Raw genomic sequence first — 56,751 nt, forward strand, 5'->3', positions numbered from 1 at the left:
ATCGACGGCAACGTTTTCATCACCAGCGCACAAACCCTGGAACCCGGTCAAATGGTGCGCGTGCGCATTACCGACTCCAGTGAATATGACTTGTTTGGCGAACAGGTTTAAGCGCTGACCAGCCCCGATGGCTCAAGCAGGCCCGTGTCACTCTGATGACACGGGCGCTATACATCAAGCTGCCCTTAACCGTCCCGTACTCTTGCCCAACTGTCCCCGCCCCAACACCGGACATGGGCAGCCGGGCACCATTCCAAGGATCTGTCATGCCCGTCTACCAATTAGATCAACATGCCCCGCAAATTGACGACAGCAGCTTTGTTGCCGCCGAGGCAACACTGATTGGCAAGGTCGTACTGAAAGAGCACAGCAGTGTCTGGCCAGGTGCGGTCATTCGTGGCGATAACGAAACCATCACCGTAGGAGCAGGCTCCAACGTCCAAGAAGGTGCCGTCCTGCACACCGATCCGGGCTACCCGCTGACCATTGGCGACCATGTCACCATCGGCCACCAGGCCATGCTGCACGGCTGCACGATCGGTGAAGGCGCCTTGATCGGCATTCAGGCTGTGGTCTTGAACGGGGCCGTCATCGGTCGCGATAGTCTGGTGGGTGCCGGCGCGCTGGTCACTGAAGGCAAAGTCTTCCCTGAACGCAGCCTGATCATTGGCTCGCCCGCCAAAGCGGTGCGCACCCTCAGCGATGAAGACATTGCCAAGCTGCGTCAGAACGCCCGCGTTTACGCTGAGCGTGGCGGCCACTATAAAACGGCCTTAAAGCGCATCGACTAATCCCTGTTCTCGATTTGTTTTCAACTGGAAAGACCTATGGCCAAAACCATTCTTGTTACTGGCGGTACCGGCTTTATCGGCTCTCATACCTGCGTCGAGCTGATTGCCCACGGTTATCAGGTTCTGATTCTGGACAACCTGAGCAATAGCCAAAAAAGTGTTCTGGATGCCATCACGAAAATCACCGGCACTCAGGCCGGCTTTATCGAAGGCGATATCCGGGATCGGGCCTTGCTCGACACTATTTTCCAGCAAAACGCGATATCTGCCGTTATCCATTTTGCCGGTTTGAAAGCGGTGGGCGAATCCGTTGCCCAACCCCTCAAGTATTACGACAACAACCTCACGGGCACGCTAAGCTTGCTGCAAGCCATGCAACAGGCCAAGGTACGAACTCTGGTGTTTTCGTCCTCCGCCACCGTGTATGGCGACCCCCAGCAACTTCCCATTCCCGAGACACATCCGCTGTCCGCCACCAATACCTATGGCCACACCAAACTGGTGCTGGAGCAGGCAATGGGCAATCTTTACCACAGCGAGCCGGGCTGGCGTATTGGCTTGCTGCGTTATTTCAACCCGGTAGGCGCCCACGAATCGGGACTGATCGGCGAGGCTCCTCAAGGCATTCCCAATAATCTGATGCCCTACATCGCTCAGGTTGCGACGGGGCAACGCGAACAGGTCCAGGTTTTTGGGCACGACTATGACACGACGGATGGCACGGGCGTGCGCGACTACATCCATGTCTGTGACTTGGCCAAAGGCCATGTCGCCGCCTTGGAGTACCTGGAAGCCAAAGACAGTGAACTGCTGACTGTCAACCTGGGAACGGGGCGTGGCTATTCTGTTCTGGAGATGATTGCCGCCTTTGCGCGCAGTTGTGGGCGCCCTATTCCCTACACGCTGGCCCCACGTCGTCCTGGAGATATCGCGGCTTGCTGGGCAGACACGGAAAAAGCCCGCGAAACCTTGGGCTGGGAAGCCAAAAAAGGCATTCAGGAAATGTGTGATGATGCCTGGCGCTGGCAGTCGGGGCAGGCCTGACCCGTGCATGCGTGCCATCGCCATTGGCGATGGCACGTTGACAGATGGTTGATTTGCAAGGAAGAAAACGGGTCCTAGAATAAAGGTGTCAATCTAAAAACCACCCTCAGAGACAGATTCCCATGAAAACCTATCGCATCGGCCAGATCGTTCCCAGCTCCAACACCACGATGGAAACCGAGATTCCTGCCATGTTGCAGGCACGTTACGCCGAGTTTCCTGAAGAGCGCTTTACGTTCCACTCGTCGCGCATGCGCATGATGCACGTGAACCCCGAAGAACTGAAAGCCATGGACATTGCCAGCGACCGCTGCGCGGTTGAGCTGAGCGACGCCCGCATGAACGTGATGGCCTACGCCTGCCTGGTGGCCATCATGGCCCAAGGCGACGGCTACCACCGCGTCTCGCAAGAGCGTCTGCAGAACACCGTTAAAGACAACGGCGTGGACATTCCCGTGCTGAGCTCGGCCGGTGCCTTGGTCGATACCCTGAAAGAATTCGGCTACAAGAAAGTCTCCATCATCACGCCGTACATGAAGCCGCTGACCAAGCGCGTGGCCGACTACATCGAAGCAGAAGGCATCGAAGTTCAAGACTCCATCAGCCTGGAAGTGTCGGACAACCTGGAAGTGGGTCTGCTGAATCCAGAAAACCTGCTCGAGCACGTCAAACGTCTGAACCACGACGGCGTGGACGCCGTCATCCTGTCCGCTTGCGTGCAGATGCCTTCCCTGCCTGCCATTCAGCGTGCCCAGGACCAGATCGGCAAACCCGTTCTGTCCGCCGCAGTGTGTACCGTGTACCAGATGCTCAAGACACTGGGTCTGGAAACCCGCGTTCCCAACGCAGGCCACATCCTGTCAGGCGTCAAGCCACAAGCCTGATCCAGCCAGCCTGGTGACGCACAACCCTGTCGACCTTACATCGGCAGGGTTTTTTTATGCCTGATCAGTTTTCAACAGAGGGGCATGCCCCCATGAGGATGAACACTCCAGCGCACGCGGTCACCTAAACGCGCGGCTTGCCCACCACCGCCGCTAAGGAACGTCTTGAAGGCCGCAGCTTATGCAGACATGCTGAAAAAAACGATATGATGCCAGCATGAAACTGGACCTTCTGACCCTCAAACTATTTGTCCGAATACTGGAAGAAGGCACGATCAGCCAGGCGGCTGAACGTGAGCACATTGCCGCCGCCGCGGTCAGCCGCCGCATCGCGGATCTGGAACAGTCTCTGAACACGACCTTGCTGCTGCGCACCAACAAAGGGGTCAGCCCAACCGCCGCAGGTCTGGAGTTGTTGTACCGCTCCCGGGCGCTGCTCAATAGTGCGCAGGAAATCGAAACCCGCCTGCAGGCCTTCTCACAAGGCCTGCAAGGTTTGGTCCATATTCTGGCCAATACCTCCGCCATCTCACAATTTCTGGCTGAACCGCTGGGCGAATTCGGGCGTCAACATCCGGCGATTGCCCTGCAACTGGAAGAACAAACCAGCCTGGACATTATTCGCGCCCTGTCAGAGGGCAAAGCAGACCTGGGAGTGTTTACCCGCCTGCCTTACGCCGCCGATATCCAGGCCTATCCGTTTCGCAGTGACAAGCTGGTGGTACTGGCGCCCATCCATCATCCTTTGGCCAGGCACGAGAAAGTACGTTTTGAGCAGACTCTGGAACATGAGCAGATCACGTTGCTAAGCGGAACACAGCTGCATTACCAGATCACCAAAACCGCCATGGAGGCCAACCGCTCCGTGCGCATTCGTACCGAAGTATCGGGCTACGACGCCATGTGCCTGTTGATCAACGCCGGAATGGGGATTGGCATCTTGCCACGCAAGAGCGCCAGCATTTACCAGATCCCCAATACACGCATGATTGAACTGGACGAAACGTGGAGCCAACGGGAAATTCTGATTGGAGTACGTCGGCGCGATGATCTGCAGCCCAGCGCTGAAACCTTGCTGAGCTTTCTGCTGGACAGCAGTACCTGAGCACGAGCTCTCTGGAGGCAGCAGCAATCTGTGCCCGACAGGCGGTCAAACTGCCACCCCGTCATGGGCAGGTCCGAAGCCCCTGGCATTTAGCTCAGTACGCTGCCCCTGGCTGAGCAACAGGCACGGCAATCTCATCCTTGAACTGACTCAGTAACACCGTAGCGGCTTGCCGCAGCAACACGGCGTCCACGCCGACGGCGACAAACAGGGCTCCCAAGGACAGGTAGCGATGCGCAGCCTGAACATCCGCCTGCAAAATACCCGGCGCCTTTCCCGCCTGACGTATACGTACAATTGCCTCTTCAATCGCCGCCAGAACCGCCGGATGTCCTGGTTCGGTCAAATAGCCCATGCTGGCGGCCAGATCAGCCGGACCAATAAAAACCCCGTCCACGCCTTCCACCGCCAAAATCTCATCCAGGTTTTCCAGGGCTTGCCGTGTTTCAACCTGGCATAGCACGCACATTTCCTGATTGGCCCGCTCCAGATAATCAGACGTGGCCCCCCAGCGGGCCGCGCGAGCCAAGGCAGCACCCACACCCCGGATACCATGGGGCGGATAGCGAACCGCCGCCACGGCCGCCCGGGCTTGCTCGGCATCCTGCACCATGGGAATCAGCAGGTTCTGAGCCCCTATGTCCAGCAGCATCTTGATCTGCACGGGATCATTCCAGCTAGGACGGACAATCGGCGCGATCGGGTGGGCCGCGACCGCCTGCAACTGCGCCAGCAAGGTCTGCACCGTGTTGGGAACGTGCTCGCCATCGAGCAAGATCCAGTCGTACCCCAGGCCAGCACACAAATCCGCCACGTACGGGCTGGCCAAGCCATGCCACAAACCGATCTGTGGCCTGCCTTGCTGCACAGCCTGCTTGAATGTATTGACCGGATGCATCCTATCTCTCCTTGTGGTCTGCGTGGGCATCAAACAAGCAGTGTAGAACGCACACGGGCAAAATGAACGTGAACACGAGGTTTATGTCCGGTACGTCATCGTCCATGGACGGCAGATGAAAGACAAAAAAAGGCCCCACACCGGGGCCTTTTCAAGGCAAGACAACAGGCGGTGCTACAAAGCCTGCCCAACCTGTTTGACCAACTCGCCAAAACGGGGCGTCGTGCGGTCTCGTGGGCGAGGCAGGTCCACCTCGATCCGAGCACTGACCCCTGCCGGACTGCCTCCCAGCACGATAATGGTATCGGCCAAAAAGACAGCTTCATCAATGTCATGCGTCACAAATAACACGGCCGCTGAACTACGCTGCCACACCTGCACCAGCTCATCCTGCAAAGCCTGACGGGTCAAGGCATCGACCGCCGAAAAAGGCTCGTCCATGAGCAGTAAATCAGGCTGTACGGCCAGAGCACGAGCGATACCCACCCGCTGCACCTGCCCACCCGACAATTGATGCGGCCAACGGTCTTTCAGGTGGGCCAGCCCTACCTGATTCAAGGCCGCCTCAACTCGCTGCTCGCGCTCCTGACGCGACAGCCCCAGACCTTCCAGCCCATACGCCACATTTGAAGCAATGCGTCGCCAGGGCAGCAGGCGGCTGTCCTGAAAGACAAACGCATTGGCGCGCCGACCGGGGCTATCGTGCAGATTGGAGCGCAAATGTCCGAAGCTAGGTTGGCTCAAACCAGCTGCAGCCCGCAACAAGGTGCTTTTGCCAACACCGGAGCCACCCACAATCGCCACAAAATGCCCGGCCTGAACATCCAGGTTCACATCACGGATCACCGGCGCCGGCGCACCGGGGTATTGAAAACCAAATCCCTGGAACTGAATCAAGGCTGCCACTGAAGTACCCATTTGTTAAAAGTCAGAAACAGCATGTCGCACAAGGTGTAAACCACCGAGATGATCAGCATGTAGACCACGACCGCATCGTAAGCCCCTACCCCGGCTGCGGCATTCATTTCCTGTCCCATGCCAGGAACACCCAGCAGCTCGGCTGCAATCAGCGTCATCCATGCCTGTCCGATGCCGGCGCGCACGCCGCTGAGCAATCCGGGGCTGATGGCAGGTAAAACTACCGTCCAGGCGCGGGAGAAATAAGAATGGTGCCCGAAGGCAGCCGCCAATTCGTAATAGCGTGGATCTACCGAGCGCACAGCACTATACGTGGCAAAGTAGTTCAGCCAGAACACGCCAATAGCGATTACGAAAGCCGCCCCGGTATGGCTAACCTTGAACCAGGCAATCGCAAACACCACCCAGGCCAGTGGCGGGATGGGACGCAGCAGACGCACCAGGTAGGCCTGCAACAAGTCAAAGCGATGGATGGTTGCCGCAGCCAGACCAAACCCAATCCCCAGGATGGTGCCAATGCCCAAGCCCCAGAAATAATGCACCAGACTGGACTGGGCAGCGGGCCAGAGCCGGCCAGCCTCGATTTCCTGAAACAGGGCCGATGGCAGGCTGAAGGGATCAGGCAGCGTACCGCGAGGAGCCCAGCCATAAACATAAGCCAGACGCCACACACCAATAAAAAGCACAAGGCCGGCTACACCGTAAACCATCCGCTCCAGGCCTCGACGCCACAAGGCATCGAGCCAGACGCCGTCAGAAGCGGGCGCAGCAGCGGGCGGCAAACTTGCTTCTTTTGCAACGCTCATCAGGGAGCCGCCTTTTCGTAGAAACGGATATCGAACAAGCTTTGTACATCGTCAAGCTTGGTCGCCAAGGTGCCCAAGGACACCTGGAAATCCTGCAGTTGAGCCGTGCCGTCAATAATCTTGCGGGGGTCAGGCTGAAACTGATCACGCGAGCGTTCGATGGCTGCTTGAACGATCTCTTTAGGCAAACGTCCACCGCCCACATACTTCTGCACATACGGGGTGGCCTTGGCAGGCTCATCGCGCAGCATGGCTGTGGCACGCAAATGGGCATTGACCAGATGCTGAACCAGCTCAGGCCGGGATTCGATCAGACCTTCGCGCACCAGCAGCACCGAACCAGGCTCATTGGGGAACAGTTCACCACCGTGCGCCACAATTTTGGCATCAGGCTGACGCTGCAAAATCTGACTGACCGTAGGCTCCAAAATGGCAGCGGCGTCCACCGCATGATTGCTCAAAGCCTGCTGAATCTGAGCCTCGCCCTGGTAGATGACCTCGACCACATCCGGATCAACTTTCAGCATATTGCGCAGCCAATACTGCAAGGCCGCCTCGGGAACAGCGCCTTTAGGGTAGCTAGCAACCTTGGGCTTACGGCCCTTTTCCTGCGTAAACCGGGCAACGGCGGCGGCAAAATCCGGTTTGTCGGCATCCAGATAAGCAGACAAATCCCCAATCGCCACCACACTGACCTGCTCCACGATATTCGAGGCCAGAACCTTGACGTCGGCCTCTTTGGCTCTGGCGACCAAAGCCGGACCAATACCTACGTAAGCGACATCCAACTGTCCCGCAATCAGGGCCTGGGTCAATGCGGGTCCGCTTTGAAACTGCACCAATTTGGGCTCAGGCTGCCCTTCTGGCAGTAAGTCGCCAGATCCTAAGGCAACGAACAATTGAGCGGCAGGCATGATGGGCAGATAGCCGATCTCCAGCGTTTGCTCAGCAGCCTGGGCGCCGAAAGAGACAGAAAGAGCAAGAAGACCAGAGGCTACATAACGGGAAAACATAAAGATCTCGTAGAACAGGCTAAAACTGAAGCTTAAACCTGTTGGGGAGACGCATCTTTATTTGCTAATAACCAAAAAGCATTAAAATAGCCTTCTTTACACTTTCTGCTCTGATACCTGCCAGGCTCCCCCTCCGACACTCAATGGCGTCCGGGAGCAAGCAAGTGATGCCCCTCCTGAACAAACAACTGCCCCAGCGAGGTGGAGCCATAGACATTCAAATGATTGTTATCGAAATAGGCCATGCGTCCGGCATACCGGCCCTGCTCGGCAAACGGACGCGCCACCGCCCCGACGTCGACCCAATACACATTGGGGATTCGGTCCACAATCTGTTTGATGATCGCATTGGCAGCCTGCGCCTTCTTTCCTGGCGCTCGTTCAATATGTATGCCCAAACGACTAAAAAGCTCTTGGCGAATGGGAGAGACAGCAAGCTCGGGGACATCCGACAATACATAAACCGGTGTGCTGGCCGCGATACTGCGTAAGGTATGTTCGAGCTTTGAGAGGTAATCGGGGTCAGCCGCCTCCGGTTCTTCGCCCAACTGATAAGACCAGAAGGAAGTGAAAATGACGGCCTCATACTGCCGATAGGCTGTGGCTATATATTCCTTAAGATTCTTACAGGGCTCGCGCGAGGATTCAGGCAAGACATGCTCATTAAAACCAAATACCGGAGAGCAGGAGCTGCCTGTTACCACGTACGCCTGCCACCCCTCTTTACGTCCCACTTCGTCCACAAACGAATTCAAAGCCGCTGCATGAGAATCACCTGTCACCAATATCCGCGGAGATTTCTCCGGATCGCCACGCAAACAGCGCTTGTCAAACGTGCCATGGCAAACATCGGTGCCATAACTCAAGAGCGCAGGATCAAGATCCAAAGACGGCTTGACCGCCTTCAAACCCAGCCCCAAGCCCGCCAGAGCAAGGGCCGGGAGCAAGAACAAAGCCAGAAAAGCCGTCGTGAACCCAACGTTCCAGCGTTTGCAGCGCTGCTCCACCAGCCTGTAGGACAGATAGGCCAGAATAAACATGCAAGGCACTGCCACCAGCAACCAGCTGAGCGGCAACACATAAGCGCCATAAACATAGCGCAGATACGCCAAAATCGGCCAATGCCATAGATACAAGGAGTAGGAAATCAAACCTACCGCGACCATATAGGGTCTCTGAAAGACCCACATGACCCAGCCACCGGTCGCCTGTTCCGAGCGCCCACCGTAAATGAAGAGTCCAGCCCCGAGGCAGGGAATAAGGGCATTGAGCCCAGGAAAAACAGACTGCTTGTCCAGCATCAGCAGCCCGCCCACTATCAGCATGATCCCGGTCAGCTGAAGCAAGTGACATCCGCGTCGATGGCTGTACACCGGCAGAAAAGCAAATAAAGCGCCTACCAGCAACTCACTGAAACGTAAACGCAGTAAAAAATAAACCGAATCTCCTGCATGCGTAGACAGCAAATAATACTGGCTATAGGCAAACCCCAGCGCCACCCCGCACGTCACAAACACCGTCAGAGACAGATCCAGGGTATCCTTGCTACGTCTGGAAAAGAACCTGAAAGCCAGCAAGAACACAAGAGGCCAGATAAAATAAAACTGCTCTTCTATGGAAAGCGACCAAATATGCAATAACGGCTTTTCATCGGAAGCAATATCAAAATAGCCACCGTCTTTGGAAAAAACTGATTCGCCAAAAAAGCAGAAGAATAAAGAACAGAACTAAAAAGCCGATCAAAATCTTCTGGAAGAAGAAGAAAAAATCCAGCCAATAAAGAAAACAGCAAAACAATATAGAGCGGTGGCAGTATTCTTCTAATTCTTCTTTTGTAAAAATCAAAGAAAGAAAACCGCCCCTGCATGACTTCATTTTTTATGATGTGACTAATCAGAAACCCTGAAATCACAAAAAAAACGTCCACCCCAATAAAACCACCGGGCAGCCAATCGGAATTCAGGTGAAAAATCAGGACTGATAGCACAGCCAGGGCGCGTAGACCATCGATGTCACTTCTATATTTCATCATCTTATTTTTACGACCAAGAACGCATCAGTCCTGTATAAAATCCATCAGACCACTGTTATAGTGCGTACCCAGGCAGCGGTCTGCCAAGACACTTCCTGCCGCAAACCAGCCTCGGCATCCTGTCCACAGGGTTCCACATCGGACACCCAGACTGTCACTTCAATACAACAGACATAGTGACAAAAACCACCCAGACACGCACTTACAACCAGCAACAAATACTATCATTGCAGTTCGGCTTTACTTGCTAAGTTTCTCTGATAAGTTAGCGCCAAACGTCCGCCTAACGCAGATGGGACACCATTATTGCTCAAGCACTCCCACACTGGGTCATTCACTCGGTTAGTCCCCCTCACACTGCCCTGACTGTACCGGCCAACTTGTAACACATTGGGTTTTTTATTTGATATGCCTGACCAAGGAGCCGGTATTACTGTTTTATAAGGCCCCTACTTCAGAAAAAAGCTCGTTAAAAAATTTCGAAAATAAACGTTTTAAACCCATTGAGATTAGAATTGAAGGTTGAGATCTTCAGTTCAGCGAAACGTTGACTATCATCCGGAGAATGCGTGAACACTGTTAGCCAGAACCCTGAAGCCAATACAAGAAACATTAGTCTGAGCGATCTAATTAGGCTGTTTTGGAAATCAAAAAAAATAATTCTAGCAGTCACTCTGCTGTGCACCTGTCTTTCCATTGGCTATTTGGTGTTGGTACAACCCACCTACCAAGCCACCACGCGAGTGCTGCCTCCTCAGGCAAGCGATTTGGCCGAGTACGTCGAGAGCGTGAATACGATAGACACGGGCATTTCCGAGAAAGACACTCCACGTCCACTGGACTCCGCGCATGTTTACGGGATTTTCTACACCAACCTCAAATCAGACTCGATCAAAAATAAATTTTTGACGCAATACTACCTTCCTTATTTTGCGCCCAAAGATGAAGTCGAGACCGAGCAGGTTGCAAAGCGTCTGGACAAATCCTTGAGTATTACAGGCTCTACGGCAGAGGGTGGCGGCCTGAACGTTTCCATTAAAGCGAAAGATCCAAAACTGGCGGCTCAGTGGGCCAATGACTATACACAACTTGCCGTACAGGCTACTCATGCCGAGCTGCTCAAGAACCTGCAAAGTGAGATCAGCGCAAAAAAACAAAGCACCGAAAACCGGATAGCAACGCTACGTCAGCTGGAGCAGGACCTTCAGAACCTGAAAATAGGGCGCCTTCAGGACGCCTTGACCGTGGCCAAAGCCATGGAACTGGAAGCGCCGATGCCAGGCACAACTGTCATCACGCTGGACAACAGCCCCGGCAATGAAAACAGCTTTATGCGGGGGACACGATCGTTACAGGCCGAGATAGACGTGCTTAGCAAGCGCAAGGATCAGGACGCCTACATTGCCGGCTTGCCCAAACTGCTGACTCAGCAGGCCTTGCTGCAGACCCTCAACAGCAATCCCGAGTTCTCGGTAGCCCGCATCGATATGGCTGCACAGCCACCGTATGAGCCCATCAAGCCAATCAAACCCTTGGTCTTGCTGATAGGGATTATTTTCGGTCTATTCCTGGGGATGTTTGTTGTACTGATTGTCAGCACAATCAGAAATGATTGAAAGCTGCTGTTTGCCACCGCGCTCGCACGTAGCCTTTCACTACCATATACGACCGTAGGATATGAATACCTTACCTAGCCGCCGCTTTCAGAAAAAACACGAGCAAATCCTGCTCTCTTCGCCATTCCTGCTGTTTGTAGGCTGGCTGGTTTCCGTTGCCCTGCCCACTGCCCTGCATTGGGGCTTGAACGGCTTGCTGACACCCGATCTGGGCCAGAAAACGGCCTTGATCGTGGCCTCCATCGCCTTTGTCATTTGCCACTTTGTGGTTCGCAAGATCAACACGTCCTATCCGGGCGGACAGTCGAGCATGTTCATTGCACCGCAAGTCATCACCATTTACGTGCTGGTTGCGCTGGTCTCCCTGCTCTTAACGCTGAACCTGTCTCGCTTTATCCTGCTCACGAGCGGTGCCTGTGCCTTGCTCTGGTTTTACCTGGAGCATTTCAGCACGCAAAAATATCGCCGCTTAAAGCTGGCGATTATCAAAGGGGGGATGAGCGATCATTTGTTTGAGCTGGACAATGTTGACGCTCGAGAGCTGACAACACTGGATTTGCAGAACGTTCGATATGATGCGGTGGTGGCGGACTTCAACGACCTGAGCAAAGACGATGAACGTTTTCTGACGCAATGCGCGCTCAAGCGCATTCCTGTCTATGACGCCAGTCTGGTTTATGAGTCGCTTTCAGGGCGTGTGCGAATCAACCGCATGTCCGAGAACAACCTCGGAGCCTTGCTGCCCACCAAAGTCTACGAGACCACCAAACTGCTGATGGACCTGGGAATCGTCCTGCTGTCCTTACCGATCGTGCTGCCCATTGGTCTGATCACTGCCTTGCTGATCAAACTGGAAAGCCCTGGACCAGTTATTTATACCCAGCAACGCATTGGGCTGGGTAACAAGGAATTTACCATTTATAAATTCCGCAGCATGCGCTTTGATCGCGAGCAGCCCGAGCAGTTTGCGGGCGAGGACGACCCACGCATCACGCGTATTGGCAAAATCATCCGCAAGCTGCGTATTGACGAGCTTCCGCAGTTTCTCAATATCATCAAGGGCGAAATGAGCCTGATCGGCCCGCGCCCCGAACAGCCCAACTTTGTCAGGGCGTTCGACGAGCAGATTCCGTTTTACAACTACCGCCATGTGGTCAAGCCAGGAATTACGGGCTGGGCGCAAGTGCGGCAAGGTTATACGGATGATGCAGACGCCACCCGCATCAAGATCGAGCATGACTTCTATTACATCAAGAACTGCTCGACCTATCTGGATCTGCACATTGTCTTTCTGACCATCAAAACCATGCTCACCGGTTTTGGCGCCCGCTAGCCCAACTTAGCGCAGCAATTTCAGGTAAATATGCTCGCGCACGAAAGGCGGCAACAAACGGGCTGGGGTACGTTGCAAACAGTTGAGCAAAAAGCGTCCCAGACCAATAAAACCTAAAGAATAAAACGTATACTGCGCGGCAATTTCCTGCCGCGCGTAACGCCATCCACCCCGACGCCGATACATGGACAAATCGGTACGGGCACGCACCAGGGGCTGCTGAATATTCATCCCTTTTGCCCCCGAGAGCAAAAGACGCACCCACAAGGCGTAATCCTCGTAGAAATACTCATTCCCATAGCTGCCGCAACGCAGCACCGCTTCTTTACGGTACATCACCGTCATATGATTGAACGGGTTTCGTCGCTGCCCGTACTTCATGATTTCTTCATGGCTTTCGGGAGCGGCCCGATAACTACGGATTTGCTGCGGGTCCTCAGCAAACTCGGCAATTGATGAGCCGATAATATCGAGTTGTGGATCACGCTCCAACTGCTCAAGTTGACGTGCAAATCGCTCTGGCTCATTAATGTCGTCGGTATCGAAACGGGCCACCCAGGGATGGGTGCAATGCTGCAAACCTATATTTAACGCTTTGCCCAAGCCCACATTCTTTTCCAGCGGTACAAGCACCATCGGCAAGCGCGTGCGATAGCGCTCCACCAGCTCACTCAGCTCTGGGCGTACAGGACCATCCAGAACCAGCACCACCTCATCAGGTTGGCGGGTGGAGTTCACGACACTGTCCATCGCCTGCTCGAAATTGGAGGCCTTTTCACCGTTGTACAAGGAAAGAAGCAAAGAAAACTGCATTAGGAAGCCTTAGAGTGAGTAGCAGTCAAAGGCAAGGAAGCCAATGCCGCCAAAGCAAACCAGATATAGGGATACAGATAGCTGCGGGCAGCCACGATGCCGAACAAGCAGAAAAACAAGACCGCCAGCACGGATTGAACATGATGCTGCCGTATGGCGCCAAACACCCCGCTCATGAGCCCAGCCACGATAATGCCAATCAGCCCCAGCGCAGGGCCAACCCCGTAAGCACTTAGAAACGAGAGATAATTATGCGCATAGTTTCCCGTCACCCCCGTGGCCACGACATCGTACATGTAGCGGCCCAAGACCCAGTTACTGCTTAAAAAATCCAGCTCCTGGCGCATCAGCTCCAGACGGCCAGACAAGGACGAGTCGTTCTCAAAAAGAAAGAGCCTGACCATGCGGTGTTCCGGTCCGAGCAAATCAACAAGCCACGGCCCCAGGGCAACCAGTAACAGCGCCGACAACAAAAACACAAAGATGGCGGCCACTTTGTTCCTGACAAACATGACCGCCACACAGGCCAGCACGAACGCCAGAAAAGAAAAGCGGGAGTTAAGGAAAAACAGAACCCAGAAACTGATAACAAACAAAACCACAAAGTGGCTACGCTGCCGGACAGAGACCAGCATCAGCAAGGCCACAATTGCATAGCAATCGGACAAGGTCAGATAGATGCTGGCTTCCACAATATTTTTATGAAAATCCTGCCCGATATATATGTAGCTGAAGATATAAACCACGCTGGAAAATACCCAGCTGAATTTCACCGTGGCAACGACACCCCGGGACTGCTCGGCATACCATTTTCCCAGCAGCACCAATAGCAAAGGCGCCACCCCGGTATTGGAAAAGTACCTGGACAGGGTCCACACATCGACATGTTGCAGCAAGCTGGAAAACTGCACAGCCTGGATCAGCAACACCCACATCAATAAGATTGAGACCGCGACAAACAGCGGCTTTCCCCTGACCTCTCGCGCACGGAATGCCACCTTGCTGACTAAAAGGGTCAGCAACAAGCCCACGCACAGTAAATACAGGACGCTGACATTGATCCTGGGAAAACCAAACATCGTTTCCAGAAATTTCCACACGGGGCCAAACGCAAAGAAAGCAAAGAAGGAGACCTGCGCCACCAGACGGTAAAGCGCATCAATTTCAATGCGTAATGGTTCCGAGTTCATGAGTACCTTGCCTTTTCCTGTTCGGTCAGCGCCCGGGCCAAGCCCTCCAGCAAACTAGTCTTGGCAATATAAGCCTGGGCCGCCTGACTGACTTGCGCCCGGTCTGACAAACGCACAGCGTGTGCGTAGTCTAATAGCGCAGCCATGTCCACAGGCCCTTGGCAATAAAAAGGGAAATCCCGATCAAAGACATCCTGATGCCCCGAATACACCGGCAAACCGAGCATAAGATACTCCCGCACCTTCAAGGTGCAGGCTTGCAACATGCCTTTTCGATTCAAAGCGAAAGAGCTCAGCCCGACCCAACAGCGCTGCGCCAGGGCGGAAATCTCATCCGCACTCAAGGTTCCATGCAACACGATGCGTGGATCGTTCTGGCATCGAGCCAGATCCGCTTCAAACACAACGCCCACAATGTGCAAACAAAAATCTGCCTGACTGCGCTCCAGCGCGTCCAACACCAGATCCAAGCCGTGCCAGTCATAAAAATGGCTGGCCACAAACAAGAACTCGGGCCGATCCTGACGGTGATCCGCCATGACCTGGCCGGTGTACATCACCCCATTGGGGTAGGTGTAGGTATATTTTCCCGCTTGTCCGGCGCGTTCCGACTCGTAGGCACTGAGCTCAGGGGTCACGCCAATCACCCCCGCGGCGCGGCGAATTGACCAGCGCCCCAATACCGACTCGGCATAAGAGCGCAATTTGCCCAACACCCCGCCCCCGGCCAGCTCATCAAGTTCTTTCGTGTGATGCACTAGATAAACGGGCTTGGGACAGGTGCGGATAAACAGATACTGGAAGGGGTCATGAACGCTATGGCGCAAGACAAATACATCAATATCGTGCTGCGCGCGCAGCCAACGCAGATAGCTGAGGCGAAATGCCACCCAGGCCCAGGCCAGCCGCCACTTGCTGCGGCCATCAACCTGCACCCCCGAATCCACCCGGATCGAGTCAGGAATCCGGGCATCAGGCGCCGAAAACGCCCGCGTGCGCCAGGGCAAACCCAATTGATCTGCTGCCTGCTGCTCCCAGGTCATCTGAGCCACAATGCCATTGACCGGACGCAACAGCATCGCAGAGTGTAAAAACCGCATATTCAACCTTTATCTGAAACCTTGCGCCTATACACCACTGGATCAGGAGCGACCGAGCACGCGTTTATACAACTTGGCCATCCATTTCCAACGCGCCAGATCACTGGGGTAGTAGTCATGAGCCACTGCCGGAGCCTTGATGTAAGCCTCCAGCTGTGCGGGAGTCCAACCCATTTTCTTCAGGAAATACTGCTTGTCCTCTTCCAGCTCCCGTTGACTGTGATAAGGAATTTTTTCCAGGTCGGCCAAGGCCTCATCCCGGCTCATTTGCCCGGTTACGATCAGAGTGCTCATGTGCACGCGTCGTTTATCCACCCCAAACTTCTCGGGCAGGATGTAGCCCTGGTAAAAGCGGGTGAAAATCGACTCATAATGCTTGTACGGGTAGGGCTTGTAGGAATAACGCTCCTGCAATTGCTGCATGGCGGAGAACTTGTTGAACTCCATCAAGTCCAGAATGGAAACCCAGCGGATTTTCTGTAGGACGGCATAGCGTATGTACTCGCCAATGCCAAACAAGGGAAAGGTTTCGATTTTGACATCGCTAAAACGCTTGGCGATGCTGCGAATATTTTTCTTGTCGAACTTGAACCAGTTCCAGCTCTCGGGAATCTGCATTCCCTCTGTGGCCTCATTGGTCCCGGCCAGCAAATGCTTCAGGCCATATTTAGCCGCCTGCTGGTAATTCACCGCCGTCATCGCGTTGTCGTATAAAAGCTCGATATCGACAACATTGGCATCAAAAAATGCCTGCATCAGCTTGCGGTACTCATGCCAATCAATCACATGGGTATACAGATCCACGCCCAGACCATTGATCAGGTTCTCAATATTGTTCTGCGCGAGTTCGGAGTTCCAGCCATTATCCATATGCACAGCCAGAGGACGCAATCCAAGCTCAACGGCCTTGACCAGCACCCAGGAGCTGTCTACCCCGCCTGAAACCCCGACAATGCAGTCATAAGGCTTACCTTTGCCCTGCGCCTTGACCTCGGCCACCAAGGCCTGCAAGCGTCGCTCTTTTTCTTCCGGTGCCAGCCCCAACGTGTTCTTGGTGCCTGCCTCCAGGTCCGTGCAGTAGTTGCAGACGCCATCACTGTTGAAAACAATGTCGCGTGCGCTGGTGTCCATCACACAGCGCGTACACACCTGGTAATGTTGATTCATTCAATATCATCCAAAGAGTCAAACTCGGCCCGTTTCGGGTAATTGATCAATACCGCACGGTGTGGGCCTTTGAATACAAACATGGCGCCGGCCGCGACGGCCGAAGCACCGGCCTTCAATGCCAGGTTGAAATCGTCCATCGAACGAGCTCCGCCCAGGGCCACCACGGGCACCGGCAAGCGGCTGGCGACCGAATGGATCAAATCCAGATCGTAGCCGTCCATCATGCCGTCATGGTCTACTGCGCTCAAGAGGATTTCCCCTACTCCCGCATCAACCCGTTCAGCCAAATAATCGTAAATAGGGCGGTTCAGCAATTTACCCGACTGCGAACTATACAGCTTGGGCTGCTTGAGCCAGTTTTTTTTAATATCAACACCCAACACCACACTTTGCTGGCCATACACCCGGGCAATATCCTGTATCAAGCGCGTATCGTTCAGCACAGCCGATTGCAAACTGACCTTCTCAATGCCCAGATCAAAAATCCGCTCGACCTGCTGCATGTTCTGGATACCGCCCCCGTACGTCAAGGGCATAAAGCACTCTTCGGCAAACAGGCGCACCACATCCAGATCAGGCGTGGTACCTGCGCTGGAGGCGCCGATATCCAACACGACCAGCTCATCGACCTCCTTCTCGTTGAAGATACGAATTGCGTTGGTCGGGTCGCCCACGTATTTGGGATCTTGATAGCGGCGGGTTTTAACCAGGCCCCCATTTTTCAAAGACAGGACAGGAATAACACGTGGCTTCATGCGGTCTCAGCCATAAAGTTCTTCATCAAACCAAATCCAAACTGGTGACTTTTCTCGGGGTGGAACTGGACGCCCATGACGTTCTCGCGCTGGAAGGCGGCCACGAACGTGCCGCCATAGTCGGCTGTCGCCAAGACATCCTGAGCACAAGCGGCCTCGACCTTGTAGGCATGGACAAAATAAAAGCGATGACGGCGCTCGCCTTCCTGCAGCAAGGGGTTGGGCTTGGCAATATCCACTTCCGACCATCCCATGTGGGGGATCTTCAAGGGACGTTCGGGCGTGCTTTGAAAGCGCCGTACCTGGGCATCAATCCAGCCAAGACCGGGCAAGGTGCCTTCTTCGCTGGCACGACACATCAACTGCATGCCCAGGCAGATGCCCAATACGGGCTTTTTATCCTGCAGGGCATAGTGCTCCAGAACAGGCAAAAACCCCCGATCGTGCAATTGCTGCATACCGTGGTCAAAGGCCCCCACGCCCGGAATAATCAAGCGCTCAACGGCCATGACCTCCTGCGGGGCAGACACCTTGCAGGCCTCTCCTCCCAGCTTTTGAATCATTCGGATGACCGAATTAATATTGCCACAACCGTAGTCCAGGATGCCGATCATAAACTTGCTCGCTGTTTGTGCGATTCACCACAACTATATCGATACGAAATGGCCAGATACACCACGTACAGCAAGGCGTAGGACACCGAGTAAATGAGGATCGCCGCAGACTCGGTACCCACGTAACTCAGCACTCCGTAGGTCATGGCCAGCAGACAGATCTGCCATATCAGATCGACTTGTTGTTTGTTAAAAATATATATTACGTAACTTAACGGGCTGGCGATGAAACGCAAGGTAAACATCGGGACCAGCAATACGCTCATCAAGCCTGCGGGGCGCCACTCTTCACCAAAGGCAATGGCAAAAACGGGCTCCGACAAGAAGTAGGCGCCAATGGCAAAAATGACGGACCCGGCGCCCAGTACCCAAAACGTACGTACGTACTCGTGGCGGCACTCGCCGCGCTCACGAAACGCCATCGATGCCTGGCGTTTGAAGACATCCAGAACCGCCTTGCCAAGAAACGACAAGGGCAACCCCAGCACACGGATCACCAACGCCAGATAACCGGCGCTCTCTGCCCCAAAACGATAGGCCACAATCATGACGGGCAACTGGATTGCCAAGGCATTGATAAAGTCGGCGGGTAAGGAATATGCCAGAAACTTCCGATGGCGTCTGGCATAGGCCTGCATCAATGGTCGCCAGCGCCGTATCCAAGCCATCGACACCGGCAATAGCCACATGCCATAGGCCTGCGCCAGCAGCAAACCCAGCACATACGACACCGCCAGCGCCGTCGCGGTAGGCCAAATGAACCCGGCGGCAATCTGCAACACCACCACAAAAATCGACTGGGCCACTCGCATCATGTTCAATTGACGAAAGCGCCCTTCTGCTGCTGCCCAGGATTGCCAGGCCTGATTCAATGCGAACAGGGTGGCACAAGGCACCAAGACAAGTAACAGCATCAAGCTGTCAAAGTAGTTGTAGCCGGTCAGCACATGCACCAAGCCCAACACAAGCACTACCAGTATGGCTGCCAGCAGAGTCGTGGCCAGAACGGCAAACGCAGCGGCATTACGAAACCGCCCATCCCGCTCCAAGGCCAGCGACACCTCCAAGCGTCCCGTCAACGCTGTCGATAAAATAATGACAATCCCCAACCAGGCGGAGAACAGACCAAACTGGCCTGGCCCGAATTGGCGAGCAATCAGCAAAGCGCCCAGCACAGGAATTACCTGAGCGATCGCCGATCCAGTAAAGACGGAGAGTACGGTTTTCCAGTAACTATTTAGCATAAAAATGGCTGCGGAATTAAGCCGCAGCCTTAAACGAGATTAAAGCGGTACGCATGCCTGTAGCGCTTGGACGATGTGATCCATATCGTCGTCTTTCAGGTAAGGCCCCATGGGCAGACTCAGGACCTCGGTGGCGATCAGGTCGCCCACCGGCAGCACCGCATCCAGATCCTGCACGGCGGGCTGTCTGTTCAAGGGGATAGGGTAATGCACAGCAGTGGGCACACCCGCTTTGAGCAAGCTTTCCTGTACCTGGTCGCGCTGTTTGACCCGGATCGTGTACTGGGCATACACGTGACGGTTGTGGGGCTCCACAAAAGGCGTGCTCTCGATGCCAATGGCCTGCAGGCTGGTTTGATAACGCTGGGCCACGCGCTGACGCATCTCCAGCTCTTCAGACAAAATCGCCAGTTTGGGCAGCAAGATCGCCGCCTGCAACGTATCAAGACGACTGTTGATGCCGATGCGGATGTGATGGTAGCGTCGATCCTGTCCATGACGGGCAATCTGGCGCATTACTGTTGCCAGACCTTCATCATTGGTGAAAATCGCCCCGCCGTCCCCGTACCCTCCCAAGGGCTTGCTCGGGAAAAAGCTGGTACAAGCAATCGTCGTCAGGTTACAGGAGTAGCGTCCTTTGTAGGTTGCGCCAAAACTCTGGGCAGCATCCTCAATGACAGCCAGGCCGTGCTTGGAGGCAATCGCATTGATAGTGTCAAAATCCGCGCACTGACCATACATGGACACCGGAATAATCGCTTTCGTACGCGGCGTGATCGCCGCCTCCAGCAAAGCGGGGTCCAGGTTGTACGTCAGCGGTGCCACGTCCACATAAACTGGCTTGGCGCCCAACACGGCCACCGTCTCCGCGGTCGCCACATACGTAAAGCCGGGAGTGATCACCTCGTCACCGGGCCCTACACCCAAAGCCATCAACGCAATTTGCAAGGCATCCGTGCCATTGGCACAACTGATGCAATACTTGGCCTGTACGTAATCGGCCAGCTTTTCTTCCAGCTCTGCCACCTCTGGGCCAAGAATATAGCGACCATGCTGCAAAACCCGCGCAATACCTGCATCAATCTCAGACTTGATGCGCATTTGCTGGGCATGTAGATCCGTAAATTCAATCATTGCTGTTGGACTTCCCGTTTAATCAAACGATCATTGTGCAGCTCATAGATAGCTCCTGAATGCGGGCAGACGCACTGTCCAGTCCCCTTCACAGGCAAATCCAGCTGCTCTCCAAATTCACTCATCCAGCCTTTCTGACGGGCAGGCACACCCAGCATCAAGGCGTAATCGGGCACATCCCTATTGATCACTGCACCTGCCCCCACAAAGGCAAACTTGCCTATGGTGACCCCACAGACAATCGTGCAGTTCGCCCCCAATGTCGCCCCGGTGCGCACCAGTGTGTCACGATACTGATCCTTGCGCTCAATAAGAGAGCGTGGATTATAGACGTTGGTAAAGACCATGCTGGGGCCGCAGAATACGCCTTCTTCCAAGGTGACGTTGTCGTAGACGGAAACATTGTTCTGAATCTTGCAGTTGTCCCCTATCAGCACCTTGTTGCCAACAAAAACATTCTGGCCTAACGATACCCCCGCCCCGATCCTGGCACCTGCACAGACATGCACAAAATGCCAGACGCGTGAACCCGGTCCGATCTGTGCGCCTTCATCCACAATGGCTGTTTCGTGTTTGTAATAGCTCATTTTTTCAGGAAGGGGTGGTAATCACCCTGCAAAGGCATGATGTCTGCGGTGCGAATAAACTGCACAGTCGAGATTGCAGTGCGATTTTCTTCCAGACCAAAGCCACGGCCAGCCAGAATCTCTTCGTAGCTGCGCGTGTGCAGGTCGGTAAAGCCACCCGAAAACTCGATTTCCTCGCCATCTACCGTGATCGAGCGGAACGTGCGCATGCCTTTTTCCTGGGCCGATTGAGGCACGTCTTCCACGTCAATAGACAGGAACCAGCGCACCCGTGCGTTTTCATATTCCAGAAAACCCGCTGCCTTGCTATCCGTACGGGTATGCACCACATTACGTTGCAGATCGCCAAAAATAAAATGCAGCATATCAAAGAAATGCACGCCAATATTAGTGGCAATACCGCCCGATTTTTTCACATCGCCTTTCCACGACTGGTGATACCAGTTGCCACGAGAGGTGATGTAGGTCAAATCCACATCGTATTTATCTTTTTTGTTTTTGTTGTTTAATACTTTTTCCCGCAGTTCGATAATCGCGGGATGAACACGCAATTGCAAAATTGTGTTTACTTTACGTCCCGTATCGCGCTCAATATCCAGCAGGCCATCGATATTCCAGGAATTGAGCACCAGAGGTTTCTCACAAATGGCATCCGCACCGGAGCGCAGAGCAAATCTCATGTGAGAGTCATGCAGGTAATTGGGCGAACAGATGGACATATAATCGACTGCTTCACCCGTTTGTGCACGACTGAGCTTGTCGATATGACGATCAAAGCGTTCGAACTCTGTAAAAAAATGAGCGTCGGGAAAGTGGCTGTCGATAATGCCTACCGAGTCATTCGGATCCATAGCAGCAACCAGCACGTTACCGGTTGCCTTGATCGCCTGCATATGACGAGGTGCGATGTATCCACTTGCACCAATGAGAGCAAATTTCTTCATGTTTCCTAGTGTTTCTTAAAAAATTTAAAAGCCGATGTCTTGACTCTGGCTAACGATAGGCAACTCTACACTTTACCGAAATATTTTTAATATTTTTTTAAATTGTGCTTAAAAATATAACTGCAAAACAATAGAACCACTTAATTACTGTCAGTTTTAAAAGGATGCACTTTCCGCAAAAAACCGCTTATACAGCACCATCAACCCGCAGGCAAAACCTACCATAAAACGTTCAAGCATTTCCAACAAGCAGTACAGCACGACGACGCTGATGCATCAAAGCCATCAGAACCGCCAGAGACATCAAAAAGAACAATAAAGTATTATTGCGAATCAACATTATTTGCGTTTGCCCGTAAATAATATAGCCGCCTATCAAGCATAAACCGCCCAGGGCATAACTGCGCAATACTGAATCCGCATGGCGGATATATGACAGAAAATACCATGCCGCGCTGAACATCATCAGCAGCAGGGACAACAAGGCCAGCCCCCCATACAGCATCCAGACTTCCAGAAAAGTATTATGGGTATTGGCCAAGCCCGCAGGTACTGCTCCAATCAAGCCTGCTTCCCGCTTTTCTTTCAGCGTCTGGCGAAACTGAACTTCACCGATACCCAGCAAGGGACTGTCGTCAATCGCGTCCCATGCCGCTTCCCAGATCGCAAACCTGGCCCCCAGAGAGCTATAGCTACTGGCGCCGTTGGCCTGGTATTCGGACAAGTCTGTATAAACCTGTGCCACACGGGTTTTGACAAGGGGAGATTGATACGCCAAGACGCCGGCAGCCGTACCGAGCACGGCCAGGACAATGACACAGGCCATCGCATTGCTGCGTCGCAAATATGCCAGCAAAAACAGAAGAACAAATAAAGGGATGGCTACCCAACCACCACGCGTACCCGAGTAGTAAGAGCCCAGCAGGCCACAGAGCATGCCGACGGCCAGGAGCACCAGCCACAGACGGCGATGGGGATGGGGGTGGGGGTTACTGATTACCCAGCACAAGGCCACACCCAGCAATACCGCCATAGTCAACGACAGATTTCCAAACTGAATGGCCCCGGTAAAGCCAAAGGCCTTGAACTCACCGACTTGCCACATTTTCCAATAGGCCACAGCCAAACCGCTGACCGCTCCCAAGAGCAAGCCAGCCCATAAAGCCCCCGGCTTAGGTGGAAAACGACACAAACATAGAATCAATAATGCGCCGAGAGCAAATTTGACCGGGACCTCAAAGCTGCGCGCATAGCTACCGTGCCAGACTGTCGCTCCTATACTGATGCCCGCAAAAAGCAGCATGCAGATCCCAATAAGCTTTTCCTGTTTTTCCAGGGAAAGAGCTGACAACGCAGGAATTTTCCACAGTGCAAAAAGGGCCAGCGCCCCCATCGCGTACGAATACAGATCCTTGGTGGACAACAGGCTTGCATAGAACAAGAACACAAGCCCCGACGTCAAACGGTTGCCTGGACCAGTCAAAAGAGAGGGAAGAGTCATATGCGACGAGACGAAAAAAACCTAAAGCGACGGTAAACGATACTCGTACTGACTGGGACCAGGACACTTTCGGGCGGGTCTGTCCTGCCAAGCAAATAAAAGCGACGTAACAAATTATAATCGCCGTAACACCCGGCGTGCCGTTCAAAGAGAGCAACTAACCGTGTAACTGCGTAGCGGTCCTTGATTTATATACGCCCGTACAACAACCCCTGGCCGAAAACTCAAGAAATCGGACTGACACCCCAGGCTTGAATGTCTGCTATCTTGCAAACTGGGTGAAGGCAAACACCTGGCCGCCTACGCCCTTTGAGGGTTTACCGTATCATGATCGTTGCGCAGTTCCCAGCTCACCCCCACGCGCCCACTCCAACTATGCGTATTCTTGTGACAGGCGGCGCCGGCTTTATTGGCTCCGCGCTTATCCGGCATTTGCTTCAAAGCAGCGACCACCACATCCTGAATCTCGATGTGTTGAGCTATGCCGGCAATCTGGAATCACTTGCACAAGTGCAGGGGCATCCAAACTACACGTTTCATCAAACCAATATTTGCGACGCTGCGCAGATAGCCACGCATCTACAGCAATTCAAGCCGGATATCATCATACACCTAGCTGCAGAGTCACATGTTGACCGCTCTATCGACGGACCTGCCCAGTTCATTCAAACCAATATCGTGGGCACCTACACCTTGCTTGAGCAAAGTCGCCAGTATTGGGAAGGACTGAGCACGCGAGACAAGCCGCATTTTCGCTTTCATCACGTTTCCACGGACGAGGTCTATGGTGATCTGGGCAAAACGGATGCGCTCTTTACCGAGACGACCGCCTATAACCCCAGTTCCCCTTATTCGGCCAGCAAAGCCAGCTCCGACCATCTGGTGCGGGCCTGGCATCGCAGCTATGGTCTGCCGGTCGTCATCAGCAACTGTTCCAACAACTATGGCCCCTATCAATTTCCGGAAAAACTGATTCCCCATATGGTGCTCAGTGCCCTTAAAGGCCAAGCCTTACCGGTGTATGGGCAAGGAAACCAAGTACGCGACTGGCTGTACGTCGAGGACCATGTGCGTGCCCTGATCGCCGTGGCCACACGGGGAAAGATAGGTCAGACTTATAACATCGGGGGAAACCAGGAACGGAGAAATCTGGAGGTAGTACAGGCGATCTGCTCCATTCTTGAGGAGCTTTGCCCTCGCAAACCGGCAGGCCTGGCCCTTTATTCAGACCTGATTACGTTTGTCGAGGATCGACCCGGTCACGATCAGCGCTATGCCATTGATGCCAGTAAAATAAGGCGGGAGCTTGGTTGGCAGGCTCAAGAAAGCATAGAGACGGGCCTGCGCAAAACCGTACGCTGGTATCTTGAAAACACGTCCTGGTGGGAACGCATCCTAAGCGGCGCCTACCGTCTGGACCGTCTGGGAAAACAGGTGTGAAAGGAATTGTTTTGGCGGGGGGCTCAGGTACACGCCTGCATCCGATTACGATGGGTGTGTCCAAGCACTTACTGCCTGTCTACGACAAGCCGATGATCTACTATCCCTTATCCGTACTCATGCTTGCGGAAATACGGGAGATTCTGATTATCTGCACCCCAGAAGATCGGCCTAATTTCCAGAGCCTGCTAGGTGATGGCTCCCGCTTTGGCATAACACTTTCCTACGCTGAGCAGGCCTCACCAGACGGTCTGGCTCAGGCCTTTCTGATCGGAGCGGACTTTATCGGCAAGGAGTCCGTCTGCCTGATTCTGGGCGACAATATTTTCTACGGCTATGGCTTTAGCCAAATGCTGCGCACCGCCCGCAGCCGCGCTGAAGGCGCCACCATTTTCGGCTATCCCGTCAACAATCCGGAAAGCTTTGGCGTTGTAGAAATAGATGCAGAAGGCAAAGCCCTGTCGATTGAAGAAAAGCCGATGGTGCCCAAATCTCACCTTGCCGTTACCGGCCTGTATTTTTACGATAATCGGGTCGTGGACCTAGCCCGCCAAGTCACCCCATCGGCTCGCGGCGAGCTGGAAATTACCGACATCAACAACGCCTATCTCCGTTTGAATGCGCTACATGTCTCCATACTCGGGCGTGGCTTTGCGTGGCTGGACTCAGGCACTCACGAAAGTTTGATGGAGGCGGGCTCGTTTATTCGTACCATTGAACACCGTCAAGGCCTGAAAGTGGCTTGTCTGGAAGAAATTGCTTTCAATCAGGGCTGGTTACCCAGATCCGCTCTGCAGGCCCAGGCCCAGGCCTTGGAAAAAACAGGCTACGGGCAATATCTGGCCCGCTTGCTGCACCCATGATATGCACATTCATCCCACCTCTTTACCCGGCGTTCTGATTATTGAGCCGCGCGTCTTTCACGACGAGCGAGGCTATTTCAAGGAAAGCTTTAATGCGGCTCGCTATCAAACGCTGGCCGGCATTGACAGTGTCTTTGTACAGGACAATCAGTCCTGCTCCAGGGCCTGCGTTCTACGAGGACTGCATTTTCAAAGGACCAGGCCTCAAGGCAAGCTGATTGGCGTTACGCGCGGTGCCATATTTGATGTCGTCGTTGATATAGACCCCCACTCCAGCACATTCGGACACCATCTTGGCGTAGAACTCAGCCAGGACAATCACAAACAGCTGTGGGTCCCGCCTGGCTATGCGCACGGTTATTGTGTGCTCAGTGCCGAGGCGGATGTCAGCTATAAATGTACGGACTACTATCGACCCGACGATGAAGGTGGGCTGGCCTGGGACTGCCCACGGTTGGGCATCGACTGGCCCATTCCGAACCCCATCCTGTCTGCCAAAGACAAAATGCACCCGGGATTGGAGCAATTTCTGCGGCCATGACCAGGATTTTGATCAGCGGTGGGCACGGCCAACTCGGTCAAGCACTCACCCAGCAAGCCACCCACTTGCACCTCATATCTTTGGGGCATCAGGAACTCGACGTCACGCAACGCGCCTGTCTTGAACGCGCCCTGGATCGCCACCAGGCAGATATCGTGATCAACGCTGCCGCCTACACCGCGGTAGACAACGCTGAAACCGATGTCGAACGGGCATACCGAGTCAACGCGATCGCTCCGGGCTTGATGGCGTCGGTCTGTGCCGAGCGCGGTATTCAGATGCTGCACCTTTCCACCGATTATGTTTTTGATGGTCTGGCCGCTCAGCCATATGCGGAAGACGCGCCGACCAACCCTATCAGTGTCTATGGACATAGCAAACGAGAAGGGGAACAAGCCGTTCTGCGCGCCCTGCCCTCGGCCCTCATTTTGCGTACCAGCCGGGTTTTCAGCCCATTTGGGAACAACTTTCTGACTCGTCTGTTGACGCTTGCTCAGGAACGCTCGGAATTGAGCCTCGTAGATGATCAAACAAGCGGTCCGACCTATGCCCCCCATCTGGCGCGGATCGTCTTGCAGCTGGCAGAAAGGCTGCTTGCATCAAGTTCAGACACAGGCTCGTTACCGCTTACAGGCATTGTCCATTTCTCTGGCCTTCCCTGCATCAGCTGGTACGGTTTCGCCCAGGAAATCATTGGACAAGCGGTCAAGCTGGGCTTGCTGGGCACCGCGCCGACACTCACCCCCATCCCGGCCAGCCACTACCCGACACCTGCCCGACGACCTGCCCAATCAGGACTGCAGCAAGACCGTGTAGACGCCCTGCTAGGCAAGGACACTATAGAAAGAGACTGGCGCAAGGGAATTGAACACAGCCTTTTTTTTCTGCAAAAAGCCCGCTAACCCGGGCATGAAACACCCTGTCTGAGCAACTCAAACCAGGCAGACAACAAGACCAAGCCTAGGCTTGTACGCCAGATTCGAATTAAAAGCCCCCATCTCTTCTCACCCAGCGGGGCAATCAGCATCATTGTCAGTGTGATCGCTGCTGCCCCTCTGAGCCCCCTCCAGACACAAAAAAGCCACCCCTGGGGGTGGCTTTTTCTCGGACACTGCCGATGTCTGGATCAGTGCTTGCGCACGTCACGCAAACGACGTGCTGCGGCTGCCTGAGCGGCCAGCATGGCCAGCTCGGCTTCCACAACAGCGATATCGGCCTTGTCCTTGGTGTTGCGCAGGGCCTCTTCCGCATGTTTGCGGGCTTCCAGCGCCTTTGCTTCATCCAAGTCGTGTGCGCGAATCGCGGTATCCGACAATACAGTGACTTTCCCAGGCTGAACCTCGAGTATGCCGCCAGCGACAAAGATGTGCTCTTCGCTGCCATCGTCCATAACGATCTTCAGCGTGCCGGGACGAATCCGCGAGATCAGGGGAGTGTGACCGGGCAAAATACCCAATTCTCCAGCCTCGCCGGGCAGCGCCACGAACTTTGCCTCACCAGCAAAGATCGATTCTTCGGCACTGACCACGTCAACATGAAGCTTAGCCATGAGCAATCCTTATTACTGAATAGTCTTGGCTTTTTCGAAAGCCTCGTCGATGGAACCGACCATGTAGAACGCCTGTTCTGGCAGAGCATCACACTCGCCGTCGACGATCATCTTGAAGCCACGCAGGGTTTCAGCCAGTGGAACGTACTTACCAGGCGAACCGGTAAACACTTCAGCCACGTGGAAAGGCTGAGACAGGAAGCGCTGGATCTTACGGGCGCGGGCAACGGCCTGTTTGTCTTCAGGAGACAATTCGTCCATACCCAGAATGGCGATAATATCGCGCAGTTCCTTGTAGCGCTGCAGCGTTTGCTGAACACCGCGAGCCACTGCGTAGTGCTCTTCACCCACGATTTGTGGATCAAGCTGACGGCTGGTGGAGTCCAGAGGGTCCACAGCGGGGTAAATACCCAGAGCAGCAATGTCACGCGACAACACAACGGTGGAGTCCAAGTGCAAGAAGGTCGTAGCAGGCGATGGGTCAGTCAAGTCATCGGCTGGAACGTAAACGGCCTGAATGGACGTAATCGAACCGGTCTTGGTGGAGGTAATGCGCTCTTGCAGCTTACCCATTTCCTCGGCCAGCGTAGGCTGGTAACCCACTGCGGAAGGCATACGACCCAGCAGAGCGGACACTTCGGTACCGGCCAGCGTGTAGCGGTAGATGTTGTCCACAAAGAACAGGATGTCACGGCCTTCGTCACGGAACTTCTCGGCCATGGTCAGGCCGGACAGTGCCACACGCAGACGGTTGCCTGGAGGTTCGTTCATCTGACCGAACACCATGGCCACTTTGGACTCGCTCAGGTTGTCCATCTGGATAACGCCAGCATCGGCCATTTCGTGGTAGAAGTCGTTACCTTCACGGGTACGCTCACCCACACCGGCAAACACGGACAGACCGCTGTGTGCCTTGGCGATGTTGTTGATCAGCTCCAGCATGTTCACGGTCTTGCCCACACCGGCACCACCGAACAGACCAACCTTACCACCCTTGGCAAACGGGCAAACCAGGTCAATCACCTTAATACCGGTTTCCAGCAGCTCTACGGAAGGCGACAGTTCGTCGAAAGTAGGTGCAGGCTGGTGAATGGCGCGGCGCTCGTCGGACTGGATAGGACCGACTTCGTCAATGGGGCGACCCAGAACGTCCATAATGCGACCCAGGGTGCCAACACCCACGGGAACGGAGATGGGAGCGCCCGAACCGGCCACTTCCATACCGCGGCGCAGGCCGTCGCTGGAACCCATGGCGATGGTGCGAACTACACCGTCACCCAATTGTTGCTGTACTTCAAAAGTCAGGCCTTTTTCTGCGAAAGCCGAACTTTCGTCAACGAGCGTCAATGCTTCGTAGACTTTAGGGATGCTGTCGCGGGGGAACTGAATATCCACCACGGCGCCGATGCACTGAACGATGGTACCGTTGCTCATGTTGAGTCCTTGCAATATAACTTTGATGGTGTGCCTTGCCGTGATTACACAGCGGCGGCACCCCCCACGATTTCAGAGATTTCTTTCGTAATCGCTGCCTGGCGAGTCTTGTTATAGACCAGCTGAAGATCGGCAATAACGGTCTTGGCGTTGTCCGAAGCGGCTTTCATCGCCACCATACGAGCAGACTGCTCGGAGGCCATGTTCTCGGCAACGGCCTGATACACCAGACCCTCTACGTAACGCAGCAACAAGTCATCAATAACCGACTTGGCATCGGGTTCGTAGATGTAATCCCAACCGTATTCGGAAGAGTTGACGCTTTCTTGAGCGACTACCTGATCACCAGCCTGGAAAGGATCTTTCAGACCGGAAGGCAGAGGCAACAAGCGAATAAATGTTGGGTCCTGCTTCATCGTATTGACAAAGCGGCTGGTCGCCAGATAAACAGCATCAATGCGGCCTTCCACGAAGTCGTCGATCTGCACCTTGATAGCGCCAATCAGACGTTCCAGGTTAGGCGCATCGCCCAAACCCACTTCCTGAGAAACCAGATTGGCACCCACACGCGCCAATGTTCCCGCGGCTTTACCACCCAGAGCCGTCGTCTGAACTTTAATACCTTTGTCTTCAAACTCGCGAACACGCGCAAGTACCAGACGCAGAATATTGGTGTTCAGGCCGCCACACAGACCTTTGTCCGTGCTGACAACCACGATACCTACCGATTTGACTTCGGCGGGCTCAACCATGTAGGGGTGAGTGTAGTCGGGGTGCGCCTGCATCAGATGCGAAGCAATCTCGCGCACCTTATCTGCATAGGGACGGCCAGCACGCATCCGCTCTTGCGCCTTGCGCATCTTGGATGCCGCCACCATCTCCATGGCTTTGGTGATCTTGGACGTGTTTTGCACGCTCTTGATCTTAGTACGAATTTCCTTGATTCCGGCCATCACACTTTCCTGTAAGGGCATTATCGGGAGCCCGACTAGGTTGTCGACTCCCGCTAATCATGACGCCGGGGTTTCCGGCGCCTGCCAACAATGATTAGAAAGCGCCGTGCTTTTTGAAGTCCTGGATGGCTGTAACCAACTCAGCCTCGTCTTCTTTAACCAGTTCCTTCTTGCTTTCGATACGCTCAACCAGAGCAGCGAACTTGCTGCGCAGGTGATCTTTCAGGCCTTTTTCGAAAGGCAGAACCTGAGCGACTTCCAGATCGTCGAAGTAACCGTTGTTCACAGCGTACAGGCTCACGGCCAGTTCCCACACCGCCAGAGGCTGGTACTGGGGCTGCTTGAGCAGTTCGACCACGCGCTTACCACGCTCCAGCTGGCGACGGGTTGCGTCGTCCAGGTCGGAAGCAAACTGAGCAAACGCAGCCAATTCACGGTACTGAGCCAAGTCGGTACGAATACCGCCGGACAGTTTCTTGATGACCTTGGTTTGAGCAGCGCCACCCACACGGGACACCGAAATACCGGCGTTAATAGCGGGACGTACACCAGCGTTGAACAGGTCGGACTCCAGGAAGATCTGACCGTCAGTAATCGAAATCACGTTGGTTGGAACGAAAGCGGAAACGTCACCGGCTTGCGTTTCAATGATGGGCAGTGCGGTCAGAGAACCGGTCTTGCCTTTCACTTCACCGTTGGTGAATTTTTCCACGTACTCAGCGTTCACACGAGCAGCACGCTCGAGCAGACGGGAGTGCAGGTAGAACACGTCGCCAGGGTAGGCTTCACGGCCTGGTGGGCGACGCAGCAACAGGGATACTTGACGGTAGGCCCAAGCTTGCTTGGTCAAGTCGTCATAAATGATCAGGGCGTCTTCGCCACGATCACGGAAGTATTCGCCCATGGTGCAACCGGAGTAAGGAGCCAGGTATTGCATGGCGGCGGACTCGGAAGCCGAGGCGGCCACAACAATCGTGTACTCCAGAGCACCGTGCTCTTCGAGCTTGCGCACCACGTTGTTGATCGTGGAGGCTTTTTGGCCCACGGCAACGTAGATACATTTAACGCCATTGCCCTTTTGAGCAATGATGGTGTCCACAGCCACGGCAGTTTTACCGGTCTGACGGTCACCAATGATCAGTTCGCGCTGACCACGGCCGATTGGCACCATGGAGTCCACGGCTTTGGTGCCGGTCTGCATGGGCTGGGAGACGGACTCACGGGCAATAACGCCAGGAGCCACTTTCTCGATGACGTCAGTCATCTTGGCGTTGATCGGGCCCTTGCCGTCGATAGGCATACCCAGGGTATCAACCACACGACCCAGCAGTTCGGGGCCAACAGGTACTTCCAGAATGCGGCCAGTTGTTTTAACTGCGTCGCCTTCGGAAACACCGGTGTATTCACCCAGAATCACGGCGCCGACAGAGTCGCGCTCGAGGTTAAGGGCCAGACCGAACGTGTTGTTCGGAAATTCGAGCATTTCGCCCTGCATCACATCGGACAAACCGTGGATGCGCGTAATACCGTCGGTCACGGATACGACCGTGCCTTGTGTACGAACGTCAGTCGACGCACCCAGGCCTTCGATGCGGCTCTTGAGCAGTTCGCTGATCTCGGACGGATTAAGTTGCATGTTCAGACTCCTGAAATCCTGTTTACTGACTCGCGCTATGCGGTCAGCGTATCGCGCATGCTGGCCAGCCGGGCCTGCACGGAAGTGTCGAGCACCTGGTCACCAACAATTACCCGAATACCGCCGATAAGGTCAGCGTCGACGGTCACAGTCGGTTTTAGCTTCAGGCCAAACTTTTTCTCCAGCCCAGCGGTCAGCTCAGCAACCTGAGCCTCAGCCATCGGGAAAGCACTGATAATTTGTGCCTGCGCCGTGCCTTCGAGTTGGTGTTTCAATAGATCAAACTGTTCTGCAATCTGTGGCAGCAGCAAGATGCGCTGGTTATCCACCAACAATTGAAGAAAGTTGCGAGCCTTTTCGGTGACCTGTGACTTAACCAGGCCCGTAAAGAGTTCGAGTCGCTGCCCGTTATTCAGGCGCGGATCGTTCAGTGCCTCGCGCACATCGTGGAGACCGGCCACCTGAGCCATTTCGGACAACAGGGCCGACCACGATTCGAGGCCCTGGCTGTCGTCGCGTACCGCGGCGAACAGGGCTTCGGCGTAAGGTCTGGCAATAGTCGATAGTTCAGCCATGGCCTGCCTTGATGTTAAAGTTCTGCCTTGAGCTGCTCGAGCAGCTGGGCGTGCGCATTCGCGTCAACTTCGCGTCGCAAGATTTGCTCGGCACCCTTGACAGCCAAGGCAGCCACTTCGCTACGCAGACCTTCACGTACGCGTTGCACTTCCTGGTTAGCGTCTTGCTGGGCCTGCGCAATAATGCGGGCTTTTTCGGCTTCAGCTTCACGACGAGCTTGCTCCAAAAGAGCAGTCGCTTGTTTTTCAGCGTCGACAATACGTTGATGGTTGTCGGACTTGGCCGAGGCTTCCATCAGGCTGATACGCGCTTGGGCCTGTGCCAGATCGGCCTTGCCTTTGTCAGCAGCAGCCAAACCATCAGCGATTTTCTGACGACGATCATCGATTGCTTTCGTCAGTGGCGGCCATACGAATTTCATCGTAAACCAGGCCAAAACGAAAAACACGATCATCTGAAAAAAGAGAGTCGCGTTTAAATTCACGGTCGTATCCCTTCAATACCACGTGTGTAGGAGGCGCTAGCGTCCTGACACATGTATGTTCAAGTCGACAAGCGGTGCATGATCAAACCGAGCAACACACCGCTAACGACGACTGCCTGCCCGTCTGCCAGGAATGGCAACGGACTCGCCTTATTACCCAACAAATGGGTTGGCGAATGCAAACAACATGGCGATACCGACACCGATCAGGAAAGCAGCATCGATCAGACCGGCCAACAGGAACATCTTGGTTTGCAGAGCGTTCATCAGTTCAGGCTGACGAGCCGATGCTTCCAGATATTTACCACCCATCAGGGCGATACCAATGCAAGCGCCAAAAGCGCCCAGACCGATGATGATACCGCAAGCAAGAGCAACGAAAGCTACGTTGGTCATGACAACTCCTTGGTTAAAAATCAGGTGTAATTCAAAAAAATCAAAGCGTTAGCAGGCCAGGCCTGCTCCCCCCAACCAGACACCATTGCCCGGTCGGAATCGGATTAATGGCCTTCGTGTGCTTGTCCGATATAGACAAGGGTGAGCATCATGAAGATGAACGCCTGGAGCAACACAATCAGAATGTGGAAAATTGCCCACACAGAACCGGCCAGAATGTGACCGATACCCAGTCCCAGGCTGGCGCCATTAAACCCTGTCCATGCGCCACCCAGCAGAGCGATCAACATGAAAACCAGTTCACCGGCAAACATATTGCCGAACAACCGCATACCCAAAGACACAGACTTGGCCGCGTATTCGATGCAGTTCAGCAAGAAGTTGAAAGGTGCAAGCACGACAGCCATCAGGCCGCTTGCGGTGAACGGTGCAGTAAACAGCTCTTTGACAAAACCGCCGGGGTGCTTGATCTTGATGCCGTAGTAGAACATCAGCAGCAGCACGCCCAGAGACATACCCATAGGCACGTTCAAGTCGGCGGTTGGCAAAATACGGTGGTAGTACAGCGGGTCGCCATGCTCGGAAGCCAGACCAGTCTGAATGAAAATCCAGCCCAGACCGTCAACGGGCAACAAGTCCAGCACGTTCATCATGACGATCCACAGGAATACCGTCAGCGCCAGAGGCGAGACGAACTTGCGGGACTCGGCATTGGGAACAATGGATTTGGCCTGGTCTTCAACCCAGTCAACCAGCATTTCAACAAAAGACTGCAAGCGGCCTGGCACACCAGCTGTAGCGGCCGAAGCAGCACGCCACATAAAGAAAACCACAACCAGACCCATCAGCAGGGACCAGAACATGGAGTCGTAGTTGATGACACCGAAGTTGGCCAGAACATCCTGTTTTTCACCCAAGTTGTTCAAGTGAACCAAGTGATGCTGGATGTACCCTGACTGAGGCGAAATATCACTAGCAGCAGCCATCTGTATTTACCCTGTGATGTATACGTTATGGGACAAGCCCGTGAAACAAAAATCCCTTATGGCAGCTTGCGAAAAAACAGCAGCAGCACATATCCCTTCAAGACACACAGCAGGCCAAACAGCAAGGCAGGCCAGACCAGCCAGCCTGTATTTGCCATGGCAGCAGTTGCCAGTGTCAATACCGCAAAACCAAGCTTGAAGGCCTCTCCCCAGAAAAAGGAGAGCGCTCCGGCGTTGCCGCCGCCCATCAAACCCAGCAAAAGACGCAATGCGAACAATGCGTTAGGCACAAAATAAGCAGCCGCACCAATCAGTGCTGAGGCTGCTGCAGATGCGCCGGAAATCCATGCCGACAGAACAATAGCCAACAGGCCCATAAAAGCCTGGGCAGCAAGTGTACGCACAATTCCTTGCCCTGCCCGGCGAGCCATACGGCTACGTTGCTCAGGCGTCAGTACAACGGGTTCAGGAATGGGCGACATATCTCCTGCTGGGTGCACCTTGGCTGGGGTGCCTGTTTGCTGATCAATCGGCTCGCTCATAGTAGGAAACAATCAGATAACGTTGTGTGGGTGGATGCACTGCAAAGGCTTCTAGCCAATCCATCCGCGCAATATTATCGGCCCCTTTTAAAAGCCGCTGTCGTCAAACCCATAAAGTATAGCGTCTTTTTTTTGTTGTAAGCAAATTCAGCCTTGCTTGTTTGATACTTAATGCAAGGCTGATATTCGCAATCTCAATGACATCAAGGGGTACGCTTATTTTGTAACATTGCAGTGCAGCAATTTTACAACACACCCCCCCGTTTTACCGGTTCTTGAGAAATTTAGCGGTGCTTGAACTCAGGCTTGCGCTTCTCGACAAACGCACGCATGCCCTCTTTCTGATCGTCAGTGGCAAACAGGCCGTGGAAATTGCGACGCTCGAACAGCAAACCCTCTTCCAGCGAGGACTCGAAAGCACGGTTCACGCATTCCTTGGCCATCAGAACCGAAGGCAAAGACATGCTGGCAATAACGGTTGCGGCGTCCAGTGCCTCTTCCAGCAATTTGTCGGCCGGCACCACACGGGATACCAGACCCGAGCGCTCGGCCTCTTCGGCATTCATCATGCGAGCGGTCAGAATCAGATCCATGGCCTTGGCCTTGCCTACGGCGCGAGGCAAACGCTGTGTCCCACCAAAGCCGGGGATGACCCCCAGCTTGATCTCGGGCTGGCCAAACCGGGCCGAGTCGGCCGCAATAATGAAATCACACAACATGGCCAGCTCGCAGCCGCCGCCCAAGGCATAACCGGCTACGGCCGCAATGATAGGTTTGCGGAAACGGCGCAGCTCTTCCCAATGGCCTCCCAGATAATCCTGGGAGCTGACATCGTGGTAATTCCAGTCTTTCATGGCGCCAATGTCAGCACCGGCCGCAAACGCTTTTTCGTTACCGGTCAGCACGATACAACCGATTTCGTTGTCGGCATCGTATTTTTTCAACAGGGCATACAACTCGGCGATCAGCTCGTTATTGAGCGCATTCAAAGCCTTGGGCCGATTTAATGTCAATAAAGCAACACGACCATGCACCTCTGCTTTGACTAAGGGTTCGTTCATGCTGACTCCCAGAAAAATTAAATAGAATAGGGGAATGGAACCTACACCCGTACTTTACCGTGCCGAGCCGACCGATCTCGCCGGCCACCGCCTGACTGTCCAGATACAGATCACTTCCCCCCAAACAGATGGCCAGATCCTGAGCCTTCCGGCCTGGATTCCCGGCAGCTACCTGATCCGCGACTTCTCGCGTCAGATCGAAAGCATAGCCGCCTTCTCTGGCGACGAACCGGTTTCCATCCGCAAGCTGGACAATCACCGCTGGCAATGCGAACCCTGCCAAGGCCCCTTGAGTGTGCAGTACCAGGTCTACGCCTGGGACCTGTCCGTACGCGGCGCGCATATTGATCAGACCCATGCCTTCTTTAATGGCACCAGCGCCCTGCTGGCCGTTGAGGGTCAGACTGAACAGCCTTGTCTGCTGGAACTGGTAGCCAATGAGGACATGGAAGATTGGCAGGTCTACACCAGCCTGCCCGAAGCCATTGGCGTGCCGGGAGCCGCGCAACGCTATGGATTTGGCGTGTACCGTGCCAGCAATTATGACGAGCTGATCGATCACCCCATTGAAATGGGCACCCCCCAGGTCATCAGTTTCTTTGCGCACGGCGCAGAGCATGAACTGGTCTTTACCGGCCGCATCCCCAATCTGGATTTGCCGCGTATCGCCCGTGATGTCGAAAAAATCTGTGCCGAACAGATCGCCTTCTTCGAACCAGACACCCGACGCGCCCCCTTTCTGGATTGCAGCTCGCGCTATGTATTCATGACCATGGTGACCGAGGACGGGTACGGTGGCCTGGAACACCGCGCCTCGACTGCTCTAGTCGCCTCGCGCAGCGATCTGCCCACCCAAGGCCAGGACAAGTCGGTAAAAAGCCCCGGCTACCAGACTTTTCTGGGACTGGTCAGCCATGAGTATTTTCATACCTGGAATGTCAAACGCATCAAACCTGCAGCCTTTGCGCCCTATGACCTGAGCCGCGAGAACCACACCCGTCTGCTGTGGGTCTTTGAAGGTTTCACCTCGTACTACGATGATCTGATGCTGTTGCGCTCGGGCGTGTTGAGCGAGGCAGACTACCTGAAACTGCTGGCCAAAAACATCAATGCCGTTGTGCGCGCCCCTGGACGCTTCAAGCAGTCCGCCGCGCAAAGCTCGTTTGATGCCTGGACGCGCTATTACAAACAGGATGAAAACTCCCCTAATGCGCTGGTCAGCTATTACAGCAAGGGCGCCCTGATCGCACTGGGCCTGGATTTGCGCATTCGCAGTCATACCCAGCACACCAAGAGCCTGGACGATGTCATGCTGTTGATGTGGGCACGTTATGGCCGTGACTTCTATCAGGGCAAGCCACACGGCATCCCCGAAGACGCCATGCCCGCCCTGATTCTGGAAGCCACCGGTTACGACGCCACAGACTTTATCGCCCGCTACGTGGAAGGCTGCGAGGACCTGCCCCTCAAGCCATGGCTGGCCGAGCAAGGCTTGAAGCTGGAATGGCAGGCCGCTTCCAAGTTGCCCAACCTGGGCGCCCGTGTGCGTCAAAGCGCAGGGCAGTGCCAGCTCGCTACCGTCTTTACAGAGGGTGCAGCGCATCAAGCCGGACTATCCGCGGGGGATACTCTGGTGGCCATTGACGGCTTGCGTGTCAGCGACACTGCCAGTCTGGAGCGTCTGCTTGCAGCGTATGAGCCCGGTCAGACCGTTCAGATCCACGCCTTCCGCCGCGATGAACTACACTGCTTCACACTGCAACTGGCGCGCCCTGCTTTGGACGAGTGCGTCCTGAGCCGCCCCTCCTGACCTCTTTTCTGGGCCTGCCGCTGACGGCGGGCCTGATACTTTGTCTTTGCCATGACCACACGCCGTATTTTCATCAACAATCTGGTGGTGCAAGCCTCGATTGGCATGCTCGAGCACGAGCTGGTTCACCGCCAGCCGCTGCATATTGACGCCGAGTTCGACACCACCATCACCCAAGACGTCCAGGACCACGATATTGGCACGGTGCTGGATTACCGGCAGTTGCGCCAGGCGCTGATCGAGGTCAGCACCCTGGAGCACACGAACCTGCTGGAAACGCTGGTCGAACGGCTGGCCGAGCGCATCCAAAATGAATTCCCAAGCGTGGAACGCGTTAAAATCCGCGCCAGCAAGCCCGAGGCCTTTGCCGACTGCGATGCCGTGGGCATTGAAATCGAGCGTAGCCGCTAAGCCCCTGCCCTTGCCCCGCCTCTTGCCGGGGCCACGATGACCTCTCTTTCGCTTTCCCTTATGTCCCAAGACACCAGCCCCCTGCCTTCTTCCGAAACCGACATCCCCGTGTTTGCCAGCAAGGCCGAACGCAAACAGCGCGTCAATGACAACAAGTTGAGCAAACGCATCATGCGTGAAGTGGGCCGCGCCATCGGTGATTTCAACATGATCGAAGAAGGCGACAAGGTCATGGTCTGCCTGTCCGGCGGCAAGGATTCCTACGGCCTGCTGGACGTACTGATGACCCTGCAAAAACGCGCGCCCATCAAGTTCGACATCGTGGCCGTGAACCTGGACCAGAAGCAACCTGGCTTTCCTGACCACATCCTGCCCGAGTACCTGGAAAAACTGGGCGTGCCCTATCACATCGAAACCCAGGACACGTACTCGGTAGTGACGCGCGTGATTGCCGAAGGCAAAACGATGTGTTCGCTGTGCTCACGCCTGCGTCGCGGCATTTTGTACCGCGTTGCCAAGGAGCTGGGCGCCACCAAGATTGCCCTGGGACACCACCGCGATGACATCCTGGCCACCTTCTTTCTGAATCTGTTTTATGGCGGTCGCATGAAAGGCATGCCGCCCAAGCTGATGTCGGATAACGGCGAGCACATCGTGATCCGACCACTGGCCTATGTGCCCGAAAAGGATTTGATCGCCTACGCCAAGCTCAAAGAGTTTCCCATCATCCCCTGTAATCTGTGCGGCTCACAAGAGAACCTGAAACGGCAGGAAATCAACCGCATGATTGCGGACTGGGACAAGAAATTCCCACACCGATCCTGGAACGTGTTTGGCGCCTTGACCCGTGTAGTGCCATCCCACCTGATGGACCCCAAGCTGCATAACTTTGCGGACTTGAAGGTGACTGGCCAGGCTGACCCGGAGGGCGATAAAGGCTTTGATCAGGATTATTTTGACGATCATCTGCCAGAGAGTCTGCTGGCCGCTGGATTTGAAGAGGATGCCGACGACGCCGCACCTACCGTACGTCAGGATGCCTTCACCCCTGCCAAGCCCGCAGCATCCGGTGAGCAACAGATTGTGTTCATGAGCAAAAGGCGCTCCGGACAGTAACGCGAGTGGTCGGCGCTCCCAAACCGGCCGCCTTCTGGGCGATCAGGCTGAAGTTCGCACCCACGTAGCACAGCAGACCATCGTTTTATCTCTCGAAACCCAGGGCCAGCGCGGCCCTCGGCGCCGGCAGAGCCGACATCCCATCTTGTTGATCTGCTTGCCGTCCGCAAATACACAAGCGACGGACAATAAAAAGCCCCGATCGAAACCGCCGGCATCTGGAATGACGTCCAGGTCCTGGCGGTTTCGAACGGGGCTTTTCGTACCTACTGTCCAGCTATTTGGCTTTAGTTCGGCTTTTGCGTGCCATCCCAGCGCTCACCGGGTACCTGAATATCAAACAATTCCAGCACCCGCATCACCGTGTGATCGACAATATCGTCAATACTTTTGGGACGCAGATAAAACGCAGGCATAGGCGGAAAAATGATCCCGCCCATTTCTGTCACAGCCGTCATATTACGCAGATGCGCCAGATTAAACGGCGTTTCCCGAACCAGCATCACCAGACGGCGACGCTCTTTCAAGGTGACGTCGGCCGCCCGGGTAATCAGGTTATCGGACAAACCATGCGCCACCGCTGCCAAAGTCCGCATCGAACAGGGCACAACCACCATGCCTGCAGTCGGAAAACTGCCGCTGGCCAAGGTTGCGCCCACATCGCGAAAGTTATGCACCTGATCGGCCAGAGACTGGATCTCGTTTTTGTCGATATCCAGCTCGTATTGAATGTTCAGCACCCCAGAGGGAGAGATCACCAAATGGGTTTCCACATCCGGACAGGACTGCAACACTTGCAGCAGGCGCACGGTATAGACGGCCCCCGTGGCCCCGGTCATGCCAATGACCAGGCGTCGCTTGGCTCTCACTCCAGAGCCCCGGCCTCACGCAACATGGTTTCCAGTTCGCCGTTCTCGTACATTTCAGAAACAATATCCGAGCCACCAACGAACTCGCCCTTGATATACAGCTGAGGGATAGTGGGCCAGTTGGAGAAATCCTTGATGCCCTGACGCACTTCGGCGTCGTCCAGCACGTTAACCACAACCACCTGGCTCAGGCCGACCGCACGCAAAATCTGCACGGTACGGGCGGAAAAACCGCACTGAGGCGCTTGAGCCGTGCCCTTCATAAACAGCACAACAGGGTTTTCCGTTACGGTTTCGCGGATGAAATCTTGAACTTCACTCATGATGTTCTCTTAAGAAAAGAATTAACACTGTCCACCTGTGACGCGCCGGATTCCTGCCAGATCCTCATAGCTGATGACCTGTTTGAACCCCGCCTGCCGCAGCATATTTTGCACATGGTCGGCCTGATCCCAGCCGTGTTCCATGAGAAGACTAGCACCCGGACGTAGATACGGCCCGGCCCCCTGAACTATTGTACGCAAATCCGTCAAGCCGTCTGAGCCATCGGTCAGTGCCTGACGCGGCTCGAACCGCACATCGCCCTGCGCCAGATGTTCGTCATCCACTGCAATGTATGGAGGGTTGGACACGATCAGGTCAAAAGGTTCCTGGCCTGTCACGGCATCGTACCAACTCCCCAGACAAAACTCGACTTTCCCACACAAACGCTGCGCATTTAAGCCCGCCTGCGCCAACACCAGCGTGCTGATATCACTGGCCACCACATGGGCATCGGGACGGGCCAGAGCCAGCGATACGGCAATGGCGCCACTGCCGCAACCCATATCCAAAATGCGAGGAGATGGAATATCACGCACCCGCTCAAGCGCACGTTCAACCAGTATTTCCGTATCAGGGCGCGGGATCAGCACCGACGGCGACACCAAAAAATCATGCCCCATAAACTCACGGACCCCGACGATATACGCCATGGGTTCACCCGCCAGGCGGCGAGCCTCCAGCGCCTGATAAGCCTGTATTTTTTCCAACGGCAACTCATCCGTGTCATGCGCGATCAACCAAGAGCGGCTCACCCCCAGCACCTGCGTCCACAACATGTCGCGCTCAAGGCGCGGCAAAGGACTGAGCCGCTGCAAGGCACGCAGCGTACGGGGAATATCGGCAGGCAAGACCAAAGGCGACATGACCGGCTCACCGGGCAGGCTCATGCTCACGCCTGCGCCAGGGCAGCCAGCTGGCCAGCCTGATGTTCGGATAGCAAGGCCTTGATCAGCTCATCCAGGTCGCCGTCCATGATGTAGCCCAACTTGTACAAGGTCAGGTTGATACGGTGATCGGTCATGCGGCCTTGCGGGAAGTTGTAGGTGCGGATGCGCTCGGAGCGATCACCCGTACCGACCAGGCTTTTACGCTCAGCGGCTTCTTTGTCGGATTGCTCGCGCTGCTGCTTGTCTTTCAGACGCGCAGCCAGCACCTGCAAGGCTTTCTCGCGATTGCGGTGTTGGGAGCGGTCATCCTGACACTCCACCACCAGGCCCGTCGGCAAGTGGGTCAGACGCACGGCCGAGTCCGTCTTGTTCACGTGCTGACCACCGGCACCGCTGGCGCGGAAGGTATCCACGCGCAAATCCGCGGGGTTGATGGTGATTTCAGCCAAGCCTTCGGCTTCGGGCAGCACGGCCACCGTACACGTCGAGGTATGAATGCGTCCCTGGGCTTCGGTTTCAGGCACGCGCTGCACACGGTGCGCACCAGATTCGAACTTCAGACGACCATAGACATCCTGGCCTTCAATACGCACGATAACTTCTTTGTAGCCACCCACTTCCGAGTCGCTGGCGGACATGATTTCTGTGCGCCAGCCGGAGTTTTCGGCGTAACGCATGTACATGCGCAACAAATCACCCGCAAACAGGGCGCTTTCATCACCACCGGCACCGGCACGAATTTCAATGAACACGTTGCGGGTATCGTCCGGATCACGAGGCAAAAGCAGAATCTGCAATTCGTCTTCCAGTTGAGCGATGCGCTCTTTACCCAGCTTGTATTCTTCCTCGCCCATTTCTTTCAGCTCGGGGTCGGTCATCATGTCCTGGGCTGCCTGCAAATCACCCTCGGCCGCTTCGTAGCTTTTGAACGCCGTCACAACCGGGTCCAGCTCGGCACGCTCACGCGACAGTTTGCGAAATTCGTCCATATTGCCGGCAATTTCAGGCTCGGCAAGCATGGCATCCACTTCATGCAGACGACGAGCCAATTGCTCAAGCCGACTGCGCATAGAGTCTTTCATAGGGAATAGCCTAAAGGGAAAATCAGAAGGTCTGGGCGCAGTTCAAAGCAATCAGGCTGCACCGCAGAAAAGTCGGTGGACAGAAAGCAGCCTGGACGCTAACGCCGGCGAGTTGTCGATGGCAGCAGGCGAGGCAACAGATTCAGCAGTTGTTCGCGCTCAGCACCTTCGCTGCGCGTCAATTCAGCCATGGGACCATGCATATACTTCTGCGTCAGCCCATGAGCCAGCATTTCAATGACGTCGGCCGGATCGTCGCCACGGGCCAGCATGCGGCGCGCACGCTCCAGCTCGTGCTGACGCACTTTTTCGACCGATTCCTGCACATTCAAAATAGCAGGCACAATCGCACGATTGCTGAGCCAGTGCATATAGTGCTGCACCTGGGTGTCGATAATCGCCTCAGCCTGAACCACCGCGGCCTGTCGGGCATCGGCCCCCCGCTGCACAAAGCGGCCCAGATCATCCACGGTGTACAGGTACACGTCGTCCAGGCGACCCACTTCAGTTTCAATATCGCGGGGCACAGCCAGGTCGACCATGACCACCGGACGGTGACGACGCGAGCGCACGGCCCGCTCCACCATGCCCAAGCCCAAAATGGGCAAGGTACTAGCCGTACAGGATACGACGACATCAAAATCGGCCAAGCGGTCGGGCACATCTGCCAGCTTCATGGTGTTGCCCATAAAGCGCGAAGCCAGGCTTTCCGCACGCTCCTGAGTGCGGTTGGCAACCACAATGCTACAGGGGTTCACCGCCGCAAAGTGCGTGGCGCACAGCTCGATCATTTCGCCTGCACCAATAAACAGCACCTTGGCCTGGCTCAGATCGCCAAACACACGCTCCGCCAAACGCACGGCTGCCGCAGCCATCGATACCGAATGAGCACCAATCGCCGTTTGTGTACGGACTTCCTTAGCCACCGAGAAGGTGCGCTGGAACAATTGATGCAGCAAGGTACCCAGCGAACCAGCCTCGTTGGCGGCCCGCACGGCATCTTTCATCTGCCCCAGAATCTGGGGCTCGCCCAGCACCATGGAATCCAGGCCACTGGCTACGCGAAACGCATGACGCACAGCCTCGTTCTGGTTGTAGCGATACAGGTGCGGGGTGAGTTCGGCAGAACGCAGGCTGTTGAAGTCCGCCATCCACTCAGGAAGACGCTCGGCCACATGGGGTTCGGCCGCACAGTAAATTTCGGTACGATTACAGGTAGACAGAATAGCTGCTTCACGGACCCCGGTGCCAAAAGTGGCACGCAAGGTATCAAGCGCAGGCTTTAACACATCGATCGGAAACGCAACGCGTTCGCGCACGGCAACCGGCGCGGACACATGATTCAGACCGAAGGTTAGAACATCTACAGACATGAGCAGTACAGGCTATAGCCCCGAAAAAGACCGAGACAAGCAGTTTCGCAGACGCAAAACGCATGAAAGATAAGTGATTTTACGCCGCAAGCCGGATTTTTGCCAAAAATGTTACTTGAATTGCCGTTTTGTGATTACAATTGCACTCCTTTATGCAGCCTGCTTTTGCTTGAAAAGGGCCCTCCCCTAGGGGTACGGCACATTTGAAGTTCAAAAGATGCATAAAATTTTTGTTGTACTATGCGCACAAATAAAAAAACGTGGTATAGTTCTATTTTTACCGAGCAGTACACGTTGGCCTGGTAGCTCAGTCGGTAGAGCAGAGGATTGAAAATCCTTGTGTCGGTGGTTCGATTCCGCCCCAGGCCACCAAGAATTCAAGCAAAAGCCCAGTCAAACGACTGGGCTTTTTGTTTTTCCATTCCAGTTGCGCCTGGCTAAATGCCCTGTCTGCGCGGCTTGCTCCTCATTTCTTGGCCCGATACCGCCCACTCTTACAGTTGCTGCTGGGGTAACGGTTGCATTGCCTGCGCTGGATATCCGATCAACGGTAGGAGGCCCGTTCTGCTCCTATCGCCTCAGCCGACGAATTTCCATCTCTTTGGCTCAGTCTGGTACCCGCAGCCGGCAAGACGTCTAAAAAACCAGAGACGTCCGTGCGCAACGTGCTGAGGCTGGCCCGACTCGGGCTCGATTTTTGTGCCGTCCGATGCCAATTCGTACTTAGCCGCGCTGATACTGCAAACAACGGCCCTTATACGATACTTCCTTACCCTCGGGCATCACGATAGGCCGATCCCGCAAACACACTTGCCGCACCAGCTCAAAACCGTGGCGCTGCATTTCCTGGGTAAATTTATTGCGATGCCCCCGATCCGGGTCTACCACCCAGACTTCGGCCTGTGATTTTGCATGCTGATTGACCAACGTGGCCAATTGAGCGGGCGTATTGCCTTCATACAGCAGATCACTGCCCACAATCAGGTCGTAACGCTGCCTGGCGGGAGTCAGGCCCAGGGAGGCCAGCAAATCAGGGCAGGTTTGCTCCCCCCACTGCGCATGGACATACGGCAGGTCGGACAAACCATTAAGAGCCTGATTCAGCTTCAGAAAATGCGGCACCATGGGGTGACAATCGCTGGCGTGAATGTGCGCCCCCCGTTTGTGCATGAGCAAGCTGGTCAAGCCCAGGCCACAGCCCAACTCCAATATCGTTTCCCCTGCCCGGATGGGTCGGTTCTTGAGCTTGCGTGCCAACTGGATGCTGGAAGGCCAGACGAGGCCGAACAAGGGCCAGACCGCAGGCCCTATACCCAGGGCCTGGGCATGGCCCTGCGGGTCGGCATACTGCATATGATCAGCCAAGGAACGAATACGCAAGGATTCTGCGGCCGAGATTCGTATATGCTGGAGACGGGTTTTTAAGGTAGCGGATGAAGATGAGGTAGAGCCATATAAGTCTGACATAGACCGATGATCGTCCATATCCGACAAAAAAGCGAATTTTGCCAGAATTTACCGTGGCTTAAACTATAAATAACCGAATTTACACACAATTTTGCATCACGCCGCCACCAAGGATCACTCTTGTTCAAAGACTTGATTAAAGACCTCAACGACCAATCAATTGTAGAGCCCGACATCTTTTTGGACGTGCCCTTCGTTCCCAGCGACGATCGAGTCATCGACACCATGTTGCAACTGGCCCAGGCAGGACACAAAGACCTGCTGTATGACCTGGGATGCGGGGATGGGCGCATTGTCATTGCCGCTGCCAAAAAATACCGCTGTTCTGGCGTCGGCGTGGAGCTGAACCCTTTGCGGATTGCAGACGCGATGGAGCAAGCCGGTCATGCAGGCGTGGAATACCTGGTGGATTTTATTGAAGAGGACCTGTTTACCGTTGACTTCAGCCAGGCCACCATCGTGACGCTTTACCTGATGGACACCATCAATGCCATCCTGCGCCCGCGCCTGTTGCAAGAACTACGCCCAGGCGCCCGCATTGTCTCTCATGCTTTTGACATGGGGGACTGGAAAGCAGACGAAACCTTGCATGTCGGCGGCATCAAAATCTACAAATGGATTGTGCCCGCACAGGTGAGCGGAGAATGGGAATGGGAGGGGTTGGACGGAACCGATTACCGTCTGAAGCTCAAACAGCGCTATCGAGATGTCAGCGGAAAAATCTGGATGAATGGCAAGCCAGCCCGATTGATCGACCTTCATCTGTGCGGTGATTGCCTGAATCTGAGCGTCCAGGCAGACGGCGCCTCGCCTATCATCATCTCTACGCTGTACTTTGGCCATCAGGAACTGCTATCGGTCGAAGAAGAAGGCTGACCTACCCGCCTCCCTACCCTGGCCACGTCCTGGCAGCGCTCACATCTTGTTGACAAAAGGAAACGTCTCTTAACGCCCAATTGTCTCTGCAATGCTAGGCTGATCTAACCCCTGTTTACCCAGCAAAGGAGTCAGCCTTATGCGTTTTTCTTCTCTTAAATCCCGATGCGCAATGGCTCTGGCCACCGTGAGCGCTACCCTTGCTTTATCTGCCCCCTCACTTGCCGATGTCATCATTCCCATGAATCTGGCGACCGAGAGTGGTGCTGGCGAGCAGATTGGTCAGGTAAGCGTACGACAGACCGAACATGGGCTGGTTTTTACGCCAGAGCTAAAGAATCTTAAGCCGGGCGTGCACGGTTTCCACGTGCATGAGAACCCCAGCTGCGCTCCGAGCAACAAAGATGGCAAAGTCACGCCTGCTGGGGCGGCTGGCGGCCATCTGGACCCGGACAAGACCGGCAAGCATGGTTTCCCTTGGGGCAATGGCCACCTGGGTGACCTGCCCGCCCTGTATGTGCAGGCAGACGGCACCGCCAGCACACCGGTTCTGGCACCGCGCCTGAAGTCTCTGGATCAGATCAAAGGTCGATCGCTGATGATCCACGAAGGCGGTGACAACCACTCCGACCATCCTGCTCCCCTCGGTGGTGGCGCCGGACGCTTTGCTTGCGGAGTGATCAAGTAACGGCCTTCACCTCTGTCACTTTTTCAAGGAGATACCATGAACACCACGATTGAGTCTTCCTTTGAACAACTGCAAGAGATGATCAAGGACATTCGCTTTGCGATGTTCGTCACACATGCTGAAAACGGCCAGTTGCACGCCTGGCCCATGACAACCCAAAAGGCAAAAATGGGGTCGAATCAAGAAGACTACGAGCATGACAAGCTCTGGTTCTTCATGTCGCGCAGCAGCGATCCAGTGGCCAACCTTCTGGCCAACCCACATGTGAATGTGAGCTATGCCGATCCCAAAAGTGATACCTATGTATCGGTGTCCGGTATGGCTCGTCTGGTTGACTCCATGAACCAGAAAGAACGTTTCTGGAACACCATGACGGAAGCCTGGTTCAAAGAAGGAATTACCGACCCAGACCTGGCCCTGATCTGCGTACACATTGACAGCGCAGAGTACTGGAGCGTGCAGGAGGGCAAGCTGGCCCAGGCTGGCAAAATGCTCAAAGCCACCCTGATGGGTGAGCGCTTAACCGAGATGGGTGAGCACGGTAAAGTCACCCCCCACCGCTAAAGAGACGTCCCCACCCGGCCAGCCTTAAGGCCAAAGCACAAAGCCCGGTCATGCACCGGGCTTTATTTGACAGACGTCTTAAGGACGCTGGTTCCTTGACTGTTTGAGGGGATGAAGTACCAGCCAAAAGGCTGATTGGGTGGATCAAAGGGGAGCGAGCTGCTTGCAGGAGTGGCTGGGCCGCAGCCTGTTGGGCTGCTGAGCAGATGCACAGGGTCGCACATTGGTTTACATGGACTCGTTGGCAGTAGTGTCGATTTGCCCACTATCAGGCCTGTTTGAGCCAACGGGCAAGACGAGTATATAAAGGCCCGGTCAGTACCAGTACGCACACCATCCGCGCCACCTGAAAGGACGTTACCATCGGCGCCCCCAGCTGAAGCACTTTGGCCGTAATCGCCATCTCGGCTATGCCCCCCGGGCTGACGCCCAGCACCAGCGTGGGATAGGCAATGTCAGACAAACGATACAAGCCGTAAGCAAAACCGAATGCCAACGCCAGATTAATGAGGTTGCTGACAGCCGCTACCCCCAGGTAGCGAGGAGCACGTCGGAAAAAATCGGGGCCGAACTTATCGCCCAAGGCCCAGCCAATGCACAGTTGCCCCAGATTGGAAATCTGCACCGGCAAGCCCGACAGAACAATGTCCTGATAGGTCAGAACGGCCACCACCAGCAGGGGGCCCAGCACCCAGGGGTTGGGAAGACGCAGGATCTGAAAGATCAAGCCTGCCGCACTGCTTAACACCACTAACAAAGCCAGTCCGGGCAGATTCAAAAAATCCGGTCGCAGCACGGCTCCGGCCTGCTCACCCGAAAACCCCAGGGCTTCGAACGCAAAGGGGATGATGAGCACCACCATCAACACCCGCAACCCATGCGCCGAAGCGACCAGATCTGGGCGTGCACCATAACGCTCGGCCAGCCCGGTCATCTCACTGGCTCCGCCTACCGCGCTGGCAAACCAGGCGGTGCGCAAATCCGTACCCGCAAAACGGGTCAGCATGAAGGTCCCTATGCAGCACAAAAGCAAGGCAAATACCATGCCCATCACAATAAACAGGGCATTGCTGCCAATCAGCTGCACCATGGATGGCGTGAAATACAAGCCCAACGAGGCCCCGATCACCCACTGTCCGGCATTGCGCGCCAATGGCAGACACACTGCCGGGCTGCCGGCCATCTTGGTGGCCGCGGTCAGAATCAGGGCACCCAACATCCAGGGCAAGGGCATGCTCAGATATGTCGCCCCCATCGCACCGACCAACGCTACCCCAAAGCCCAGGACAATTCGTATCCAGATCGCCATAACCGAAACAACAAGGCCAGGCCGCAGCCTGGCACTTTCTCCTCATAAACGCCCCACCGCAGAGGTGGGGACTTCCTCATGGTGTTTTCTTATGCCCCTGCTCTGCGTGCAGCGATGCGACGCAGCAGGATCGGACCCACACTAACCAAAAGTGCTGCGATCCACAAGGCGATCGATACCGGGCTCTCGAACAGAATGCCAAGCTGGCCGTCGGTAATGGACAAGGCCCGACGCAAATTCTGTTCCATCATATTGCCCAAGACCACACCCAACACCATCGGCGCCATAGGCACATTCATTTTGCGCAGGAAATAACCCAGCACCCCAATGCCAACCACCAGCAGTAGATCAAAAGTCGTGCCATTGATGGCATACACGCCGATATAACTGATGGCCAAAATGCCAGGCACCAGCAGGCGCGGTGGAATGGCCAGCATGGACGCAAAGACCCGAACCATGGGCACGTTCATCAGAAACAGCATGACGTTGGCGACCATCAAGGAAGCGATCAGGCCCCAGACTATCTGTGGCTGCGACTCAAACAGTACCGGCCCGGGCGTGATGTTATACAAGGTCAAGGCCCCCATCATGACCGCCGTCGTCCCCGAGCCGGGCACTCCCAAAGTCAGCATGGGAATAAAAGAACCCGTGGCGGCACTGTTGTTGGCCGCTTCCGGCGCAGCCAGACCTCGCATATCACCCTGACCAAACATGGCGTTAGGGTCCCTGCCTTCGATATATTTCTTCTCATTGGCGTAAGCCACCGCAGAGGCCACGCTTGCCCCGGCTCCGGGCAAAATGCCAATGAAAAATCCCATCAGGCCACCGCGCACCGTGCTCCACCAGGTCAGGCCCAGCTCTTTCAGATTAAAGAGCTTGCGCTTGCTTTTAGGCACTTCAATCGACACGCCACCCAGCAGGTTTTCCAGCATCTGCAGCATCTCGGCCACCGCAAACAAACCGATCACGACAACCACAAAATCTATGCCATCGGCCAGATTCGGGATATCGAAACTGTAGCGATACACCCCTGAGTTGGCATCCACGCCCACCGTGGAGATAAACAGCCCCAGCATGGCCGCCAGAATACCCTTGACCGGCTCATCACCCAACAGACTGGTCAGGGCGCAAAAAGCGAACACCATCAGCACAAAGTACTCGGCGGGGCCAAAGGCCACGGCCCAGCCAGCCAGCATCGGGGCCAGCAGCACGATGCCGCAAATAGCAATTGTGGAGCCAATAAAGGAGGCAAATGCCGACAAGGACAAGGCCACACTGGCCATCCCTTTGCGAGCCAAAGGATAACCATCCAGGGTGGTCATGACCGCAGCCGCCTCACCGGGCACGTTGATCAGAATAGAGGTAATCCGCCCACCATACTCGGCCCCCACATAGACGGCCGCCAGCAGAATCAGGGCCGATTCGGGCGGCAATTTCATCGCAAAAGCAATGGGCACCAACATGGCCACGCCATTGATAGGCCCCAGGCCTGGCAAGACGCCGACAATCGTGCCAATAAAGGCGCCGATCGCCGCCACCAGCAGATTCTGCGCGGAAAAGGCGACGCCAAAACCGACACTCAAATATTCCAATATCGAGCTCATAACCACGCTCCCAGAATGCCATGTGGCAGGACCACATCCAGGCCCAGGTCAAACAAGACAAACAGCCCCACTCCCATCGCCAGCCCCCCGATCAGGGCCTGCTTCCAGGAGCCGCCAAACAAACGCCCCACCAAGGTGGCCATCATCGTGGTGGCGACAATAAAGCCCAACCACTGAAACAGCCAGGCATAGGCAGCCAAATAGGCCACCATCATCAAAATGCGCCCGTTCGCGCCGGGCGGATTGGCGGCAACTTGCCCACCGCCCTTGAGAATCAGGCGCAATCCGCACAGGGCGATGATCAGGGCCAGCAACAACGGAAAGGCCTTGGGCCCCACGGGCTCGTACGAAAAGGGGGGCTCTAGGTCATAGCCAAAAGCGGTGATGAGGGCGGCAAACACCAGCGCGCCCACGCCAAGCACGCGATCATTTAGCGTCATGATGGAATTCTCCGGATTTTCCCGCCGGAAGCGGCGGGGCAGACAGTGGGCTCCCGACGCGCAGCAGCCGGGAGCGCCGTAAAGACTTACTTCTTGATCAAACCAAACGAGTCGGCCAATTCGCGGTACTGAACCACCTGTTGCTTGACGTAGGTATCCAGTTCCTGGCCACTCATATTGAACGGAAACAGGCCTTGTTGAGTCTGCAGACGCGCAAACTCCGGGGTTTTCATGAGCTTGTCAAAAGCTTGAACCCACCATTGATATTGCTCGTCAGAAACCTTGGGGCCGACGTAAAAGCCACGGATAATCGGCCATTCGATATCAAAGCCCTGCTCTTTGGCGGTAGGGATGCTGGCCATCGCGCCGTCAAGCCGCTTGTCATTGAACACCGCCAGGACCCGGATGGGCGCGCCGCCCTCCAGCATGGTGTGAGCCTCGGCCGCATCGCCCATGTAAGCCTGAATATGGCCGCCACGCAACGCTGTCATGGCCTCACCGCCGCCCTCAAAAGCGACAAAGCGCATTTTGCGGAAATCCACATTGGCTGCTCGCGCCGTCAGCGCGGCTTTCATCCAGTCCTGCCCACCGACCGAGCCACCTGCACCCAGCACAATCTTGCTGGGGTCGGCCTTGAACGCCTCCATCAGCGCCTTCAGATCCTGGTAGGGCGAGTCGTCACGCACAATGGCCACCCCGTAATCACTGCCAATCGATGCCAGCCAGCGCACATCGTCTACGGAATACTTGCCAAATTTGCCCTGCGCCAGATTCAGCAAGGAGCCTCCCGAAAACGCCGCGATTGCATTGCCGTCACCCGGGCGCTGCGCAACGATGTGGTTATAGGCCACCGCCCCTACGCCACCAGGCATGTAAACGGTACGCATGGGGTTGTCCAGCAGCTTGGTTTCCAGAAAACCATTCACAGCTACACGACAGGTCAAATCAAACCCGCCGCCCGGCTGAGCAGGCGCGATGCACTCGGGTTTAGGTGGTTGCTGGGCGCTCACACCGCTCAAGCTGCTCAGGCCCAAAAGGCTGCCTGCCAGCAGCACCCGTAGTTTCATGTGGATAGTCATTGAATCGCCTCCAAGAGGATCGTCGTCGTTGTAATGGTTGCGACCTTACCGGAGCGAAGCTTTCGCCTACCTTTCAGTTCTGCCAAAAAACGATATTTTCAAGGGTATACCCTGAATCAGAGGTTCAAGAGTCCAGGGCATTGAACTCCAGGCGCACGATCAGACCACGCTGGCCCGGCCCTGGCTGAAGGCTCATCCGGGCATCGTGAATCTGGGCAATCGCCTGCACGATGGCCAGCCCCAACCCCGACCCTTGCAAAGCCTTGCCCGCCTCGCCACGACGAAAGCGATGCCCCGCCTTGGCCATATCATCGGCACTCATGCCCGGCCCATCATCCTCGACCTGTATACGGCACACGTTTCCCTCTTGCTGTACCGACACGGTGATGCGAGCACCTTTTGGACAATACTTGATCGCGTTGCTGACCATATTGCTGAGGGCCTGCTGCACCAGCCACGCCTCGCCTACTACCCGCACCGGTCGGGAAGGCGCTTCCAGCCCCAGGTCCTGACGGCGCGACCGCGCCAGACTCCATAACTCATCGACCACCTGTGCCGCCTGCTGACACAGATCCACGGTTCCCAATGCAGCCCGAACCCGTAGTTGATCCGCCGCATCCCGCACTCGTGATAAGGCCACCATCTGATGCGTCATCTGCGCCGTATTGTTCAAACGCTGCTGGATGGCATCGAGCACCTCTTTCATCTCTTCGGTCTTGGCCAGCGACAAGGCAAAATCCACCTGGGTCAACAAGACCGCCAAAGGCGTTTTCAACTGATGAGAGGCATCATCCAGAAACTGCTGCTGCTCTCGCGACTTGCGGGCATAACGCTCCATATGCAGGTTGATGGTCTGCACCAAGGGCCGTACCTCGCGCGGCAGACTGACATCACTGATCGGCTCCAGATTGTCGGGAGAGCGGCTCCTGACCTCGGCGCTGAGCTTGCGCAAAGGGCGCAAGGCCAGCAAGGTGCCGACCAGAATGAGCACAATAAACAGGCTCAACACGGCCAGATCCTGAATCAGATTCTGAAAAATCACCTTGCGAATGAAGGCATCGCGCTCACTGAGATTCTCACCGGCCTGTATCAAAACCCGACTGTGCTGATAGGTCTGCAGTCGCCCGTCCGACTCCAGTGCGACCGCCGCGATTCGCAAGGGTTCGCCCAAATACTGGGCATCATAAAAAACCGGCTGATTACTCTGTAATCGCTTGGCGGGCAACGGCATGCCCGTAAACCCAATCTCCGACAGCCCATCTTCGGTGGCGATCCGAAAATACACCTGGCTGCTGATGGTGTACTCCATGTACTCCATCATGTAGTAGGACTGCTCCATCGCCAAGCCGCCACTGATGGTGGTCACATTGGCCGCCATGGACTTGAGCGCCCCGGCCAGAGCCCGATCAAAGGCCGCGTTCACCTGATCCTTGAGCATCATACTGGACACGAACAAGGACACGCCCGATGTCAGCAATGCCACGGGGATCAACATGCACAGCAAAGTACGACGCAAGCTGCTCAGGGCCATGGTCGCTCCCGACAGAAAGCCACGTTAGGGCTCGTCATCCGTGACAGGCTCCAGGCAATAACCGACCCCGCGCAAGGTCACGATATGCACATCCGAGTCCTGCAGTTTCTTGCGCAGACGGTGCACCAACACTTCGATAGCCTCGATATTGATTTCATCCTCATCCTTGTCGTTGAGCCGGTCCAAAATGAACTGCTTATTGACTGGCTCTCCGCTGCGCTGCACCAGAATGCGCAACACCTCCGCCTCACGCGGCGACACGGACAAAAGAGCGCCATCCAGCGTGAAGCGCTGTGTGGACAGGTCGTAGGCCAGGCTCGCACAGGCCATACGGGGCTTTTCCTTGCCGCGGCTGCGGCGTATGAGCGCATTGACGCGTGCCACCAGTTCTTCAATCCGGAAAGGTTTGGGCAAAAAATCATCTGCCCCACACTCGAGCGCCCCCACGCGTTCCTGAAGCGAGTCGCGCGCGGTCAAAATCAGGACGGGCGTGCGGTTGTCCTCGGAGCGCAGGCGCGCCAGCAAAGCACGACCATCCATGCCCGGCAACCCCAGGTCCAGTACCAGGGCATCAAATTCCTCGATCCGCAAGCGGTGATAGGCCACCATTCCGTCGTTGGACCATTCAACCGTAAATCCTTTCTTTTGCAAGCTGCGCGTCAGCCACAAGGCCAAATCAGGCTCGTCTTCGATCAGTAAAATACGCATGGCGGAAAGTAAAAAACAAAACAGGACAGCAACAATAATAAGCCGCCAAAGGGCACGGCCCGCGTTTCAATGATCCGCCGGCTCGGTCAACTCCAGCACAAAACGACGCAGCCACCGGCTTTCCTCATCGTGCTCCTTGTTGATATCCCAGATCATGGACACTACAAACGAGGGCACACGCAGTGGCACTGGCGAGACAGCCAGACGGCTATTGCATTCCACGAAGGAGCGGGCGGCATAGTCCGGCATGGTCAACACCAAAGGACTGCCGACAATCGCATTGATCGCCCCCGAAAAGTGGGTAAATGAGGCCTTGACCTTGCGCTGCAGGCGCTCGGCATCAAACAGTTCATCTACAAAACCACGCAGCCCGTCAAAAGACACCCGGCCGTGATGAGCATGAAGGTACTCCTGCTTGCTGATGGGACTGGAGAACTGCACCGAATGGCGATCATAAATGCAGATATAAGAAGCCGAAAACAGGACCTGTGATTTGTGCATGGTGCTCAGGAACTTGGGACTGGAGCAGATGGCCAGATCCGCCCCGTGCTCCTGCATGCTTTGCGGCCACAAATAGCTGTTGGTCTGATAGAAGGAAAAACTGATGGTCCAGCCTTGCTCGTTGGCCGTGCGGATCATGCGTTTGGCCAGCATATTCTCCAGATCATCCGATAAGGCAATGCGAAACACCCGACTGGAACGAGTGGGGTCGAAGTCCTGATCGGAGGTCAGCAGCGTCGAAATGCTTTTCAGGGCTTCGGATATCTGCGGAGCAATCTCCAAGGCGCGATGCGTGGGAGTCATGCCATGCGAGCCCCGCGTGAACAACTCGTCATTAAAGACCACCCGCAACTTGCGCAAGGACGCGCTGACCGCTCCCTGGGTCAGAAACAAGGCATTGGCGGCCTTGGTGACGCTGCGCTCATTCATCAAACACTGAAACACCAGCAACAGGTTCAAATCCATGCGCCTGATATTAGCGATATTAATCGAAGCCATTTTTCTAATTAGTTTGAATAATTATTTGGCTTGATTAGACTAAAAATCAGCCACAACCACAATAAGGGCCAGGTACATACCTGCCCCACTCGAGGAGATTGTTATGGGCACTGCTACCACCGCCCCTTCCCACGCCAAACCGGCCCCCCCAGGCCAGCCGGGTCTGAGCCGAAAACAAGTGCTTGCCGTAGGTATCGGCAACTTTATGGAATGGTTTGATTTCGCGATTTACGGCTACTTTGCAGCCGTCATTGGCAGCATCTATTTTCCATCCGACGCCGCCGGGGTTTCCCTGTTGTCGTCCCTGGCCGTATTTGCGGTGGGCTTTGTCTCACGTCCCTTTGGTGCACTGATTCTGGGTCCCATTGGTGACCGCTTCGGGCGCAAGACCGTGCTGATGATTACCGTCTTTGGCATGGGCGTCTTTACCACCTTGATTGGCCTGCTGCCCGGTTACGCCACCCTGGGTATCACAGCGCCTATCCTGCTGGTCATCCTGCGTTTTTTGCAAGGCATGATGGTGGGCGGAGAATGGTCGGCAGCCGGTATTTTCCTGGTGGAAAGTGCCCCCGCCCATCGTCGCGCCAGTGCCGCCAGCGTGGTCACCTTTACCGCCGGTATCGCTTTTCTGGTGGGGACCGCCACAGCAGCCGCCATCAATGCCAACCTGAGCGATGAGCAAGTCTACAGCTGGGGCTGGCGTGTACCTTTTGTGCTGTCCATTGTGATGACGTTCATTGCCGTCTTTATCCGTCGCAAGCTCAATGACACGCCGGTCTATCACGAGCTGCAGGAAAAGAAGGCCAACCACACCCTGGAGCGGGTTTCGCCCAAAGACAAGTTCAATGCCTTTGTCCTGTCCTTCGCATTTTCGGCCCTGTTCCTGGTGTCGCTGTATTTCTTCATCACCTACGCCAATAACCACCTGGTCTCCGTTTTGGGGCTGAGCAAGACAAATGCCCTGTGGCTGTGCAGTGCGTCCCTGGTGGTGTATTGCATCCTGCACCCGCTGGTTGGCCGTTTCTCGGACCGCTACGGACGTCGCAAGCTGGCCTTGTTTGCCGCCGCTGGCCTGACCGTCATGGCCTACCCGATTTTCCTCTTGATGAACACAGGTAAACCGGCCCTGATCCTGCTTGGCCTGACCATTCTGGCCTTTCTGGTAGCCATCTCCGCCGTCATGAACGTGGTGCTGCTGGTGGAAGTGTTCCCGGCGTCAATCCGCTCCACCGGCGCCGCCTTGGGCCACAACGTTTCATCGGCTCTGTTGGCCGGACCGGGCCCCTTCATTGCCGCGGCTCTGATCCAGTACACCGGCAACCCCAACGTACCGGCCTGGTATCTGGCCGCGGTATCCCTGGCGAGCTTGCTGATTCTGTATACCCGCCTGCCCGAAACTCAACATGTGGACCTGTCCGCGGGCTAACCCCTAAAGGAGAGTAGTTATGAGCAAAGTTGCTGTTATACAAGCGGCATCCATTCCCTTTGACTCTGCCAGCAGTGTCGACAAAGCCGCCACTATCTTGCAGCGCGTTGCGGCCAACGGCGCCACACTGGCGGTCTTTCCCGAGGCCTTTCTGGGGGGCTACCCCAAAGGCATCAGCTTTGGCAGCGTGATCGGCAATCGTCGTCCCGAAGGCCGCGCCCTGTATCAACGGTAC

At 55.3% G+C, this 56,751-nt stretch carries 59 protein-coding genes and 1 tRNA gene (2 of these 60 running past the window's edge); 20 read left to right on the forward strand and 40 right to left on the reverse strand.

Translation table 11 applies throughout. The annotated features are described in order from the left end of the window. The 5 genes from rimO to RSQ48_RS15310 all read left to right on the forward strand — a co-directional run. Positions 1–111 carry the 3' portion of a 30S ribosomal protein S12 methylthiotransferase RimO gene (gene rimO / locus RSQ48_RS15290; RefSeq protein ID WP_415301955.1) on the forward strand. Its footprint begins 1,209 nt before the window's first position, so 111 of the gene's 1,320 nt are visible here — the last part of the coding sequence; its start codon lies beyond the left edge, outside the window; it ends in the stop codon at positions 109–111. Between the two features lie 155 nt (positions 112–266). Further along, positions 267–791, forward strand: coding sequence for a gamma carbonic anhydrase family protein (locus tag RSQ48_RS15295; protein ID WP_003802172.1), 525 nt, complete (start codon positions 267–269; stop codon positions 789–791). Between the two features lie 36 nt (positions 792–827). Continuing rightward, a complete protein-coding gene (galE, locus tag RSQ48_RS15300) occupies positions 828–1,835 on the forward strand; it encodes a UDP-glucose 4-epimerase GalE (RefSeq protein WP_003802174.1) in 1,008 nt (335 codons plus the stop codon). Between the two features lie 122 nt (positions 1,836–1,957). Beyond that, entirely contained in the window at positions 1,958–2,719 is a 762-nt protein-coding gene (locus RSQ48_RS15305) for an aspartate/glutamate racemase family protein (protein WP_003802175.1), read from the forward strand. 217 nt (positions 2,720–2,936) lie between these two features. Next, positions 2,937–3,824: a LysR substrate-binding domain-containing protein gene (locus RSQ48_RS15310; protein WP_003802176.1), complete on the forward strand. Its 888-nt coding sequence runs from the start codon at positions 2,937–2,939 to the stop codon at positions 3,822–3,824. A gap of 94 nt (positions 3,825–3,918) precedes the next feature. Here RSQ48_RS15310 and hpaI read toward each other — a convergent pair whose 3' ends face one another. The 6 genes from hpaI to RSQ48_RS15340 all read right to left on the reverse strand — a co-directional run bounded on the left by hpaI (position 3,919) and on the right by RSQ48_RS15340 (position 9,491). Next, positions 3,919–4,722 carry a 4-hydroxy-2-oxoheptanedioate aldolase gene (gene hpaI / locus RSQ48_RS15315; RefSeq protein ID WP_003802177.1) on the reverse strand — a complete coding sequence of 268 codons (804 nt, stop codon included), beginning with the start codon at positions 4,720–4,722 and terminating at the stop codon, positions 3,919–3,921. Positions 4,723–4,896: 174 nt separating this feature from the next. Continuing rightward, positions 4,897–5,640 carry an ABC transporter ATP-binding protein gene (locus tag RSQ48_RS15320; protein ID WP_230406214.1) on the reverse strand — a complete coding sequence of 248 codons (744 nt, stop codon included), beginning with the start codon at positions 5,638–5,640 and terminating at the stop codon, positions 4,897–4,899. Further along, entirely contained in the window at positions 5,616–6,446 is an 831-nt protein-coding gene (locus tag RSQ48_RS15325; protein WP_003802179.1) for an ABC transporter permease, read from the reverse strand. Before RSQ48_RS15325 ends, RSQ48_RS15320 begins: the two co-directional genes overlap by 25 nt. Then, positions 6,446–7,459: an ABC transporter substrate-binding protein gene (locus RSQ48_RS15330; protein WP_003802180.1), complete on the reverse strand. Its 1,014-nt coding sequence runs from the start codon at positions 7,457–7,459 to the stop codon at positions 6,446–6,448. Before RSQ48_RS15330 ends, RSQ48_RS15325 begins: the two co-directional genes overlap by 1 nt. Before the next feature lie 140 nt (positions 7,460–7,599). Further along, on the reverse strand, positions 7,600–9,096 hold the full coding sequence (locus RSQ48_RS15335; RefSeq protein ID WP_415301956.1) for an acyltransferase family protein: 1,497 nt from the start codon (positions 9,094–9,096) through the stop codon (positions 7,600–7,602). Beyond that, positions 9,072–9,491: an acyltransferase family protein gene (locus RSQ48_RS15340; RefSeq protein WP_415301957.1), complete on the reverse strand. Its 420-nt coding sequence runs from the start codon at positions 9,489–9,491 to the stop codon at positions 9,072–9,074. The genes RSQ48_RS15335 and RSQ48_RS15340 overlap by 25 nt, the downstream gene beginning before the upstream one ends. Positions 9,492–10,060: 569 nt before the next feature. Between RSQ48_RS15340 and RSQ48_RS15345 the strand changes: the two genes are divergently transcribed. After that, complete coding sequence (locus RSQ48_RS15345; protein WP_219235193.1) at positions 10,061–11,107, forward strand: LPS O-antigen chain length determinant protein WzzB; 1,047 nt, start codon at positions 10,061–10,063, stop codon at positions 11,105–11,107. 61 nt (positions 11,108–11,168) lie between these two features. Further along, on the forward strand, positions 11,169–12,440 hold the full coding sequence (locus RSQ48_RS15350) for a sugar transferase (protein ID WP_415301958.1): 1,272 nt from the start codon (positions 11,169–11,171) through the stop codon (positions 12,438–12,440). A gap of 6 nt (positions 12,441–12,446) precedes the next feature. Here RSQ48_RS15350 and RSQ48_RS15355 read toward each other — a convergent pair whose 3' ends face one another. The 11 genes from RSQ48_RS15355 to RSQ48_RS15405 form a co-directional block, all read right to left on the reverse strand. After that, entirely contained in the window at positions 12,447–13,253 is an 807-nt protein-coding gene (locus RSQ48_RS15355; protein WP_301606029.1) for a glycosyltransferase, read from the reverse strand. Beyond that, a complete protein-coding gene (locus RSQ48_RS15360; protein WP_415301959.1) occupies positions 13,253–14,443 on the reverse strand; it encodes an O-antigen ligase family protein in 1,191 nt (396 codons plus the stop codon). The genes RSQ48_RS15355 and RSQ48_RS15360 overlap by 1 nt, the downstream gene beginning before the upstream one ends. Beyond that, positions 14,440–15,543: a hypothetical protein gene (locus tag RSQ48_RS15365; protein WP_415301960.1), complete on the reverse strand. Its 1,104-nt coding sequence runs from the start codon at positions 15,541–15,543 to the stop codon at positions 14,440–14,442. Before RSQ48_RS15365 ends, RSQ48_RS15360 begins: the two co-directional genes overlap by 4 nt. Positions 15,544–15,585: 42 nt before the next feature. Continuing rightward, a complete protein-coding gene (locus RSQ48_RS15370) occupies positions 15,586–16,710 on the reverse strand; it encodes an N-acetyl sugar amidotransferase (protein ID WP_336579953.1) in 1,125 nt (374 codons plus the stop codon). After that, complete coding sequence (locus RSQ48_RS15375; RefSeq protein WP_415301961.1) at positions 16,707–17,468, reverse strand: AglZ/HisF2 family acetamidino modification protein; 762 nt, start codon at positions 17,466–17,468, stop codon at positions 16,707–16,709. The genes RSQ48_RS15370 and RSQ48_RS15375 overlap by 4 nt, the downstream gene beginning before the upstream one ends. Continuing rightward, a complete protein-coding gene (hisH, locus tag RSQ48_RS15380; protein ID WP_219235206.1) occupies positions 17,465–18,082 on the reverse strand; it encodes an imidazole glycerol phosphate synthase subunit HisH in 618 nt (205 codons plus the stop codon). Before hisH ends, RSQ48_RS15375 begins: the two co-directional genes overlap by 4 nt. Further along, positions 18,079–19,326 carry a lipopolysaccharide biosynthesis protein gene (locus tag RSQ48_RS15385; RefSeq protein WP_219235208.1) on the reverse strand — a complete coding sequence of 416 codons (1,248 nt, stop codon included), beginning with the start codon at positions 19,324–19,326 and terminating at the stop codon, positions 18,079–18,081. The genes hisH and RSQ48_RS15385 overlap by 4 nt, the downstream gene beginning before the upstream one ends. A 39-nt stretch (positions 19,327–19,365) precedes the next feature. Beyond that, positions 19,366–20,460 (reverse strand): DegT/DnrJ/EryC1/StrS family aminotransferase, encoded by a 1,095-nt coding sequence (locus RSQ48_RS15390; protein WP_219235210.1) that lies wholly within the window; start codon positions 20,458–20,460, stop codon positions 19,366–19,368. Then, on the reverse strand, positions 20,457–21,047 hold the full coding sequence (wbpD, locus tag RSQ48_RS15395; protein ID WP_219235212.1) for a UDP-2-acetamido-3-amino-2,3-dideoxy-D-glucuronate N-acetyltransferase: 591 nt from the start codon (positions 21,045–21,047) through the stop codon (positions 20,457–20,459). Before wbpD ends, RSQ48_RS15390 begins: the two co-directional genes overlap by 4 nt. Beyond that, entirely contained in the window at positions 21,044–21,991 is a 948-nt protein-coding gene (locus RSQ48_RS15400; protein WP_219235214.1) for a Gfo/Idh/MocA family protein, read from the reverse strand. The genes wbpD and RSQ48_RS15400 overlap by 4 nt, the downstream gene beginning before the upstream one ends. 232 nt (positions 21,992–22,223) lie before the next feature. After that, on the reverse strand, positions 22,224–23,111 hold the full coding sequence (locus RSQ48_RS15405) for an O-antigen ligase family protein (RefSeq protein WP_415301962.1): 888 nt from the start codon (positions 23,109–23,111) through the stop codon (positions 22,224–22,226). 756 nt (positions 23,112–23,867) lie between these two features. Between RSQ48_RS15405 and rfbB the strand changes: the two genes are divergently transcribed. From rfbB to rfbD, 4 genes are read left to right on the forward strand one after another with little or no spacing between them, the layout of a single operon-like run. Then, positions 23,868–24,932, forward strand: a complete 1,065-nt coding sequence (gene rfbB, locus RSQ48_RS15410; protein WP_415301963.1) for a dTDP-glucose 4,6-dehydratase — start codon at positions 23,868–23,870, stop codon at positions 24,930–24,932. A gap of 50 nt (positions 24,933–24,982) precedes the next feature. Continuing rightward, positions 24,983–25,795 (forward strand): glucose-1-phosphate thymidylyltransferase RfbA, encoded by an 813-nt coding sequence (rfbA, locus tag RSQ48_RS15415; RefSeq protein WP_230406339.1) that lies wholly within the window; start codon positions 24,983–24,985, stop codon positions 25,793–25,795. 1 nt (position 25,796) lies between these two features. Further along, a complete protein-coding gene (gene rfbC, locus RSQ48_RS15420) occupies positions 25,797–26,336 on the forward strand; it encodes a dTDP-4-dehydrorhamnose 3,5-epimerase (RefSeq protein ID WP_240209468.1) in 540 nt (179 codons plus the stop codon). Continuing rightward, entirely contained in the window at positions 26,333–27,238 is a 906-nt protein-coding gene (rfbD, locus tag RSQ48_RS15425) for a dTDP-4-dehydrorhamnose reductase (RefSeq protein WP_415301964.1), read from the forward strand. Before rfbC ends, rfbD begins: the two co-directional genes overlap by 4 nt. Positions 27,239–27,462: 224 nt before the next feature. On the opposite strand, the gene RSQ48_RS15430 is transcribed toward rfbD, so the two are convergent. The 10 genes from RSQ48_RS15430 to RSQ48_RS15475 form a co-directional block, all read right to left on the reverse strand. Continuing rightward, a complete protein-coding gene (locus RSQ48_RS15430; protein ID WP_003805014.1) occupies positions 27,463–27,885 on the reverse strand; it encodes a F0F1 ATP synthase subunit epsilon in 423 nt (140 codons plus the stop codon). A 12-nt stretch (positions 27,886–27,897) separates the two neighbouring features. Beyond that, entirely contained in the window at positions 27,898–29,319 is a 1,422-nt protein-coding gene (atpD, locus tag RSQ48_RS15435) for a F0F1 ATP synthase subunit beta (RefSeq protein WP_003805012.1), read from the reverse strand. Positions 29,320–29,363: 44 nt separating this feature from the next. Continuing rightward, a complete protein-coding gene (atpG, locus tag RSQ48_RS15440; RefSeq protein WP_003805009.1) occupies positions 29,364–30,272 on the reverse strand; it encodes a F0F1 ATP synthase subunit gamma in 909 nt (302 codons plus the stop codon). 94 nt (positions 30,273–30,366) lie between these two features. Then, a complete protein-coding gene (gene atpA / locus RSQ48_RS15445) occupies positions 30,367–31,908 on the reverse strand; it encodes a F0F1 ATP synthase subunit alpha (protein ID WP_003805007.1) in 1,542 nt (513 codons plus the stop codon). Positions 31,909–31,943: 35 nt separating this feature from the next. Continuing rightward, positions 31,944–32,483 (reverse strand): F0F1 ATP synthase subunit delta, encoded by a 540-nt coding sequence (locus tag RSQ48_RS15450; protein ID WP_003805005.1) that lies wholly within the window; start codon positions 32,481–32,483, stop codon positions 31,944–31,946. A 14-nt stretch (positions 32,484–32,497) separates the two neighbouring features. Next, complete coding sequence (locus tag RSQ48_RS15455; protein ID WP_003805003.1) at positions 32,498–32,968, reverse strand: F0F1 ATP synthase subunit B; 471 nt, start codon at positions 32,966–32,968, stop codon at positions 32,498–32,500. 153 nt (positions 32,969–33,121) lie between these two features. Next, entirely contained in the window at positions 33,122–33,364 is a 243-nt protein-coding gene (gene atpE / locus RSQ48_RS15460; protein WP_003805001.1) for a F0F1 ATP synthase subunit C, read from the reverse strand. Between the two features lie 104 nt (positions 33,365–33,468). Beyond that, positions 33,469–34,350 (reverse strand): F0F1 ATP synthase subunit A, encoded by an 882-nt coding sequence (atpB, locus tag RSQ48_RS15465; RefSeq protein WP_003804999.1) that lies wholly within the window; start codon positions 34,348–34,350, stop codon positions 33,469–33,471. Positions 34,351–34,406: 56 nt separating this feature from the next. Beyond that, entirely contained in the window at positions 34,407–34,832 is a 426-nt protein-coding gene (locus tag RSQ48_RS15470) for an ATP synthase subunit I (RefSeq protein WP_003804997.1), read from the reverse strand. Between the two features lie 344 nt (positions 34,833–35,176). Then, the gene (locus RSQ48_RS15475; RefSeq protein ID WP_003804995.1) at positions 35,177–35,953 is read right to left on the reverse strand and encodes an enoyl-CoA hydratase; all 777 of its coding nucleotides are present in this window, start codon (positions 35,951–35,953) and stop codon (positions 35,177–35,179) included. A gap of 34 nt (positions 35,954–35,987) precedes the next feature. Between RSQ48_RS15475 and RSQ48_RS15480 the strand changes: the two genes are divergently transcribed. From RSQ48_RS15480 to ttcA, 3 genes are read left to right on the forward strand one after another with little or no spacing between them, the layout of a single operon-like run. After that, on the forward strand, positions 35,988–37,763 hold the full coding sequence (locus RSQ48_RS15480) for a M61 family metallopeptidase (RefSeq protein ID WP_003804993.1): 1,776 nt from the start codon (positions 35,988–35,990) through the stop codon (positions 37,761–37,763). A gap of 51 nt (positions 37,764–37,814) precedes the next feature. Continuing rightward, a complete protein-coding gene (gene folB / locus RSQ48_RS15485) occupies positions 37,815–38,174 on the forward strand; it encodes a dihydroneopterin aldolase (RefSeq protein WP_240209471.1) in 360 nt (119 codons plus the stop codon). 60 nt (positions 38,175–38,234) lie between these two features. Further along, a complete protein-coding gene (gene ttcA, locus RSQ48_RS15490) occupies positions 38,235–39,290 on the forward strand; it encodes a tRNA 2-thiocytidine(32) synthetase TtcA (protein ID WP_003804989.1) in 1,056 nt (351 codons plus the stop codon). Between the two features lie 287 nt (positions 39,291–39,577). Here ttcA and RSQ48_RS15495 read toward each other — a convergent pair whose 3' ends face one another. The 5 genes from RSQ48_RS15495 to hemA all read right to left on the reverse strand — a co-directional run bounded on the left by RSQ48_RS15495 (position 39,578) and on the right by hemA (position 43,825). Then, positions 39,578–40,159, reverse strand: coding sequence for a UbiX family flavin prenyltransferase (locus RSQ48_RS15495; protein WP_003804987.1), 582 nt, complete (start codon positions 40,157–40,159; stop codon positions 39,578–39,580). Further along, positions 40,156–40,482 carry a Grx4 family monothiol glutaredoxin gene (gene grxD, locus RSQ48_RS15500; protein ID WP_003804985.1) on the reverse strand — a complete coding sequence of 109 codons (327 nt, stop codon included), beginning with the start codon at positions 40,480–40,482 and terminating at the stop codon, positions 40,156–40,158. The genes RSQ48_RS15495 and grxD overlap by 4 nt, the downstream gene beginning before the upstream one ends. A gap of 21 nt (positions 40,483–40,503) precedes the next feature. Beyond that, positions 40,504–41,370 carry a peptide chain release factor N(5)-glutamine methyltransferase gene (gene prmC, locus RSQ48_RS15505; RefSeq protein WP_415301965.1) on the reverse strand — a complete coding sequence of 289 codons (867 nt, stop codon included), beginning with the start codon at positions 41,368–41,370 and terminating at the stop codon, positions 40,504–40,506. Between the two features lie 2 nt (positions 41,371–41,372). After that, complete coding sequence (gene prfA / locus RSQ48_RS15510; protein WP_415301966.1) at positions 41,373–42,452, reverse strand: peptide chain release factor 1; 1,080 nt, start codon at positions 42,450–42,452, stop codon at positions 41,373–41,375. A 98-nt stretch (positions 42,453–42,550) separates the two neighbouring features. Continuing rightward, positions 42,551–43,825, reverse strand: coding sequence for a glutamyl-tRNA reductase (hemA, locus tag RSQ48_RS15515; protein WP_219235226.1), 1,275 nt, complete (start codon positions 43,823–43,825; stop codon positions 42,551–42,553). 296 nt (positions 43,826–44,121) lie between these two features. On the opposite strand from hemA, the gene RSQ48_RS15520 reads away from it, so the two are divergent. Next, positions 44,122–44,197: transfer RNA gene (locus RSQ48_RS15520), tRNA-Phe, on the forward strand. A 351-nt stretch (positions 44,198–44,548) separates the two neighbouring features. Here the strand turns inward: RSQ48_RS15520 and RSQ48_RS15525 are convergent. Next, the gene (locus RSQ48_RS15525; RefSeq protein WP_219235229.1) at positions 44,549–45,292 is read right to left on the reverse strand and encodes a methyltransferase domain-containing protein; all 744 of its coding nucleotides are present in this window, start codon (positions 45,290–45,292) and stop codon (positions 44,549–44,551) included. Positions 45,293–45,412: 120 nt separating this feature from the next. Here RSQ48_RS15525 and RSQ48_RS15530 point away from each other — a divergent pair, with 120 nt between their 5' ends. The 3 genes from RSQ48_RS15530 to RSQ48_RS15540 all read left to right on the forward strand — a co-directional run bounded on the left by RSQ48_RS15530 (position 45,413) and on the right by RSQ48_RS15540 (position 47,420). Further along, on the forward strand, positions 45,413–46,168 hold the full coding sequence (locus RSQ48_RS15530) for a class I SAM-dependent methyltransferase (protein ID WP_415301967.1): 756 nt from the start codon (positions 45,413–45,415) through the stop codon (positions 46,166–46,168). Positions 46,169–46,307: 139 nt separating this feature from the next. Next, entirely contained in the window at positions 46,308–46,856 is a 549-nt protein-coding gene (gene sodC, locus RSQ48_RS15535) for a superoxide dismutase family protein (protein WP_003805039.1), read from the forward strand. A gap of 36 nt (positions 46,857–46,892) precedes the next feature. Then, positions 46,893–47,420 carry a pyridoxamine 5'-phosphate oxidase family protein gene (locus RSQ48_RS15540; protein ID WP_415301968.1) on the forward strand — a complete coding sequence of 176 codons (528 nt, stop codon included), beginning with the start codon at positions 46,893–46,895 and terminating at the stop codon, positions 47,418–47,420. Positions 47,421–47,688: 268 nt separating this feature from the next. Here RSQ48_RS15540 and RSQ48_RS15545 read toward each other — a convergent pair whose 3' ends face one another. The 7 genes from RSQ48_RS15545 to RSQ48_RS15575 form a co-directional block, all read right to left on the reverse strand. Further along, positions 47,689–48,729, reverse strand: coding sequence for an AbrB family transcriptional regulator (locus RSQ48_RS15545; protein WP_003805043.1), 1,041 nt, complete (start codon positions 48,727–48,729; stop codon positions 47,689–47,691). Positions 48,730–48,818: 89 nt separating this feature from the next. Then, complete coding sequence (locus RSQ48_RS15550) at positions 48,819–50,333, reverse strand: tripartite tricarboxylate transporter permease (RefSeq protein WP_003805046.1); 1,515 nt, start codon at positions 50,331–50,333, stop codon at positions 48,819–48,821. Continuing rightward, positions 50,330–50,773: a tripartite tricarboxylate transporter TctB family protein gene (locus RSQ48_RS15555; RefSeq protein WP_059318181.1), complete on the reverse strand. Its 444-nt coding sequence runs from the start codon at positions 50,771–50,773 to the stop codon at positions 50,330–50,332. The genes RSQ48_RS15550 and RSQ48_RS15555 overlap by 4 nt, the downstream gene beginning before the upstream one ends. An 86-nt stretch (positions 50,774–50,859) precedes the next feature. Continuing rightward, positions 50,860–51,852, reverse strand: a complete 993-nt coding sequence (locus tag RSQ48_RS15560) for a Bug family tripartite tricarboxylate transporter substrate binding protein (RefSeq protein WP_003805049.1) — start codon at positions 51,850–51,852, stop codon at positions 50,860–50,862. Between the two features lie 124 nt (positions 51,853–51,976). Beyond that, positions 51,977–53,383, reverse strand: coding sequence for a sensor histidine kinase (locus RSQ48_RS15565; RefSeq protein WP_415301969.1), 1,407 nt, complete (start codon positions 53,381–53,383; stop codon positions 51,977–51,979). A 24-nt stretch (positions 53,384–53,407) separates the two neighbouring features. Further along, positions 53,408–54,091 carry a response regulator gene (locus RSQ48_RS15570; protein WP_415301970.1) on the reverse strand — a complete coding sequence of 228 codons (684 nt, stop codon included), beginning with the start codon at positions 54,089–54,091 and terminating at the stop codon, positions 53,408–53,410. Positions 54,092–54,157: 66 nt separating this feature from the next. Further along, a complete protein-coding gene (locus tag RSQ48_RS15575; RefSeq protein WP_003805057.1) occupies positions 54,158–55,057 on the reverse strand; it encodes a LysR family transcriptional regulator in 900 nt (299 codons plus the stop codon). 136 nt (positions 55,058–55,193) lie between these two features. Here RSQ48_RS15575 and RSQ48_RS15580 point away from each other — a divergent pair, with 136 nt between their 5' ends. Together RSQ48_RS15580 and RSQ48_RS15585 are read left to right on the forward strand one after the other, a co-directional pair. Next, positions 55,194–56,516, forward strand: a complete 1,323-nt coding sequence (locus RSQ48_RS15580; RefSeq protein WP_415301971.1) for an MFS transporter — start codon at positions 55,194–55,196, stop codon at positions 56,514–56,516. Positions 56,517–56,535: 19 nt separating this feature from the next. After that, on the forward strand, positions 56,536–56,751 hold the 5' portion of the coding sequence (locus RSQ48_RS15585) for a carbon-nitrogen hydrolase family protein (protein WP_415301972.1). 735 nt of this gene lie beyond the right edge of the window; the window shows 216 of its 951 coding nt (coding positions 1–216); it begins with the start codon at positions 56,536–56,538; the stop codon falls past the right edge of the window.

It is taken from the genome of Alcaligenes sp. SJTW-7, assembly GCF_047716895.1.
GTDB classification, from domain to species: domain Bacteria; phylum Pseudomonadota; class Gammaproteobacteria; order Burkholderiales; family Burkholderiaceae_B; genus Alcaligenes; species Alcaligenes ammonioxydans.

Excerpts from the sequence above, each read along its gene's own strand:
- RSQ48_RS15575 (WP_003805057.1), bottom strand. The coding sequence starts at position 55,057 with ATGGATTTGAACCTGTTGCTGGTGTTTCAGTGTTTGATGAATGAGCGC.
- RSQ48_RS15565 (WP_415301969.1), bottom strand. The coding sequence starts at position 53,383 with ATGGCCCTGAGCAGCTTGCGTCGTACTTTGCTGTGCATGTTGATCCCC.
- folB (WP_240209471.1), top strand. The coding sequence starts at position 37,815 with ATGACCACACGCCGTATTTTCATCAACAATCTGGTGGTGCAAGCCTCG.
- RSQ48_RS15375 (WP_415301961.1), bottom strand. The coding sequence starts at position 17,468 with ATGAAGCCACGTGTTATTCCTGTCCTGTCTTTGAAAAATGGGGGCCTG.
- atpA (WP_003805007.1), bottom strand. The coding sequence starts at position 31,908 with ATGCAACTTAATCCGTCCGAGATCAGCGAACTGCTCAAGAGCCGCATC.
- RSQ48_RS15350 (WP_415301958.1), top strand. The coding sequence starts at position 11,169 with ATGAATACCTTACCTAGCCGCCGCTTTCAGAAAAAACACGAGCAAATC.
- RSQ48_RS15330 (WP_003802180.1), bottom strand. The coding sequence starts at position 7,459 with ATGTTTTCCCGTTATGTAGCCTCTGGTCTTCTTGCTCTTTCTGTCTCT.
- wbpD (WP_219235212.1), bottom strand. The coding sequence starts at position 21,047 with ATGAGCTATTACAAACACGAAACAGCCATTGTGGATGAAGGCGCACAG.
- RSQ48_RS15525 (WP_219235229.1), bottom strand. The coding sequence starts at position 45,292 with ATGTCAGACTTATATGGCTCTACCTCATCTTCATCCGCTACCTTAAAA.
- RSQ48_RS15580 (WP_415301971.1), top strand. The coding sequence starts at position 55,194 with ATGGGCACTGCTACCACCGCCCCTTCCCACGCCAAACCGGCCCCCCCA.
- RSQ48_RS15450 (WP_003805005.1), bottom strand. The coding sequence starts at position 32,483 with ATGGCTGAACTATCGACTATTGCCAGACCTTACGCCGAAGCCCTGTTC.
- RSQ48_RS15320 (WP_230406214.1), bottom strand. The coding sequence starts at position 5,640 with ATGGGTACTTCAGTGGCAGCCTTGATTCAGTTCCAGGGATTTGGTTTT.
- rfbD (WP_415301964.1), top strand. The coding sequence starts at position 26,333 with ATGACCAGGATTTTGATCAGCGGTGGGCACGGCCAACTCGGTCAAGCA.
- RSQ48_RS15400 (WP_219235214.1), bottom strand. The coding sequence starts at position 21,991 with ATGAAGAAATTTGCTCTCATTGGTGCAAGTGGATACATCGCACCTCGT.
- prmC (WP_415301965.1), bottom strand. The coding sequence starts at position 41,370 with ATGAGCCTGCCCGGTGAGCCGGTCATGTCGCCTTTGGTCTTGCCTGCC.
- hpaI (WP_003802177.1), bottom strand. The coding sequence starts at position 4,722 with ATGCATCCGGTCAATACATTCAAGCAGGCTGTGCAGCAAGGCAGGCCA.
- atpG (WP_003805009.1), bottom strand. The coding sequence starts at position 30,272 with ATGGCCGGAATCAAGGAAATTCGTACTAAGATCAAGAGCGTGCAAAAC.
- RSQ48_RS15550 (WP_003805046.1), bottom strand. The coding sequence starts at position 50,333 with ATGAGCTCGATATTGGAATATTTGAGTGTCGGTTTTGGCGTCGCCTTT.
- RSQ48_RS15560 (WP_003805049.1), bottom strand. The coding sequence starts at position 51,852 with ATGACTATCCACATGAAACTACGGGTGCTGCTGGCAGGCAGCCTTTTG.
- RSQ48_RS15430 (WP_003805014.1), bottom strand. The coding sequence starts at position 27,885 with ATGGCTAAGCTTCATGTTGACGTGGTCAGTGCCGAAGAATCGATCTTT.
- RSQ48_RS15365 (WP_415301960.1), bottom strand. The coding sequence starts at position 15,543 with ATGCGGTTTTTACACTCTGCGATGCTGTTGCGTCCGGTCAATGGCATT.
- RSQ48_RS15470 (WP_003804997.1), bottom strand. The coding sequence starts at position 34,832 with ATGTCGCCCATTCCTGAACCCGTTGTACTGACGCCTGAGCAACGTAGC.
- RSQ48_RS15540 (WP_415301968.1), top strand. The coding sequence starts at position 46,893 with ATGAACACCACGATTGAGTCTTCCTTTGAACAACTGCAAGAGATGATC.
- rfbA (WP_230406339.1), top strand. The coding sequence starts at position 24,983 with ATGGGTGTGTCCAAGCACTTACTGCCTGTCTACGACAAGCCGATGATC.
- RSQ48_RS15370 (WP_336579953.1), bottom strand. The coding sequence starts at position 16,710 with ATGAATCAACATTACCAGGTGTGTACGCGCTGTGTGATGGACACCAGC.
- hisH (WP_219235206.1), bottom strand. The coding sequence starts at position 18,082 with ATGATCGGCATCCTGGACTACGGTTGTGGCAATATTAATTCGGTCATC.
- RSQ48_RS15480 (WP_003804993.1), top strand. The coding sequence starts at position 35,988 with ATGGAACCTACACCCGTACTTTACCGTGCCGAGCCGACCGATCTCGCC.
- ttcA (WP_003804989.1), top strand. The coding sequence starts at position 38,235 with ATGTCCCAAGACACCAGCCCCCTGCCTTCTTCCGAAACCGACATCCCC.
- rfbC (WP_240209468.1), top strand. The coding sequence starts at position 25,797 with ATGCACATTCATCCCACCTCTTTACCCGGCGTTCTGATTATTGAGCCG.
- atpD (WP_003805012.1), bottom strand. The coding sequence starts at position 29,319 with ATGAGCAACGGTACCATCGTTCAGTGCATCGGCGCCGTGGTGGATATT.
- sodC (WP_003805039.1), top strand. The coding sequence starts at position 46,308 with ATGCGTTTTTCTTCTCTTAAATCCCGATGCGCAATGGCTCTGGCCACC.
- hemA (WP_219235226.1), bottom strand. The coding sequence starts at position 43,825 with ATGTCTGTAGATGTTCTAACCTTCGGTCTGAATCATGTGTCCGCGCCG.
- grxD (WP_003804985.1), bottom strand. The coding sequence starts at position 40,482 with ATGAGTGAAGTTCAAGATTTCATCCGCGAAACCGTAACGGAAAACCCT.
- RSQ48_RS15355 (WP_301606029.1), bottom strand. The coding sequence starts at position 13,253 with ATGCAGTTTTCTTTGCTTCTTTCCTTGTACAACGGTGAAAAGGCCTCC.
- RSQ48_RS15340 (WP_415301957.1), bottom strand. The coding sequence starts at position 9,491 with ATGATGAAATATAGAAGTGACATCGATGGTCTACGCGCCCTGGCTGTG.
- RSQ48_RS15545 (WP_003805043.1), bottom strand. The coding sequence starts at position 48,729 with ATGGCGATCTGGATACGAATTGTCCTGGGCTTTGGGGTAGCGTTGGTC.
- atpB (WP_003804999.1), bottom strand. The coding sequence starts at position 34,350 with ATGGCTGCTGCTAGTGATATTTCGCCTCAGTCAGGGTACATCCAGCAT.
- RSQ48_RS15390 (WP_219235210.1), bottom strand. The coding sequence starts at position 20,460 with ATGATTGAATTTACGGATCTACATGCCCAGCAAATGCGCATCAAGTCT.
- RSQ48_RS15325 (WP_003802179.1), bottom strand. The coding sequence starts at position 6,446 with ATGAGCGTTGCAAAAGAAGCAAGTTTGCCGCCCGCTGCTGCGCCCGCT.
- RSQ48_RS15310 (WP_003802176.1), top strand. The coding sequence starts at position 2,937 with ATGAAACTGGACCTTCTGACCCTCAAACTATTTGTCCGAATACTGGAA.
- RSQ48_RS15385 (WP_219235208.1), bottom strand. The coding sequence starts at position 19,326 with ATGCTAAATAGTTACTGGAAAACCGTACTCTCCGTCTTTACTGGATCG.
- atpE (WP_003805001.1), bottom strand. The coding sequence starts at position 33,364 with ATGACCAACGTAGCTTTCGTTGCTCTTGCTTGCGGTATCATCATCGGT.
- RSQ48_RS15360 (WP_415301959.1), bottom strand. The coding sequence starts at position 14,443 with ATGAACTCGGAACCATTACGCATTGAAATTGATGCGCTTTACCGTCTG.
- rfbB (WP_415301963.1), top strand. The coding sequence starts at position 23,868 with ATGCGTATTCTTGTGACAGGCGGCGCCGGCTTTATTGGCTCCGCGCTT.
- RSQ48_RS15570 (WP_415301970.1), bottom strand. The coding sequence starts at position 54,091 with ATGCGTATTTTACTGATCGAAGACGAGCCTGATTTGGCCTTGTGGCTG.
- RSQ48_RS15475 (WP_003804995.1), bottom strand. The coding sequence starts at position 35,953 with ATGAACGAACCCTTAGTCAAAGCAGAGGTGCATGGTCGTGTTGCTTTA.
- RSQ48_RS15295 (WP_003802172.1), top strand. The coding sequence starts at position 267 with ATGCCCGTCTACCAATTAGATCAACATGCCCCGCAAATTGACGACAGC.
- RSQ48_RS15305 (WP_003802175.1), top strand. The coding sequence starts at position 1,958 with ATGAAAACCTATCGCATCGGCCAGATCGTTCCCAGCTCCAACACCACG.
- galE (WP_003802174.1), top strand. The coding sequence starts at position 828 with ATGGCCAAAACCATTCTTGTTACTGGCGGTACCGGCTTTATCGGCTCT.
- RSQ48_RS15555 (WP_059318181.1), bottom strand. The coding sequence starts at position 50,773 with ATGACGCTAAATGATCGCGTGCTTGGCGTGGGCGCGCTGGTGTTTGCC.
- prfA (WP_415301966.1), bottom strand. The coding sequence starts at position 42,452 with ATGAAAGACTCTATGCGCAGTCGGCTTGAGCAATTGGCTCGTCGTCTG.